Source organism: Pseudofrancisella aestuarii, assembly GCF_003574475.2.
GTDB classification, from domain to species: Bacteria; Pseudomonadota; Gammaproteobacteria; order Francisellales; family Francisellaceae; genus Francisella; species Francisella aestuarii.
The window spans coordinates 283,277-340,947 of the sequence record NZ_QLIS02000002.1; the positions used below are offsets into that span (position 1 = coordinate 283,277).

Here is a 57,671-nt window from a genome sequence, read left to right on the forward strand (position 1 = left end):
CTTAACATCATCAACATCAATTTCATTTTGAGTAGCAGAAGGGATAGCGATGTCAGCTTTTACGCCCCAAGGTTTTTCACCTGCATGCCAAGTAGCACCAAATTTATGAGCATAGTCTTCCATAGAAACTTCGCCATTACGGATTTTTAATAAGAAGTCGATCTTCTCATCAGTTGTAATACCTGTTGGATCATATACATAACCTTTAGAACCAGATATAGTAACGACTTTACCACCTAATTGAGCTATTTTCTTACATACTCCCCATGATACGTTTCCATATCCAGATACAACTACAGTTTTACCTTGGATAGAGTCACCAGCATGTCTTAACATTTCGTCTAAGAAGAATACAGCACCATAACCAGTAGCTTCAGGACGAATTAAGCTTCCGCCTGACTCTAAAGATTTACCAGTTAATACACCATTCTCAAAAGCGCCACGGATTCTTCTGTATTGACCATACATATAACCAATTTCTTTACCACCAACACCAATATCACCAGCAGGAACGTCAACGTCTGGTCCAATGTGTCTTTGTAACTCTGTCATGAAGCTTTGGCAGAAGTTCATGATTTCAGCATCAGTTTTACCTTTTGGATCAAAATCAGAACCACCTTTACCACCACCCATAGGAAGTGTTGTTAAACTATTTTTGAAGATTTGTTCAAAACCTAAGAATTTGATAATTCCAGAATATACGCTAGGGTGGAATCTTATACCACCTTTATAAGGACCAATAGCTCCGTTAAATTGATATCTATAACCTCTGTTTACTTGAACGTTTCCATCTTTATCAATCCATGGAACTCTAAAAGTAATTCCTCTTTCAGGTTCAACGATTCTTTCAAGGATATTCTCTTTAATATATTTAGGATTTTTTTCTAGAGCTGGCTTCAAAGTGTGAAGAACTTCTTTTACCGCTTGGATAAACTCTTTTTCATGAGAGTCTCTTTTTTCAACTTCAGCTATTACTTTATCAATATACTGTTGAGCATTCATATTTTAAGTCTCCTTTGTGAAATTACAACGTTTTTAAAATTATTTATTAACTTTAATATAAGCTTCTAGACCTTTTTTTAGTAGTTCCATAGCTCTTATAAGATCCTTCTCTTCTAAGATGTAAGCAATTCTTACCTCATCTTTACCTAAACCTTTTGTTGCATAAAAGTCAGCAACTGGAGAAAACATGACTGTATCACCATTGTCGTCGAACTCTTGAAGCATCCATAATGCAAATTTCTCAGCATCATCTATTGGTAGTTTAGCAATAATATAAAAAGCACCGGTAGGTTTTTTACACACAACACCATTAATTTTTGATAATACATCAAAAGTTATATCTCTTCTTTTCATGTATTCTTTATTCACATCATCAAGATATTTTTGCTCAACTTTATATAGAGCTGCAGCACCAAGTTGTTCTAAAGTAGGTACGCATAATCTAGATTGACATAATTTGATAACTTCTTTTATGAAGTCTTTATTTTTAGAGCATAAAGAACCTATTCTAGCACCACAAGCACTATATCTTTTTGATACTGAGTCAACAATAATTACTCTGTCTTCAACACCTTTTATGTTACCAAAAGATGTGCAAGTTAAACCATCATAAGTAAATTCACGATAAACTTCATCAGATATAATCCAAAGATTTTTTTCTTTAGCAACTTCTGCAAGTATTTCTAATTCCTCTTTAGAGTAAACAACACCCGTAGGGTTACCTGGGTTAGAAATCATAATAGCTCTTGTTTTAGGAGTTACTCTAGCTAAAATTTCTTCTTTTGAAGGTAGATGGAATCCATTTTCAGCAGTTGTTGTGATAGGGTTTATTGAAACGTTAACTCCAGTAGTGAAACCATTATAGTTTGTATAGAATGGTTCAGGAACTAGTATTTCTTCGCCAGCATCACATGTTGCAACAACTGCAAATATAAGAGCTTCAGATCCACCATTTGTAATTAAGATTTCATCTTCATTATAAGTAATACCAAATCTTTTGTAGTACTCAGAAATAGCTTTAATTAGACTAGGTTCACCATTTGAAAAAGAATATGCTATAACTTCGCTATCATAATTTCTAACAGCTTCCATAAACTCTTTTGGAGTTTTAATATCTGGCTGACCAATATTTAAATGATAGACTTTTTTCCCTTTCTTTTTTGCTTGTTCAGCGAATGGCACAAGTTTCCTCACAGGTGATTGTTGCATCGCCTGAACTCTTTTAGAAAGTTGCATATAGCTTCTCCTTTTTAGTTGTAAATTACTTTTATGTAACAATATATGTTGTGATTATAATATATTTTCAATAGTTAGAGAATTGTAAAGTTATAAATAAAGCTTAATAATTTAATATCTTTTTTAGATCAGTTAATTATTATCAAAGTTTAAGTTATTGTTGGTTGTGTTTCATACAATAAGGTTTATATGTAATTAATTTTTTATAAAAAAACTATATAATATTAGAGTTAAAATGTTTCTGGGTTATATTTCAATATGCTACAACATCTAGCGATTAAAAATTTTGCAATAATAAAATCTACAGAGATAGATTTTAAGGATGGAATGACAGTAGTTACTGGTGAAACAGGTGCTGGGAAGTCAATTCTTATTGATGCTCTTAGTTTTGTGCTTGGTACAAGATTAGAGAAAACATTTCTTAATGATGGTGAGATTACAGAAGTATTAGCTATCTTTGATATTAGAGATAATGAAAAAGTAAAAAGGATTTTAGAAGAGCTTTTTATAGAGGACTTAGGGGAGTGTACTATAAGAAGAGTAGTAAAAAATGAACAAAGTCGATTATTCATTAATGGAACTGTAGTTAAAGCCGCCGAAGTTAAGAGAGTCTCAGATAATTTGATAAATATATATAGCCAAAACTCGCATCAAGATTTACTAGATACCAAAGTACAACTTAGTTTACTTGATAGTTTTGCAAATAATTCTGATTTGCTAAAAAAGGTTGCTAAAGTTTTTTCTGAGCTGCAAAAAGTTGATGAAAAGATAGTTGAAGCTGAAATGGTTGTAGAAACAAAAAAGAATCATAAAGAGCTTTTAGAGTATAAATTAGATGAGCTTATTGCTTTAGACTTATTAGAAACTGAATTTGATGATTTAGTAGAAAAACAAAAAGATTTATCGAGTATAGATGATAAGGTTTATGCGTTAAGTTCAGTTTGTGAAGGGTTATATGATTCTGAGCAAAATGTCATATCAATAATTACTGAATTAGAAAGAAACTTATCAAAATTTAGTGAGAATAAAGATATTAAAAATTTATATGATCTAATTTCTCAAACTAAAGTTTATGCGCAGGAAGGGTATGATGATGCTAAATCTATTTTAGATAGTATAGAGCAGAATCCTGAAGAGTTAGTAAAGATAGAGCAAAGGATGTCGGCTATATATGAAGTAGCAAGAAAACATAAAGTTGAACCTAATTATCTCTATAGCTATATTAGAGAATTACAAGATGAGCTTGATAGTATTTCTCAAGAAAATGAGGGACTGAAAAAGCTTTTAGAAGAGAAAGATATATTAGAAAAACAGTATTTTAATTATGCTAATGAAATATCAATATCTAGACAAAAAGCTGCTAAGAATTTTTCCAAGCAAGTTGAGAATAATATAAGATCTTTAAATATGCCGAAAGCTAAATTTGATGTTGAAATCAAAGCTTTAGAAAATAAAACAGCTAAAGGTTTAGACTCTTGTGAATTTGTGGCAAATTTGAATCTAGGTGAAAGAATGGTGCCAGTTAAAAAAGTAGCATCAGGAGGAGAGCTTAGCAGGATAGGTTTGGCAATACAGGCTGTATCAGCAGAGAAGAAATCTTATCCAACTTTAGTATTCGATGAAGTTGATGTTGGTATTTCCGGAGCTACTGCAGAAATTGTGGGTAAACTCTTAAAAGAGTTATCTAAGAGGCTACAAATATTATGTATAACTCATCAAGCTCAGGTAGCTGCTCAAGGAGATATTCATTTGCATGTTATTAAAGAGTATTTAAGTGATTACACATTATCAAAAATAGTTGAATTATCTTTAGACGAAAGAGTAACTGAAATAGCTAAAATAGTAGGAGGGGTGGATATCTCAGAGAATACCCTAAAACATGCTAGAGAGCTTTTGAAAAATAGTTTAAGCAAATATTAAGTAGAACATTCAGAGGGAAGTTGATAGCTAGTTAAAGTCGATCCAGAAGAATTTATGCATTTCCAGTGAACAACATCAGAACCAAGTCCTATTGGATTAAAGGTTAGTGACCCTCCTGAAACTATATTGCTTAAATCTAGATTTATAGTGCCTATGTTATCTGTTAAAGCCACATTGCTTGGTTTAGGAAGGTTTGAGTAATCCCCTTCACCATTAGTAGCTTTAATTACCATTGCAGATCTTAGTTCTCCAAGATTATTTATTTCTACTCCTATTTTTGTACGAGTTGTATAGTTAGTGTATAAAGGAATAGCTATTACTGCCAATATCGCAATAACAGCCAGTACAAGCATTGTCTCAGTGATTGAAAATCCTTTATACTTTTTGATTTTATGAAGTTTTTCCATAATTAAAATAAATACTAAAAATAGTATTATTTCAGTATAAATTAGAAAGTTAATAATTTATATAGAGAAAAGAAAAGAAAAGAAAAGAAAAGAAAAGAAAAGAAAAGTAAGTTATATGATTTTTATTAAGTACCAGAGCAAGGACTAGGTAATTTAGAGCTTGGAATATTAGTACTTGCACAAGCCCAAGTCATAGAACTAGAACCCATAGTTGGAGTCATAGTTATATTACCAGTAACAGGAGCGGTTAAACTCAGATTTATTACTCCATCTGTCACCGTGGATGTATACTTTAATGAGCTACCTGACGCAGTAGGTAAAGCTACACCATTTAAGCTAGTAGATCCAGAACCTACGCCTGTTAAAGTTCCCTTAGTCATAGCTGTTTCAGCAATATCTGACTTTATTCCACCAATCGATGCTAAAGCTGTACCTATCTGTGCACGAGAAGTATAGTTAGAATACATAGGTATAGCTACTGCTGCTAGGATAGCAATAATAGCGATTACCACCATTAACTCAACAAGTGAGAAACCTTTTTGCATTTTTTTCATGATTTATTCCTTAATTTTATATATTAAACAATACCAAAAAGAATTAATCTATTTTTAATAAAACTCAATTTTGGTAATGTCTATTCTACTCTTATTTTATAAAAACTCAATACTCTTTTATTATATCCATAAAGGTTTCCATATTAGAGGAATTATAATTATTGAGAAAATAATAGTAATAATTATCATTCTTAATATAAGTATTTGAGATGATAGAGGTTTTTTAGAAAATTCTTTTATTTTATCGAATGACATACACAGTCCAAAAACAAATATAGAACCTAGAAGTCCTAAAGATGTTTTAAACATAGCATTTAACATTCCGTCTATCATTCCTGCAATTAACATTAAGAGGAAAATATTGTAAGGTTTATTAGCTAATATATTTTTTAAGTTGTTAAAAGTAAATTTAACAGAAGTAATAACGACTACCATAAAACATATAAAGGCTGGTATACCCCATTGAGACCATACTTCTAAAAAGAGATTATGAGGATATCCAGCAGTTGTTTTGGTGGCAGCTAAATAATTCCATTGACCAATACCTGTTATAGGATGTTCTAGCCCTATTATAAAAGCTTCTCTCCAGACTAAAAGCCTACCGCTATCACTATCTCTTAAAATTGTTACTACTGATTTATTTTCTTGTACTAATACAATATCATGTATTCCTAAATTTATTAAAGATCCAACTAATAATGATAGAATTATTAGAGTAAATATTTTTACTAATAATCTCCTATCAATGATAGCTAAGAATATAAATATGATTATATATTCTAAAAATATAGTTCTGAATGCGTGATTTATAACCACAAACCATATTATCGAAAGAGCTAAAAAGGCACCTATTTTTAGAACTGGTCTATAATTCATAAACCATGGCAAAAGTAAAAAAGGAACAAACCAAGAAAAATAGTTGTCTAGAAATCTTGGGTTTAAGGTGTTATAGGTAAATAGTAGTACTTCTTGTATATTGCCTGCTACAGTCGGGCCATAAATAGAGAAGTTTGATAAAGATAGCTGCAGGAATAGCATTCCCCCATAAAAGATTATAGATAAAAGAATTATAATAAAAAGATGTTTTATTTTTTCAGGCTTTTGTTGAATATAATTTGCTATAAAAATGCTTAATATTAGCATAGCAAGAGTGAAGCTAACCCCTTTAAAAGCTATTGATGGCGATATTGCAAATGCAGTTGAAATAAAGCCAAATATAAAGAATAAAATTATAGAAATTCTAATTATTTTTTTGAAATTAAGAATCCTTATAAGTATTTCTTGAAGAATTCTTTTATTAAAAAGAATCAATAGTAAGGCAAATGATGTTCCATAAAATAAGAGGGCATACCTTTCAAAGAAAAGGTTCTTGTTTGCTGAAATAATGTCATTTAAATATTTCGTGCCTCCTGAAATATTATTTATAACAATATTCATTGGGACATATTCTCTATAAGGTATTAAGAAAATCGTAAATAAAAGAATAGATAAAAAATAAAAAATTAAATCATCAAGTTGTATTTTTCTTATATATTGAAGCATTTTAAGACTGGAGAGTTTACTTTATAAGTTTAGTGTATAAAAAGTTTTATAATAATGATAGAAAAGATTATTCTGAAAGGATTTTTATCGTTGAGCTAGCTAAGACAGAGCCATCTGACTTATCTGTAACTATAGCTTTCCAAGTTCCAGCACATATTTGATCATTATATAGAACACTTTGGGAATCTGTTGAGTAGTCTTCTACTTCTCTAAATTTTGCTATTGGGAAGGCTGTGTTATAACAACTTGTATCCTCTGGGGTTTCCCAAGATAAGTAAACAGATCCTTGAGGAGCTCCGTTCCAGTTAGTAATTATTTTTGCATCTATAGAGTGCAGATTCTTATTATAAGCTAAAGTTATTGTAGCATTAGGGTCATCAGCAGTAGTATCCTCACCATCATTATCAGGATTTTCTACGGTATTTGTGTCGGAGTTTACTTGTACTCCATCACTGTCGTTATAAAAAGAATCTACAAAAGAATTATAGGTGCTACAGCCACCTAAACCTAGTGTTGATAAAAGAAAGACAAATATTACAAAACTATTTTTCATTTTTTACCTAAATTTAATTTTTTTTACTTAATTCAAGAGTTTTAATTTGGTCACCAACTTTTTGAGCTTCTTTAGTTTCTGTGTCAGCAGTTGCTTTTAAATCACTAGCTTCTTTATCAGCTTCATCAGCTTGATCTTTGTAACTGTTTACTTCTTTTTGAAGTTTGATAGCACTCTGAGCCTCATCAATTATTCTTTCTCTGAAATTGATTGCATCATCACTAGTTTGGTCTTCAAGTTCTCTATATGCTTTTAATAAATCTCTAACTCGAGCATCTATAGCATCAACTTGAGCTTGTTTTCTATCAGCGGTATTTCTAAGTTTAGAGGCTTTAGCTTCTAAATTTTTAGCATCATCTAGATCTTGAGATGCTTTATCGTTCATATTTTGCTGAGTTTGTTGCAGTTGAACTATTTTAGAATCAATGTCAGAAGCACAACTGGTAACAGTTAAAAATATAATTGCTACAAGTGAAATTGTAAAAAACCTTTTCATAAAGGTAACCTCTTATTCGGTTAACTATTAAATTCAAAGATAAGTATAAATTACATGTAGAGACAAGTAAAGAATGAAAGATATAAAGTTATATGATTTTATTTGATAGTTATTGAGTCTGTAGCGATTGCTTTACCATCAAACATTACGCTAGCTGTCCAAGTACCTGTGCAGTATTTATCTCCTTGCTTAAGTTCAACAGTTGCCCAAGTCATATCTTTTGATTCACCATATTTAGTGATAGGGAACTGAGTATCATAACAACCAGTACCAGTAGGTGCTTGCCAGTGTAGTTTAACACTACCTTCTGGATTTCCATTGTATGTTGTCCAAATTTTAGCAATTATTTCATCTTTATTATTTTTGTTTAATTTAACTTTTGCAGTAGGTTCACCAGTAGTTGAAGTAGTTGCAACAGCTTGAGAACCATCGTTATTTGTATCTTTAGCATTGTTATCTCCACCTACTGTAGAACATCCTGCTAAAGCTAATAATGAAGTTAATAAAAAACTTAATTTAATTGTTTTATTCATAGGATAACTCCTTTTAATTCCAGGTTTTATTAATTTAGAACCAATTTATCCCTAAAAGGTTCTACAATGATTATAACATTAAACTTAATTATAAAAAGAGAAAAAGTAAATAAATAATTCTTAGGTTAAATAATAATTATACAACCAATACTTCTATTCTCATTAGCTAAAAGATTATATGTTTTACAAGCAGTATTACTGTCCATAAAGTCTAAATTTTTACCATATTTAGCTAAATAATTCATTATCTCTATAGGAGGCAATGTTTGTTTTTGACCTGTTCCAATAAGAATTATTTCAGGATTTGTTTTAAGCAATAGATCTAAATGGTCTGTAACTATATCCTCTACAGTTTCTATTTTATTGTCAGAGCTCAATATTGACTCTCTTGATAAAATTAAAGTATTGGTAAAATTACCAATATTTAATTTAAATAATCCTTTCGTATATTCATTAAAGAAAATTGGCGTATCAAATTTTTCTTCTGTGAAACTCATCATAATAATAAATACCTTGATGTTTTTATGATGCAATCTTATATCTAAAGTATAGAATATATATAGTTTTTATTGCAAAAAAATATTTGGAGAATTTTATGAATTCCTTGTTAGTTGAGTCTAGCTTACCAAAGTTAGCGGATTTTAAAGATTCGGAAGTAAAGGGCGCTGTTGATTTTGTTCTAGGGAAAGCTCAAGAAGCCGTTGAGAATGTTCTTAAACATTCATCTAAGAAATGGAGTGAGTTACAGAAGTTAGAAGAGGTTGATGAAAAGATAACACAAGTATTTTCATCTATTGCGCACATGAATGCTGTTTGTAACTCAGAGCAATTACGGAAAGATTATGAATATGCTGTTGCCAAAGTTACAGAGTATTATACAAAGCTTGGACAAAATAAAGAGCTTTATAATTTTTATAAGCTGATAAATGAAATAGAGCTTAATTCTGAACAAAAACAGACTATAAAAAAAGCATTAATAGGTTTTGAAAAGTCTGGTGTGGATTTAGAGGAAAGTAAAAGACAGCGCTTGCAAGAAATAAGCCAAGAGCTAGCTCAGCTAAATAGTAAGTTCGAGAATAATGTTTTGGATGCAACTATGTCTTGGAGTTATAAAACTAATGATGTGAAAGAGCTAGATGGACTATCTAGTAATGTTATAAAGTCAGCCGAAAAGAAAGCTAAAGCAAGAGAAATCTCTGAAAAGTATATGCTGGGTTTAGATATTCCAACATATCTGGCAGTAATGCAACAAGCAAATAATAGAAACTTAAGAGAGACTTTCTATAAAGCATACTGTACTAAGGCATCTAAGTATTTTGATGATCCTAAGTTTAATAATGATGATAATATCGAGAGAATACTTTCATTAAGGTTAGAAAAATCTCAAATTTTGGGGTTTGATAATTATGCTGAGTATTCTTTATTTACAAAAATGGCTGAAACTCCAGAGCAAGTGCTAGAGCTGTTAGAGAACCTCTTAATAAAGTCAAAGAATCAGGCTAAAGAAGAGTTAAATGAGCTAAAAGAATATGCTAAGAAATGTGGCTTTAATGAAGAGATCAAACCATGGGATTTGGCATTTTTTTCTGAAAAACTAAAAAAAGATAAATTTGATTTTACAGAAGAGGAGCTTAGAAAGTATTTTCCTTTAGAAAAAGTTTTAAATGGCTTATTCATTATTTTAAATAATATATATGGTTTAGATATTAAAGAAGATTTAAAAGAACCTAAATATACTCCAGAAGAAAAAATATTTAATTTTAGTAAGAATGGTGAATTAATAGGGAGCATTATTTGTGATTTCTTTGCTAGAGATAGTAAGCGTGGTGGCGCATGGATGGATGGGTCTCGAACATCTTATATTAAAAGTTGTTCCTCAAGACAAAAACCTGTTGCATACGTGAATTGTAATTTTATGCCACCTTCAGATGATGGCTCTAATATAACTCATAGTGATGCAGTTACTTTGTTTCATGAATTTGGTCATGCATTACATCATATTTTATCTGTAGTCGGAGTACCTTCTATATCTGGTACTCATGGCGTGGAGTGGGATGCTGTTGAATTGCCAAGTCAGTTTATGGAGAATTTCTGCTGGTGTAAAGAGGGTATTGAATTAATATCTGGTGCTAGAGATGGGTCTAAATTAACAAAAGAACAATTAGACAAACTCGTTGGGGCTAGGCATTTTCATTCTGCATTAATGATGGTTCGTCAATTAGAGTTTGGTGTGTTCGATATGAATATCCATAGAAAAAAGATTACTTCTGTTGATGATGTTCAGAAAGAACTTGATACAGTAAGAGCCGAGATAGGCTTATTAAAACCTCCAGTTTATAATAAGTTTCAAAATGGATTTACACATGTTTTTGCAGGTGGATATGCGGCTGGTTATTATAGTTATAAATGGGCAGAGATTTTATCATCGGATGTTTTCTCAAGGTTTGAAGAAGAGGGAGTTTTTTCTCAGCAGGTTGGGCAAGAGCTTTTAGATAATATTATATCTAAAGGTTCATCACGTGATGCTATGGATAATTTTGTGGCTTTTATGGGTAGGAAACCTAGTGAAGAGGCTTTATTGAGACATAGTGGAATCAGATGCTGAAAACTGAAGTTGGAGCTAAGGCAGAAAATTTAGCCGTAAGTTTTTTGCAACATAAAGGCTTAAAAATTCTAATTCAAAATTATAAAGCTCTACCACATGGTGAGATAGATATCATTGCTTTAGATAAAGAAGCTTTAGTTTTTATTGAAGTAAAATATCGTAAGTCAAAAAGCTTTGGCAGTGCCGAAGAAATGGTTAATGCTACAAAGCAACAAAAAATCATAAATACTGCACAGATATTTTTTCAACAAAATGAGCAATATCTTAGTTATGATTGTCGTTTTGATGTTGTGGCTATTAATAATAAAGACCTAAACTGGATCAAGTCAGCTTTTCAAATTTAGGTGTTTTCATTACTTTCTCCATAAGCTTTAGCGACATACTTTTTGCATGGCAAAAAAAGTATAAAAAGTTGCTTATCAAATACAAATGTTAAATTAAATTTGTATAGGAAAGATGATTAGTTTAGCTGTAGTAGACGGGTGTCTCTTATATTTTTAGATTCATATATATAGTTTACGAAGGAACCTTTTCCTTGTTTTTCAGCTTTTTTGATGTTTGCTCTTACTGTTACATATTTATATAAATCTTCGATATTTTTTATAGAAGATGTTTTGAGGTTTTTAGTATTTATACTTATAACATAGTCACCAGGATTACTATCATTTGCAGCGTCAAGAATAAACTCACTACCAATTTCAATCCGTATATTTTCTATGTTATTTAATTTAGCATATGTAACTATTTTATATACAGTGTTTAGAAGGTCTCCTATTTCTTTTGGGGTTTTATTTTCAATTCTTACAGTATTTTTTATTTGATAATGATTATTTCCATCTATGGATGCAAATTTATTAGAATCTTTAAAATTATATTCAGTGCTAAAGTCAACTTTTATATATTTACCATTAAATTTCGGGTTGGATTTCGATATCTGATTTTGAAAGCTATTTTTAACAGTATTTGAATAGTATTTATACATATTTCTTCCATATGTATTATCATTGGAGGCACCACTTATTTGTAAATTATTATCAGCAATATATTCAAGATTATTTTCAGATATGATTTTGTATACATATTTTATAAAGTAATATTTCTTTTCATCATATTTATAAAAATTACTTTGATTAATACTATCACAATAGTTTGTGGCTTTTGTTATGTATTTGGGAATATCGCTAAAGTCTTTTTCAGAAATTCGATTTTCAAAAAAAAGAGCGACATTGTTGCAAAACATATATTCTGCAGCATCATTATCTAAAAATGATATAAAATCATTATGCCACTCCTTTTTTGTAGCACCTTGAACATCTATACTACAGCTATTGTCATTGAATGTTATATGCATAGGAGATTCAGGATGGTCAGAAAGGATTGCTGTTAGTGAATACTTACCATATATGTTATATCCACACATGGTCGCCCAACAATTACCCCAAAAATATGAATCATAATCATAAGATTTACGACTTATTTTTACTTTTTGATTATATTTGCTTTCAAGAGTTGTTTGTATGTCTTTAAAAAGAGCATTTACTTCATCATTAGTATTTTTATCTGCACATTTAAGAGTTTTAGCATTGCTATGTAGACATGACTGTAACATTAAAGTTATCAAAATGCTAAAAGATAGCTTTATAGATTTTTGCATATCTAAAAATCTTATGAAAGCTTAATAAGCTTTTTCGCTTGTAGAAGCTGATATTTGGCTGTCTCATCTGAAATATTTATATTTAAATGTCCAACCTTGCGACCCTTGCGTGAACTTTTATTATAGTTATGTATTTTGACCTTATCTAAAGAGGAGAGATCTTTATTAGTCGGCATTGCACCAATACAATTAAGCATTATAGTTTCTTTACTTTCTGTTGAACCAAGTATTAAACCAGCAATTGCTCTAACATGATTTTCAAATTGAGAGGTTATAGAGCCGTCTATAGTCCAGTGTCCGCTATTGTGGACACGAGGAGCAATTTCATTAACAATTAATTTTTCATTACAGACAAAGAACTCTATGGCAAGAGTACCTACATAATTAAGTTCTTTGACAATTTTCTTAGCTATGGTTTGTCCTTGTTCTGTTAATTTGTCATTAATATAAGGTGCATGAGACTCAATAAGTATACCTTTCTCATGAGTATTTTTTGTTAGAGGATAAAAAGCTATATTGCCTTTAATATCAGCTGTACATATTTGAGATACTTCAAACTGAAAATCAACAAACTTCTCATAAATAAGCCCATCTTGAGCATCTTTTAAAGCATCCCATGCTAAAGAAACATCAGATTGTTTTTTAATTATAAATTGACCTTTACCATCATAGCCAAATCTACGAGTTTTTATAATTGCTGGTAAGCCATGATTTTTTACAGAAAGTTCTAGATCTTCTAAGCTTCCAATATTTTCAAAGACAGCGGTTTGAATGTCATGATCTCTCATAAAAGATTTCTCTAATAATCTATCTTGAGATATGGCAATAGCCTTAGCAGAAGGGTGAACGCTTATATCATGATTTATAGCTTTAATTAATTCATGGCTAATATTTTCGTTTTCAAAAGTTATTACATCAAACTGCTTGGTCCATTCAACAACTTCATTTATATTCTCTAATGGAATATCTTTTACACTTTTTGAAACATCATTAGCACAGTCAGTCTCTTTTCCTAAACAATGAAATTCTATACCTAATGGAGTGCCTGCTATACTAAGCATTCTAGCAAGTTGTCCAGCACCAATAATTCCAACTTTCATAAATTATTCTTCTCTTGGGTTTGGATTGTCTAAAACAGTTTGGGTTTGATTATATCTAAATTTTTCCAAAGCTTTCCCAATCTCTTTATTTGTGTGTTGTAAAATACTAGCTGCGAAAAGGGCAGCATTTTTACTTCCTGCTATGCCAATAGCAAATGTCGCAACTGGTATGCCAGCAGGCATTTGAACTATAGATAGTAAACTATCTTGACCATTTAGAGTGCTTGATTTAACTGGTACACCTAATACAGGTAAGGAAGTTTTAGCGGCCACCATTCCTGGTAAGTGAGCTGCACCACCAGCTCCAGCAATAATCACTTTAATTCCTCTATCTTTTGCTGTTTCAGCATAAGAAAACATTTTGTCTGGAGTGCGATGTGCAGATACAACTTCACATTCGTATTTAATATTTAACTGATCAAGAACATCACAGCATTCTTTCATAGTACTCCAGTCAGATTTTGAGCCCATAATAACGCCAACATCTACACTCATTTTAATTTTCCTTTTTCCAGTTCTTTATAACTTGTATCCAAGCCTTTTTTTCTAGTTCTTGAACTTTTTCTTTTAGTTCTTCTGCACAGTCAGATTTATCAACTTTACATTTTAATTGTAGGATAATTTTACCACTATCCACTTCCTCTGTAACTTCGTGTATAGTGCATCCAGTTTCTTCATCTTTAGCATTAATAACAGCTTGATGTACAGCTAAATCCATTAATCCAGGATGTTTTGGAAGTAAAGAAGGGTGGATGTTTAGAATTTTGTTTTTAAAAGAGTTAACAAAATCTTTACTTAGAATTCTCATATATCCTATTAGAAGGATCAGATCAGGCTGATATTTATTTATTTCATTAGCTACTATTTTGTCATACTCTTCACGAGTTTTATCTTTAGCTGAAATAAAGATATTTTCTATGTTGTTAGATTTTGCTCTTTCTAAAATATAAGCATCTTTTTTGTTAGATATGACAAGAGATATATGGGCGTTAAGCTCTTGATTTTGGATAGCATCTATTATAGCTTGCATATTTGACCCTCTTGTAGAGCCTAATATTACAAGATTTAATTTGGCCATAACTATTTTATTTCCTTGTACTTATTGCCTCTAAGTAAATTCATATGCTTAATTCTTTTGTTTATAAGATCTTTTGTACCTATATCTGGTCTATGAAATAATTTCCCGTAAATATTTTTTATTCCATTTTCTGCTTTTTTCTCTGCTTCAGCAATTGTGTCTCCAAGTCCTAGAACTGCAATTGCTCTTGATCCTGTACCAATTAATTTACCATCTTTATAATCCACAGCTCCAAGGAAAAGCTCTACATCTTTAGGGCATTGTGAAATATCAATTTCAAAATTTTTAACAGATCTATTAGGATAGCCTAAAGGAACTAGATATTTACAAACTGTTGCTTGGTTTTTAAAACTTGCTTCTACTTTGTTTAGAGTTCCTTCAGTGATAGCTTGAGCGATTTCAACAAAGTCACTATCTAGCAGAGTAAGCAAATTCATTGCTTCTGGGTCACCAAAACGAGCATTATATTCGATAACTTTAGTATCATTGATAGTTGCCATAAAGCCTCCATATAGAATACCCTGATATGGAGTGCCAAACTTATCATGTAAAGCTTGAGCTACTTTTTCATTAATTTCTTTAGCTCTTTCTATATCACTGTCAGATAAGAAAGGTAATGAATGATTAGCATCTGAATATGTGCCCATACCTCCAGTATTTGGGCCAGTATCTCCCTCATGCGCGCGTTTATGATCTTGTACAGCGGGCATATGAATGAAATTTTTCCCATCAGTAAATGAGATTAGAGAAAATTCTTCGCCGACTAGTTTTTCTTCGATTACAAATTCAGCACCTTCTTTTACAAGTGACTCACAATGTTTGATAGCTTCATCCATTGATTTAATGTGGTCACCCCAAACAACAACACCTTTACCGCCACATAGACCATCAGCTTTAATTACAAACTGTTTTTCATATTGTTTTAGAGTTTCTTTGACTCCTTCCATAGAGTTAAATCTTTTAAAGAAAGGGTTTGCACCAATTTTATACTCTTCTATTAAACCTCTAGTAAAACCTTTTGATGTTTCTAGCTGTGCATGATCTTTAGTTGGACCAACAACTTTTATACCATTTGCTTTTAGTGCATCTGTTACACCAGCTTCTAAAGGAGCTTCTGGTCCAATAATTGCTAAATCAATTTCATGTTTATCAGCATATGAGCTAATAGTATCTATATCACATACATTAGCTACTTTATAGCCACTAGTAAGTTTCTCTATACCAGGATTAATAGCGCCACTTAGACAAAAAAGATTATTTTCAATTTTGCTGTTTTTTATCGCTTTTGCGATCGCATGTTCTCTACTTCCTGATCCAATTAAAAGAATATTTAACATTGATTTGTTGTTATTTCCTTTATTTAAATAATTCAGAACATTAGTAAATATTCTAGTATTAATGCTAATGTTAGAACGTGGTGGAATAAATGTTTTCCCTGTGATCATTTCATATAGCTTTATATATTTCTGTGATAGTTCGATAACTAATTTTTCAGGAGCTTGAGGGAGTTCTTTATCATTATATGGATCGCAGTGTTTAGCAAACCATAATCTAAAGAATTCTTTGTCTATATTTTCAGGTTCTAACCCTTGTCTTAAATGAGATTCATAACTATCTTTGAGCCAAAATCTTGAACTATCTGGAGTATGAATCTCATCTATTAATAATATTTGGCCAGTTTTCTCATCTATTCCAAATTCATATTTTGTGTCAGCTAAGATTAAACCATGTTCTTCGGCTTTTCTTTGTCCATACTCAAATAAAGCTAGTGCTTTTTTAGATGTAAAATCCCATTGTTCTTGAGTTAACCAACCCTCCTTGACTATATCAATCGCTGAAATAGGTCTATCATGATCAGCTTCTTTAGTTGTTGGAGTTAGAATATTTTCAGGAAGCTTTTGGTTTTTAACTAAGCCTTCTGGTAAAAGATTTCCACAATAATCTCTTTCACCTTTTTCATAATGTGTCCAAAGAGACGTTGAAGTAGAGCCAGTAATATATCCTCGTACAACAAACTCAATAGGAAGAACTTTGCATTTCTTTGCAATAATAACATTTGGATCTGGAGAGTCTATAAGGTGGTTTTTAACAATATGCCTTGTGCGCTTAAACCACCAAACAGATGTTTGGGCAAGTACTTGACCTTTAAATGGTATAAACCCTAAAGATCTATCGAAAGCGGATTGTCTATCTGTCGAAACCAATATACTTAAATCATCTGTAAAATACATATCTCGGACTTTTCCAGAATATTTATTTTTTATAGGTAAGCTCGTTTCTTTAAGACAGTTACTTATGTTTTGTTTAATAATGTTGCTATTGAACATTAGATAATTTCCACCTTAGCTTTGTTAGTTATAGTTCCTATTTTATGAAGTCTTGTATTAGTATACTTTTGAGCTATTTGTGCTAGTTTAGGATACTCATTTTCAGAAGCAATAATAGTTAATCCTATTCCCATATTAAATGAGCGGTACATCTCAAATTCTGAAATATTACCTATTTTTTGCATAACTTTGAAAACAGCAGGAGTTTCAAAACTATCTTTATATATTTTTGCGCCTAAGCTTTCAGGTAGTACTCTTGGTATGTTCTCTATAAATCCACCACCAGTAATATGAGCCATTCCCTTGATCTCTACGCCACTTTCTAAAAAGTCATGAACTATGTTTGTATAGTTTATATGCGGCTCAAGTAAAATATCTCCAATACTTGTGCCATTAAATTCAGGATATGTATCAGTATGTTTATTTTTAGCAACATCAAAAAATAGTTTACGAGCAAAAGAGTAACCATTTGTATGAAGACCAGAAGATGTTAGACCAAATACAGTATCACCTTCTTTAATGTTTTTGCCATCAATTATATGATCTTTCTCGACAACGCCAGTGATTACACCAACCATGTCGATTTCACCAGGCATATAAACACCTGGCATTTCTGCAGTTTCGCCGCCAACTAGAGATACTCCACATTCGCCACAAGCTTTTGACATGCCTTTTATGAGCTCTTCCATAACATTTGGATCTAGTTTGTCATGAGCCACATAGTCTAGGAAAGTTATTGGTTTTGCGCCCATTACGATAATATCGTTTGTAGCAGCAGAGAACAAATCATAACCTAAGTTTTCAAATTTATTACACATTACAGCAACTTTAGTTTTAGTGCCCACACCATCAATAGATTGAACTAAAACAGGATCTTTATAGTTGTTTAAAATATCTTTTAGAGAGTATAAAGAACCAAAACTTCCTAAACCTGTAAGAACATTTGGAGTGAAAGTTTTTTTTACATGCTCTTTCATTTTTGAAACAGCTTCATTACCTGCTTCTATATTTACCCCAGCATCTTCATATCTTAAGCTAGACATTTTAGTTTATTCCTTATTTTGGTTCTTGCAACACTCGAAAGTGTTATATAAAAGTTCTGTAATAGTCATTGGACCAACTCCACCTGGAACAGGAGTTATTGCAGCTGCTTTTGTTTTAACTTTTTCAAAATCAACATCACCACATATTTTACCATTTACACGATTTATCCCTACATCAATTATTACAGTACCCTCTTTTACCATATTCGCAGTTAAGAATTTATCCTTTCCAACTGCAACAACTATAATGTCAGCATTTTTTGTATGCTCAGTAAGGTTTTTGGTTTTACTATTACATGTGGTAACAGTAGCTTTAGCATTTAGAAGCATCTGTGATATAGGTTTTCCAACAATATTGCTAGCACCAATGACAACTGCATTAGCTCCTATAAGATTTATATCATATTCTCTTAGCATTGTCATAATGCCTTTAGGAGTGCAGGGTTCTATTCTTGTTGGGTCTCCAATTTGTAGTTTTCCTATATTGTTTGGATGAAACCCATCAACGTCCTTTTCAACAGCAATAGCATATATGATTTTTTGAGTATCTATATGTTTAGGTAAAGGAAGTTGCACAAGTATCCCATGAACATCTTTATTTTTGTTTAATTCTTCAATTTTTTTTAAAAGCTCTTTTTCTGTAGTCTCTTCCGGAAGCTTTATAACATCAGAGTCTATTTTTACTTGGGCGCAAGATTTTGCTTTTGATCCTACATAAACTTCACTAGCTGGATCATTGCCAACAATAATTGCTGTTAGCTTAGGAGTTATATTTGTATTTTTTATGTATTCTTGAACTTGTTGTGAAAGACTATCTTTCAACTTTTTTGAAAGACCTTTTCCATCTATTAATGTCGTAGCCACGTTAATTAGAGGTGTATGAAAATGTATTTCATTATGATATCAAATTTATCTTATTTTTGGAGAAATATTAGATAAGTTTTCTGTTTTTTAACCAATAATAGAGATAAATCGATGTATAAGAGCCTAAAGCTAAGCCAAAAATAACATCACTAGGATAGTGCGCCCTTACAAAAATCCTTGAGGCAGCAAAGAAAATTGCTAAAACTATCCAGAGATATTTAAATCTAGGGAATATAAAAAATAAACAAACAAATAGGCTTCCTATCGTAGTTGAGTGACCAGAAGGCATACTAGCAAAAGGAGCATCAAAAAAATTAAAATGATGAAAATATGCACTTCCATATTGCTCAAATAGAGAAGGGCGCGCTCGACCTATGATAGATTTTATAATTTGCCCTATAATACCACTAATACTTACGCTGACTAAAATAAAGCTAGCATATAAAGTTGAAGTATTCATTAGATTTGAAGTTCTCTCTTCTAATCTTTCAGTATCTGTAAATAGTCTACATATAATAATTATTACACAAGTTATTATTATCCAAGCAGCTTTTCCAAAATCTGTAATTTTTTTAAAGAAATATGTAAACTCGATAGGTAGGTTAATAACCATTTTTTCAACAGGAGTGTCAATATAAAAAAATGTAAGAATAATTACTATAGCTAAAGGAATAAAGGTGTATTTCAATTGTAAATATTTGGGTATAGAGAAATTATAAGCTTTCTCTGATTTGAGAAGATCTTTTGCTTCCAATAGGTTTTCTTTAAAATTATTTTTCATTTTTTTATCTATTTTGCTTATTAGTTAAAATCCTAGCATTTTTTTAAAAATTTTAGTATCAATTAAATTGTATAATCATAAAGAAACTGTGAAATCGCATTCCTCATTTGCACAAACTTTTTGCTCGCCATCCTTCTTAGTCGTTTTATGTAATAAGATTGGATAATTACATTTAGGGCATTTTTCATTTATAGGAGGATACCAGTAAGCATTTTTACATTTTGGAAAACCATCACATGCGTAGAATACCTTCCCTTTACGAGATTTTTTTTCTACGATGTGGTTTTTATTGCACTTTGGACAAACTATTCCAGTATCTTTAGGTTTTTCTAAAGGCTCCATATGTTTACATTTTGGATAATTAGAGCATCCTATGAATTTTCCATACCTGCCTTGTTTTATATGTAAGTCAGAGCCACATTCTGGGCACTTTCTATCTGCAACAACTGTTGGCTCAGGTTTTTCTTCTTTTTTCTCTGTTGAGCTATTTTCTAATGGACGAGTATATTTGCAAGTAGGGTAGTTGGTGCAACCAATGAAGCGACCATTTTTACCTAACCTTAGTGAAAGCTTACTTCCACATTCTGGACAATCTTCATCTAATTCCTCTTGAACTACATCTTTTCTTGAAACTTCTTCAGAGATTTTTCCAATTTTTTCTATAAATGGTTTCCAAAAAGCATTTAAAACATTTAAGTAATCATTCTTATTTTGAGCAATCTCATCAAGTTCTTTTTCAAGCCCCGCTGTATATGAATATTCAACATATTTTTTGAAATATTCTGTTAAAAATTTATTTACTACACGACCTTTGTCTGTTGGGATAAACCTTTTATTATCAGTATCAACATACTCTCTTTGCTGTAGTGTGGATATGATAACAGGATAAGTTGAAGGACGACCAATTCCATACTTTTCTAACGTTTTAATTAGAGATGCCTCTGTATATCTTGGAGGTGGTTCGGTTGAGTGAGCTTTTATAATGATATCATTTAAAGGAATTTTCTGTCCTTCTTCAACTTTAGGAAGTATCACCCCGTCATCTTCATCTTTTTCATCTTCATCTTTTTCTGCTTGATAAACGCTTAGGAAGCCGGCATCAACAATAACTGTACCAGTGGCTTTAAACTTATGTTTCTTGTTTTCTGTAGTAAGATCAATAGATGTACTATTTAATGTGGCATGTTTCATTTGGCATGCCATGGTTCTTTTCCATATTAAAGTATAAAGTTTATATTCATCAGCTGTTAGATACTGTTTTATCATCTCTGGTTCGCGAGCAGCTGCTGTTACTCGGATAGCCTCATGTGCTTCTTGAGCGTTTTCAGCTTTTTTAGTAAAAATACGAGGGCTAGATGGAAGCATGTCTGAATTATATTTTTGTTCAATAAATCCACGAATATCATTTAGAGCATCTTGAGATAAGTTTGTTGAGTCTGTTCTCATATATGTAATTAAACCTACAGATTCTCCATTACCTACATCTTTACCTTCATATAATTTTTGAGCTACTGAAGCTGTTCTTTTTGCATTAAAGCCAAGTTTTTTAGATGCTTCTTGCATTAAAGTAGATGTTGTGAATGGAGCATATGGATTCCTACGAATTTTTTTCTCGGCAATTCCATCAACTATAAGAAAACCATTAGCATCTTTAGCTATTTTTGTTTTTGCAGACTCTACAGTTTTTTCTGTAGTAAAAGTAAATTGTTCAACTTTATTATTATCAAATTCTGTAAGCCCAGCAGTAAAAAGTTTTATTTTTTGTAATTCTGCAGTAATGCTCCAGTAATCTTTTTTTACAAACTCTTCTCTCTCTATCTCTCTTTCAACAATCATTCGAAGAGCGGGGCTTTGTACTCGACCAGCTGATAAACCACTAGTAATTTTTCTCCAAAGTAAAGGAGATAAGTTAAATCCAACTAAAAAGTCTAAAGCTTGTCTAGCTTTTTGAGCATTTACCAATGACATTGATAATTCTTTAGGATTTGCTAGAGCATTTGTGACAGCCGATTTAGTTATTTCATTAAATGTAACTCTATAGACTTTTTTATCTTTAAGCAGTTTTGCATTCTTTAATATTTCTTGCACATGCCAAGATATGGCTTCTCCTTCTCTATCTGGATCGGTAGCAAGATAGATATTTTCAGAATTTTTTGCTGCTTTTTTTATAGCATCTATGTGTTTTTTACTTTTGTCATTTACAACATATTTAATTTTGAAATCATCTTCAACATCTATTGAAGTATCTTTAGAAGGTATTTCTCTAACATGGCCAAATGATGCCAGTATGTCAAAATCCTTTCCTAAATATTTCTGTATAGTTTTGATTTTCGCAGGGGACTCTACGATCACTAAGTTTTTTGCCATTATGTGTTTTTAAACCTTTAAGTTTGAAATTATCTTTTATGAAATCTATGTTCTATTAGCCACAATAAAATATAAGAAATAAACCAGCTTATCAATAGTTAATACATAAAAGTTGTAAAGTAAGTGGTTTTATAGCTATTAAATATAGATTATAATTTCAAAGTGTTTTTTATTCGTTTAAGTTATTTTAGGGTATTTTAAAATGTCAGAAAGGGCAAAAGTTATTTCACTTTTACAGCAAAAAGGTGGTTCAGGTAAAACTACTACTGCTGTTAATTTGGCATGTGGATTACAAGAACTTGGTTATAAAGTTGCGATTGTAGATATGGATAAAGATAAGCCGGATGCTTATATGTGGATGACAAAAAATGATTCAAATGTAAATTTTGTATATAGTCTTGATGAAAAAAATGTTCGTGAAAAAATTATAGAATTAAAACCTAATCTTGACTTTATAGTTATAGATACTCCGCCAAATTTTCAAACTGCCGCTTTAAAATCGGCACTATTATCAGATTTAATAGTTATCCCATGTTCTCCAAGTGGTATGGATTTATCTGGATTGATAGAAGCTAAGGATTTAGCATTAACAGCTGATAAGCCTTATAGATTTTTTGCAAATAGGGTTCAGATGGCATCAAACATGTCTAAGAGTTTAATGGAATTTTTTGAGAATGATGGCCACTATTTTGAAAGTTTTGTTTCACAAAGTGTTAAGTTTATCGAAGCTGAGGCTGAAGGAGCATATATTGGTGACTATGCGAAAAATAGCAAACCTCATTCTCAAGTAAGAAAGTTAGCAAAAGAGGTTGCTGAATTTTTTGGAGAAGTAAATGGCTAAAAAAGTTTCTCTACTTGATAGAAAAGTTGATAAAAGAGTTCATGATACTGTTGGACAAGAAAAAAAAGATATTTTGAGAGCTATGCAGCTTCAAGAATTGAACCAGCAAGCTAGTAAGGTTGGCTCATTATTAGAGTTACCGTTAAGTATAATTAAGCCAGATGCTAAACAGCCTAGGAAAATTTTCAAAAATATAGATTCTTTAGCTAAAAGTATTAAGGAAAATGGGGTTATACAACCAATTATTATTACAGCAAAAAAGTATGATGGCATACATCATATTATAGCTGGTGAGAGAAGATACTTAGCATCTAAAGAAGCAGGATTAGAAACTATTCCATGCATCCTTAGAGAAGAAGAATCTGATGTAAATATTTTATTGTTACAGCTCTTAGAGAATGATCAAAGAGAAAATGTGTCACCTTTTGAAGAGGCTGATGCACTAAAAGAATTGATAGAAAACAGAAAAGTTAAGAAGTCAGATATAGCAAAGGTTTTAGGTAGGGATTCTGGTTGGATATCTATGAGATTAAAAATCTCTGACGCTAAAGAAAACATTCGAGAACTCGTTGATAAAAATATAGTAGAAGATGTTAGAACTTTATATGAACTTAAAAAGTTTGCAGAGGAGATGCCTGAGGGAGCGGATGAGTTTGTTGAAAAAGCATTAAGTAATAAAATAAATGGATCCTTTCGCGCTGCAATATTAAGATATAGAGAGCATTGGAAAAAGAAAAGTCTAGTTTTTGATTCAACAAAATTAGATGTTATTAATATAAAAGAAATTGTAAAAGAAGATAATCTTTTGAAAATAAAAGGTTCAAAAGGAACATCGAAAGCACATACCTATACTTTTGAAATAACTGAGGATTTTAAAAAGATGTTATTTGAAGCATTAATAAAATAATATGAAAATAGCAATATTACAGACAGATCATATACCTGCTCATAGACAAGAATTTTCAGGAGGTAACTATCCTGAGATGTTTGCTAATCTTTTCTTTAAACTTTCTGTTGTTATTGATTTTGATATTTTTGATGTAACTGTTGGAGAGTATCCAGAGAACTGTTGCGAGTATGATGGCTTTATAATAACTGGAAGCAAAGCTACAGCTTTCGAGAGGCTTCCGTGGATTGAAGAGCTTAAAGCTAGAGTGAGAGAAATTCTAGATGAAGGTAAAAAGATAGTTGGAATATGTTTTGGACATCAAGTGTTAGTGGAAGCATTAGGTGGAAGGGTTGAGAGATCAAAAAATGGATTTGCTGTTGGTATTAGAACAGTTAAGATTCTTAACCATAAGGTTTGGATGTCTCCCTATTACAAATATTTGAACTTGCTATTTTATCATCAAGATATGGTAGTTGAGTTACCTAAAGATGCTGAGCTTATAGGTACTAGTGATTATTGTGAGGTTCAGATATTTAGTTACAAAGATCAGGTCTTAGGAATACAAGCTCATCCTGAAATGTTAAAAGTTCATAATCATGCTTTAATGAGAGAGTATGAGGAACAAATTAAAAGTGAATTCCAACATGCTTTAGACAGCTTAAGAATTCGAGATAATAGTTTAGTTATAGGCCAGTGGATGGCTAATTTTTTTGAATATTAATTATAGGTAAAAAGATGATGATAAATAGATTGGTTATTTTTGGAGATAGTTTATTAGATACTGGTAATCTTATAAAAACTTTAGATATACCTCAAGAGCCTTATCATGGAGGAAGATTCTCAAATGGACTTACTTCAACAGAGTATTTAGCTCAAATGATAGCTGAAGATAATAAAGTAGCAACTGTTGAGCATAAGAGTTATGCTATTGGCGGAGCATTAACTCATGGAGCAAATCCTAGTTCTCTTTTAAGATATCACTCATTCCCTGTTTCAAACCAATTAACTAGATTTGAAAATGAAGAGGGTAGGTTTAAAAAAGATGATTTAGTTGTTATAAATGGTGGAGCAAATAATTTCTTATTTACTGTATATAATGAGGTTCCTTACTTAAACCTATTGGCTAAGCTTAGGGTGGCAAGAGATCTAAGAATGATTGCTAGAAAAGTGATAAAAATGGGTGCAAGAAATATAATCGTTTGGAATGTTCCTGATGTAACGTTAGCTCCAGTATATAAGGATTATTTGGCTAATTGGGTTGGTAAGTTTTTTAAATCATATTTGCAAATGAATATAAAAATTCAAAATAATTTATTACAGAATAGAATTTCTGATTTACAAGTGATGTTCCCAGAAGTAAATATAAAGCTTTTTGATTTTTATAGTTTGCTTAATGACTGTATTCAAAATCCTGCTAAATATGGTTTTGAAAATGCTACAGATGTATGTGTTGATAGTTATGGTGGAGCAAATTCTTTAGGTAATATTCAATACGATATAAAAGTTATCAGAGATCCAGAGACTCATATTTGCTGGGATTATTGTCATCCAACAACAAAGGCTCACAAAGTTTTAGCTGAGAAAATTTTTAATTTATGGAGGCATAATTCTTAATCTGAATTTCTTATCATATTGTTATATGCTCCAGGCCAGGAGTCTTTAATCTCTATAGCACCTAAAGCTTTTTTATAGAACTCTGCTGGTCCAACTGCTCCTATAACAGCATAAGCATAGCCTTTAAGCTTCATATCTAGCATACAAGCAATAAGAAGGGCTTTCCCCGTTCCTAAGCCTCTACATTTGTCAGATACTCCAGTAGGACCAAAGAAATTTAAAACGGTTGCATCATAGCAAGCAAATCCTATAATGCTTTTGTCTTTGATGGCAATAAATATAGACCTTGGGTTATTGTTGAAAGCTATGTCAGCTTCATTTCTCCAAAATATACTAAATTGTTTTTCAATCCATTCAAGAACAAAAGATTTTTCTGGACCTATTGGTTTTCTTATCTCGATTCCTTTCTTTTTCTGCTCTTCAATAAAGCTAAAATCTAGATCCAAATCATAAAGTTTTACTAACATATCAAAATGAGACATAAATTTATCCCTTAAATAATCTCTCTGACATAAAACATTTTATTCTAGCTAGTAATAAAATGTAAATTAATAAGCATGGCAAAACGTTTTTAAGACATAAATTTTACAGTAAAGTTTTATGTTAATATATTTTTATGTCGGCAGTTTGTAAAAGCAAACTTTGTAGGATAAATGCTTTGAGAAAAATTATAAATTTCAATAATCCTTGGTTTTGGGTTCCATCTGTTTTCTTTATGGAGGGTTTTCCAGGAACAATAATAATGATTTCTTTAGGGATAATGTATAAAAACTTTGGTATATCAAATGCAGAGATAACTTTCTATACAGGGATACTTGTTTTGCCTTGGGTAGTGAAACCTCTCTGGGCGTCTTTGATAGATATTTTTTTCACAAAGAAACAATGGATATATATTACTGAAGTTTTGATTGGGTGCCTTCTTATAATAATGGCAATAGCAATAAAATCTCCAAATTTTTTTATATTTAGTTTGCTAGTTGCTAGTATGATAGCTTTTATTTCAGCTAGTCATGATATAGCGGTAGATGGGTTTTATATTATGGAGTTAAAGCCAGCAGAACAATCATTTTTTGTTGGGTTACAAAGTGCTTCATATAATGTAGGTAAAATCTTTGCAAGTGGCTTTCTAGTAATGCTATGTGGAGTTATTTATGGTTATGTAGGCAATTATTTTAGTGCATGGAGTTTTTGTTTAGCGGTATTTGGCGTTATATGTATATTTATAGGAGTCTATCATAAGAGTGCCTTACCTAAAGATGAGACTATAAAAGATAATTACGCTTTAAAAGATATCATTAAAGATTTTGTAAATATTTATGTTTCTTTTTTTAAAATTAAGGGATTGGTTTTAGGACTTCTTTTCATATTCTTTTTTAAATTATCAGAAAGTATGGTGTCAGCTATTCTTCCGCTATTTTTAATAGATTCAACAAGTAAGGGTGGGCTAGCTTTATCAAATACATTTGTTGGCTTTGCGTATGGGACAATATCTCCATTAGCTATAGTTATTGGAGGACTGTTAGGTGGATATATCATATATAAAAAAGGATTTTATGCTTGTATCTATTGGATGTTGGCTTTAGTAAATATCCCTAATATTTTATATGTTTTACTAGCTTATTTTCATATATCAGATCACTCTGTTGTTTTAAGTTGCATAGCTGTGGAGCAGTTTTGTTTTAGTGTGGGTTACACATCTTGCATTATGTTTAATTACTTTATGCTAAAGAATAGCGAGTATAAAACAGCACATTACTCATTTTTTGCCGGAGCAATGTTGTTTGCCACTATGTTTCCTAAGATATTGAGTGGGGTGTTACAAGAGTTTGTAGGTTATCAAGGCTTTTTTGTGATAGTTTTTTTTATGCTTTTTCCAGCTATTTTTATTACAAAATTAATAAGATCAAACGTCGGTGATTATGGAAAAGTAGGAAGAAAAGCAATTTAGCTAATTAGATTTTGTGCTATAAAATAAAACTCTCTTGATCTAGGACGAGATGATTTTGGTTTAAATATTGAAACTTTTTTAAAGTTTTCTTTAACTAATTTTATAAATTCATCGCTACCTGCTCCTTGAAAAACTTTGGCTACAAATGTTCCATTATCTTTTAAGTTGTTGATAGAGAAGTCTAGAGCCAATTCTAGAAGATAGATGGATTTAGCTTGATCAGAAGTTTTGTTACCACTCATATTGGGAGCTATGTCAGAAACAACACAATCTAGTTTTCTAGAGTTTACAAGTTCATTTAGTTTTTCAAAAGTATCATCTGACGAAAAATCACCTTGAATAAAGTCAACTCCAGGTAGTGGAGGCATATCTAGTAAATCTAAGGCAATAACTTTTCCTTTTTCACCGACATAATCAACAATGATTTGTGACCAACCACCAGGAGCAGACCCAAGGTCAACAACAAGCATATTATTTTTGAAAATATTATATTTTTCCTGAATTTCTTTGATTTTGAAGCTTGCCCTTGATCTATAGCCAAGTTTATTTGCTTGCATTACATAGTAATCAGAATTATGCTCTTCTACCCAGCGTTTACTACTAGCTGTTTTTACCATATTTATCTCATTGAAATAAAAATTATTAATATTTTATTTGTTATGACTTAATAAATAAAGGTGAAGATAATAAATATATCCTTTGAGTGAGACATTGAAAAGCTATATAATTTTTTATAGGTAATATTTTAAAGGGATGATTATGCGTAAAGTTGACCTTCAGTGGATATTTGTATTATTTGGAACAGCTGTTGGAGCAGGTATTTTATTTTTACCACTACAAGCATCAGCAAGCGGTTTTATTCCATTAATAATAGCAACGATATTGGTTTTGCCAATGATTTTCTTTGCAGAAAAGAATGTTGCATCTTTAGTAATGAGTCACCCAGATAAACAAGTTGGTCTAACAGAGGTTTTTAGCCAAGAATTAGGTTCTTTTGGAGCCTTTATTTCAACTATAATTTACCTTTTAAGTTGCTATACAGTAGTTTTGGCTTATGCTATTTCTTTGCCTATAGCATTTTCACATTTACTCTATGTTTTACACTTAGGTAGTGATCATCTTTATAGCTCAATTTGGTTTAGTTTTTTTATATTTTTAATTTTAATTATAGTTGTAGAGCTTGGTAAGAAAATGGTTTTAAGAGTAATGTCTTATGTTATTTACCCTTTAGTAATTGCTCTTTTATTGGTTTCTGTAGCTTTAATCCCAAGCTGGAATTTATCATTTATAACTTCATCATCTTTTAACTTTATGGCTATTATTAAGGGATTAATAATGGTTATACCAATTTTGGTATTTTCTATGAATTTCAGTCAATCTATTTCTGAAATGTGTTTATTTTATAAACAAGAATCTACTAGTGAGAGTGAAGCTAAAATTAAAGCCTATAAAAATATAAGAATAGGAACTGTTCTGATATTGTTTTTTACTATGTTTTTTACATTTTCTACAATAATGTCATTACATCCTGAAGAGATTAGTTCTGCTGTGGCAAGTAATCAAACAATATTAACTAAAGTGGCAAGTGTTTATAAAATGAGAGCTTTTGATTATGCAGCTCCTTTAATAGCGGTGGCTGGGATAGTAAGCTCATTTATAGGAGTTTATCTAGGAACAAGAGAAGCTTTAAGAGGTATAATTATTCAGATAGTGCATAAAGATACAGAAGTTATTAGAAAACAATCAGCAATAGCAACTGATATATTTGTTGTATTCTTTATATTTATAACTCTATGGTTAGCATCTATATTTAATCCATCAATAGTATCGATACTTGGTCAGTTAACTGCACCGTGTATTGCTTTGATGATTTTCTTCTTGCCGTTATTTATAATTTATAGATCAAAAGGAATGATTTCTTACAGGAAAAATGCTTTAAGTATATTTTTGGCGCTTTCAGGAATAGTCGTTGTAATTGGGTATTTTATAGGGTCAATTATTTAAACTGAGGAAAAGAAATGAATAAAATAAAGCTTTTCATTTTAATCATATTATCAGTTGCTTTGTTAAGCTCGTGTGATACTAAAGAAAGATTTGCTGATATGAAACAGCACTGGGATAGAATGGATATGGAGTCAGAGGTAGAGAGCCAAGAGGTAAAAAAGCATAGTAATATCGTGACTGACATAACTTTTAGTGCGGCTAATAATCCTGATCAAGATATAGCTTTACCTGGAGATGATTTTGAGAAAAGATATCAAGCTATGCTTAAGTTTCTAAAGGATAATGGATATCCATTAGTTCAAGAATATCAGCAAAAAGGTTCTGGGATGATAGTAGTTAAGCCTAAAGAGCAAATGCCTGATGTTTATTATATTGGTATAAATATGGAGCAGAATCCAAGACAAGGTGTTACTAAATATAGAATAGTTTATGGTGGTAATAAATATAAAGCGAGAGAGTTATATAATAACTATAAGAAAACATTATAGGCTTATTTTTTGCTAAAAAGAGAAGTTATTAAAAATAAAGTTACACCAATAGTAATTGCAGAATCGGCAATATTAAAAGCAGGCCAATGATAAGAACCAATATGAAAATCTAAGAAATCTACTACATATCCTTGAAATGCTCTAGCATAAAAATTTCCAAGTGCACCACCAAGAATTAATGAGAATGATAAAAGATTTATTTTTGATTTCTCAGGTTGCTTTAATATAAGAAAAATTAATACTGCAGATGCTATAAGGGAAATGGCAGAAAACATTATTAGTTGCCAAGATGTCTGATCACTACTTAAAAAACTAAATGCAGCACCATAATTGTAAAGTAGGGTGAAATTAAAGAAAGATGTTATTTCATGAGGTATGCCATATTCTAAATTTGTATTTGCTATATGTTTTGTAATTAAATCAAAGCAAATAATGAATATAGCAAAAATAAACCATTTAATTTTACCTTTAAGCAAATGCACGAGACTCTCCTTCTTCTGTTGTTATATTTTCAACACATCTATGGCAAATGTCTGGATATTCAGCAGATTGACCAATAGTGTTGCTACGATGCCAGCATCTTTCACATTTTTTTTCTTCTGATTTTTCAATACAAATATATAAGCCTGCTATACCTGTTTTTATAGCATTGGGAGGCAGGGCATTATGGTTTATGAACTTATTTAACTTAATTTCAGAGACCATAAACAAGAATTTAGCTTCATTTCCTAACGATTCTATGTCGCTATATATAGAATGATTTGCTCCTGCCGTAAAACTATTATTCGCAAAAATTGTTATTTCTGCTTCAAGAGATGCTCCTATTAGCGATTCATTTCTTTTTAGTTCTAAAACTTTGTTAATTTCTCCTCTGATTTTTTGGATATGCTCCCAGAAATCTAGACCCATCTCATCATTTTTATTGAAACTTTGTAAATCTGTATACCATTCGCATAGTTGGATAGGTAAGTCTGTAGTTTTTGGAATTGCTTCCCAAATTTCATCAGCAGTATATGAAAGTATAGGAGCTATCCATCTAACTAGAGCATGAGCTATATGGTAAATAGCTGTTTGAGCAGACTTTCTTGGGTGTCCTTCTGCTTTAGCTGTATACTGTCTATCTTTTATTACATCTAAGTAAAAACTACCCATTTCAATAGAGCAAAAATGGTGTATAAGTTGAGCTACAACATGTATTTGATAACTATCATATGCGTCTATTATTTTTTCCTGGAATTCTTTAGTTTTAGCTATAGCCCATTGATCTAATTTAACAAGTCTATCAAATTCAATAATATCCGTTTCAGGATCAAATCCATCTAGATTTGATAGTAAGAATCTAGAAGTATTTCTTAGTCTACGATATGTGTCAGCAATTCTTTTAAATATTTCGTCTGAAACTGTCATCTCACTTCTATAGTCGGTAGAAGCTACCCATAGTCTTAGAATGTCTGCTCCTAGAGTACTATAAACATCTTGAGGTGCTACAACGTTACCTAAAGATTTAGACATTTTACGACCATGTTCATCAACAACAAAGCCATGAGTTAAAACTTCATTAAAAGGTTTACTTCCTGAGCTTGCTAACCCTACAAGTAAAGATGTTTGGAACCAACCGCGATGCTGATCAGAACCTTCTAGATATAAATCGGCTGGATATTGTAATTCTTTATTTTGCTTGAGCACACAAGAGTTTGATGAGCCTGAATCAAACCAAACATCTAGAGTGTCTGTAACAGTTTTATAATCTTCAACTTCAGTAATAAAATCTTCAGCTGATGAGTTGAACCATGCCTCAATACCACCTTTTTCAATTTTTAGAGCTACTTTTTCTAATATTTCTATTGTATTTGGGTGTAGCTCTTCTGTTTCTTTGTGTATGAATAATGGTAAAGGAACTCCCCATGTTCTTTGGCGGGAAATGCACCAGTCAGGCCTGTCTTCCATCATTGCTTCAATACGGTTTTGTCCCCAAGAAGGAATCCAAGTTGTATTCTTAATAGCATCCATAGCATTATTTCGTAGATGCTGTTTCTCCATACTTATAAACCATTGAGGAGTGGCTCTGAAAATAAGAGGAGTTTTATGTCTCCAACAATGAGGATAGCTATGTTCTATTTTTGCAAAATTCATTAAGCGCTCATTTTCACCAAGAATTTCGATAACTCTATCATTTGCTTTGAATACAAACTCACCAGCTAGTAATGGAGTATTTTCTCCATAACAACCATTGCCTTTTACAAATATTTCCATAGATAAATTATGTTCTTTACCTATAACAAAGTCCTCTACACCATGAGTTGGTGCTGTGTGTACCATACCAGTACCTGAGTCATCTGTAACATGGTCACCATGTAGGATCGTGACTTCTCTATCATAAAAAGGATGATCAGCAACTATGTTTACTAAGTTGTCCCCAGTAGTTGTCGCTATGATTTTATAGTCTTCTATAGCATACCTTTTTAAAGTATTTTCTACTAAATTGCTTGCTAATATTATAAAAGAACAGTTTAGCTCGATAAGACTATATTCTAAGTCATTTCTAACTGCTATGGCTTGGTTTGCCGGTAGTGTCCAAGGAGTAGTAGTCCATATAATAGCAAAAGCATCTTTTGTAATTTTTGTGTTAAAGGCTTCAGAAAGTTTTTCTATACTTTTTATTTTGAACTTAACATCTATTGCGGGAGAAGTTTTATCTTTGTATTCTACTTCTGCTTCAGCAAGAGCAGATCCACAATCTGTACACCAATGAACAGGTTTGAAGCCTTTGCTTAGATGTCCGTTTTTGATTATTTGAGCTAAAGTTCTAATCATGTTTGCTTCATAATCAAAGTTCATAGTTAGATAAGGCTTTTCCCAGTCGCCTAAAACTCCAAGCCTTTTAAAATCTTTCTTTTGGATTTCAACTTGGTTTTTAGCATACTTGCGACATTCTTTTCTAAAAGAGTTGGCATCAATTTTTTGTCCAGCTTTACCATGTTTTTTCTCAACTTGGAGTTCAATAGGTAAACCATGGCAGTCCCAACCTGGAACATAAGGTGCATCAAAACCACTTAAAGTTTTAGATTTGACAATAATATCTTTTAGGACCTTATTTACGGCATGTCCAACATGAATGCTACCATTTGCATAGGGAGGACCATCATGAAGAATAAATTTATCTCTTCCAGCGAAATGCTCTCTAATTTTTTGATAAATTTTTTGTTTTTCCCATTTATTTAAAATCATAGGTTCTTTATTTGCCAAATTACCTTTCATTGAGAAAGACGTTTTTGGGAGATTTAAAGTGTCTTTATAATCACTCATAGAAAATCCTTTAAGGTATTATTACTTTTAGTTAAAAATGAAATTTCACAGCATAAAATTATAAAGTAGATATGCGCTTATGTTAATAGCTAAAAAATAAATAACTAATAACATAGTGTTTTAATGATGAAAATATTAAAGAAATAAGTTTTTTGCAGTAATGTAGCCTTGTTATCATTAAATATAATGTTAAGGTTTAGATGAAGATGAGATATTTTTAGATAATAGAGGATATGTATGAAGAAAGTAGTAATTGTAGGGGCTGGTTTTGCAGGTATTAATTGTGCATTAAAGCTATCTAAATTTAGCAAACATTTTGAAATCACATTATTAGATAAAAATAATCATCATGTTTTTCAACCGATGCTTTATCAAGCAGCGACAGCATTTATTCCATTGACCTCTGTTGCGGTGCCTATTAGGAAAATAATTGATAATTCTAAAATTGATTTTCATATGGATGAAGTTGTTAGTATAGATCCTGATAAGCAATTGGTTGTAACAAAAGATAAAAAGTATGAATATGATTTTTTAGTAGTAGCTACAGGTGTTGAGTATGATTATTTTAATAATAAGCACTGGAAAGATAATTCACTTTCTTTAAAAACAGCAGCAGATGCTCAAAAAATGAAATATCATATTTTAAGGCAGTTTGAGTTGGCAGAAAATGCTAGTTCTGATGAGGAAAGGAAAAAATATCTAACTTTTATAATTATAGGTGCTGGAGCTACAGGTGTTGAAATCACTGGTGCCTTGTTAGATATTTTATCAACTGATATTTTTGAATCTTATAAAACTTTTTCTAGAGATAATATTACAGTTAACTTGATCGATGCAGGGAAAACAATATTGTCTGCTTTTTCTGAAAAGTTATCTAATTATGCATATGATTCTTTAACTAAGAGAGGAGTTAAAGTTTATTTAAATGAATCTGTTAAAGATATTAATAATAATAAAGTTACAACTGATAAAAGTGTATATGAAGGTACGACTATAATTTGGAGCGCCTTATTGTCAGGATCGCCTTTAGGAGATTGGATGGCTAAAGAGATGGAGAAGGGCAAAATTAGTGTTGCTCCAGATTTGAGGCACTCTAAATATAAAAATATTTATTTTGCTGGAGATATTTCTAGATGTGAGAAAAAACCTTTACCGGGTCTAGCATCAGTAGCAAAGCAACAAGGAAAATATATTGCACAGCATATTATAAATACAAGTATTCATAAGCCGTGTAAAGATTTTAAATATAAAGATCTAGGAACTATGGCTATAATCCAAAAACATTCTGCAATAGCTGAAATATTTGGACTTAAACTAAAAGGTAGATTAGGTTGGTTTATTTGGGGTGGGGTTCATATAACATTTTTGATTAGTATGAAAAATAGGTTTGTAGTTAGTTTTAATTGGTTAAGTTATTACCTTTTCAAAAGGATTGGAGCTTCTGAAATCATTAATCCAGAAGAAAAAAAATAAAAAATCTAAGTAGTATATTTAAAGCTAAGTTTTTTTGCTGTTTGAATATCTTGATTGATTTGTTTTTTAAGCTCTTCAAATGAATTAAATTTTTTTTCAGCTCTTATAAAATCTAATATTTCAACAGTGATATGCTTTTTATAAATTTCTTTATTAAAATTAAAAATATGAGTTTCTAAGAGAAAGTTTTTTCCATCTAATGTTGGGCGTACTCCAGCATTTGTTACACCAAAATAAACCTCATTATCAATATAGATTTTAGTCAGGAAAACTCCTTTTAAGGCCGAATTTTTTGGAAGCTTTAGGTTGGCAGTATGAAAACCTAGTTTCCTACCATTTTTTTGTCCATGAATTACTCTACCATTTATTTTAAAGTTGTGACCTAGAAGTGTTTGAGCTTTATTTAGATCATGTTGTAATAAAGCATTTCTAATTAAGCTACTGCTAACTCGTTTATTTTCGATATTTAGCGTAGATAGTTTATCAACAGTAAAATTGAATTTTTTAGAATACTTTAAAAGCATATCGTAATCACCTTTACGATCTTTACCAAATTTAAAATCATCACCTATTATTATGTGATCTATTTTAAGCTTTTTAACTAGAAATTCTTTTATAAAATCTTCAGCTTCTATATTAATAATTTTTTTATCAAACTTTAGGCAAATTATGTTTTCTATACCTGTTTCTTTAATGTTTATGACTTTGTCTCTAAAGCTATATATTCTTGCTGGAGCAGTATTTTTTAGAAAAAATTCTTTTGGGAGAGGTTCAAAGAAAATAACAAAAGGAGTCAAGTTCTCTTTATTAGCAATATCTTTTAGTTTATTTATAATAGATTGGTGACCAAGATGCACACCATCAAATGAGCCAATAGTGACCACACTTTTTTTACTAGATGAAAAATTTTCTAAATGTCTTATTACTTTCATACTAAAGAAAAGCTTTAAAGCAAAATATTAACTAAGTATAATAGCCATATAGTATTCAGTTTTTGTTGAAAAAAAGCAACTGTTGTAAGATACTGGCTGCTTGCTTCAATGAATTTTTGTGTGTTTATATTAATAAGTGGTTCACAATTATGGAAAAGAAAAGAATAAGAAAGCTGAGAAATAAAACTGGTAGGGTTTTTGCTATTGAGACTAACCTTTCTGGTAGGCAATTGCTGAATAATAGAGTTTTAAACAAGGACGTTGCTTTTAGTCAAGAGGAAAGGATAGCCTTTGATTTGGTTGGGTTATTGCCAGAAAAGGTTGAAAGCCTAGAAGAGCAAGCAGCAAGAGTAAGAAAGCAATTAGACTTAAAACCATCAAATTTAGAAAAGTTTGTATTCTTAAACAGGCTTCATGATTTAAACACAACATTATTCTACCACTTCCTAAGAAATAACCTGGAAGAGGTGATGCCTATAATTTATACTCCAACAGTGGGAGAGGCAGTTCAAAAATACAGTAGTTCATTCAGAAAACAAAGTGGATTATTTTTATCTATAAACCATAAGAAAGATATTGGTAAGATCTTAGAAAGATATGATTATAATAGTATAGACCTTATATTGGTTACAGATGGAGAAGCTGTTTTAGGAATCGGTGACCAAGGTATTGGTGGTATGAACATCAGTATTGGTAAGCTTATGGTTTATGTTGCGGCCAGTGGAATTGATCCAGCTAGAGTTTTACCTGTACAGTTGGATATGGGGACAAATAATGATGAGCTTCTAAGTGCCCCAGGCTATTTGGGGATGAGACTTCCAAGAGTTTCTGGTGAAACATATGATGAGTTTATCGAAGAATTTGTTAAAGAATTAAAAACGAGGTTTCCAAATGTGTTCCTTCATTGGGAAGATATAGGAAGAGATAATGCTCAAAGAATTTTAGATAAATATAAAGAAAAGCTTTGTACTTTTAATGATGATATAGAAGGTACTGGTATTGTTGCAACAGCAAATGTTATTGCGGGTATTAAAACAGCAAACAGAATTAGAATTAATGCTGGAGAATTAACCACAGAAGAAGCGATTGCTGATGTAGAAAATACAAGAATAGTTATATATGGATCAGGTAGTGCTGGTTGCGGTATTGCAAATCAATTAGCAGATGTGATTTCTGATTTAACGGGGTTACCTTTTGAAAAAGCTGCTAACTGTATTTATTTAATAGACAGATATGGTTTAGTTACAGATAGAATTAAACCAAAAAGAATTACAGAGAGTCAAAGACCATTTGTTAAATCTAGTAAACTTTTAGAAAAATGGAAGGTTAAAGATCCAAATTATATAACTTTAGAAGAAACAGTTAGACATACTGAGGCAGATGTTCTTATTGGTACATCAGGAAGACCCGGTGCTTTTACAGAAGAAGTAATAAGAGATATGGCAAAATTTAATAATTACCCTATTATTATGCCTTTATCTAATCCAACTTCATTATGTGAAGCAATTCCAGAAGATATTATTAAGTGGACTGAAGGTAAGGCTTTGATTGCTGCAGGAAGTCCATTCCCAGACGTTGAATTTAATGGAAGAACCTATAGGATTTCACAAGGGAATAATGCTTTCATTTTTCCTGGATTAGGTTTGGGATCAGTTGCTGTACATGCCAAAAAGCTTACTAAAGGTATGATTAGGGCAGCATGTTATAGACTTAGTGAACTTTCACCAATGGTTATTAAAGAAGACATTACTGAACCATTGTTAGCAAAAATAACTGATTTAGTGGAAGTTTCTTTTGAAATTACTAAAGCAGTAGCAAAACAAGCTATAGAAGAAGGTGTTCATGGAGTTGATCTAGATTTAGAAGATATTACTCCGGAAGAGTTTGATGCAGAGGTAGAAAGATTGATAAATATGTCTTCTTGGACGCCTACATATGCTCCATATATGCCAATATAACTTTATTTTTCTTTGAAACATAAGTGGAAATTAAACAATATAAATTTTTAATTGTTTTTGGTGTTAACAGTTGTTAAACTTTAAATTCAGATTTTTAGGCTTTGGAAGTTATTTTACTCTAGCTGGGGGGCATAATGACTTGTAATTTTATTAGAAAAACTACGCTGTTTGTTAGCAGTATGCTTGTATTGGCTATCGGCTTTTCAAATGCTTATGCAGAGGATTCTAAGACTGAGGTTGTTTCTCAAGGAGGTCCTTTGGGCGCAACTAGTATTGGTCAGCAAAATATTCAAGTTAATAATTCCTCAACATCGCCTAGTGCTAGCTCATCAAATCAGTCAACTAGCTCAGATAATAATGCATCTGATGGTGCTGTTGATCAGCAGGCTTTACTTTTACAACTTCAAAAACAAGTAAAAGAGCTTAAAGGTCAACTTAGTGACTTAAAAAATCAACAATCTGTTGGTATTAATTACAATAAAGCCCAGCAAGGTAATCCTGTGGGAATGGTTACTGGTACTAGCACTAGTACAGGGAGCGCTTCTTCAGGAGGTGATTCAGCATTTTCAACTTATAGCTCTAAGGTTGAGCAAAATAATTCTCAAGGTGTAGGAATAGGAAATTCAGATATTGATATGGCTGATATCTTAGCTGGAGCTAATGAAGATAGTTCTATTGTAAGTTTAGGTGCTGCGCCATCTTTATTTAATGAAGGTGGTGGTATTGATGTATCTGGTGCTCCAGCAATTACAACAGGTGGTCAGATTACTTATTTGGGTTCATATTCTGGTAACAACAGTATTCCAATAGGGATGATTTCTTCAAACCTTTTTGCATCTACTCTTTTAGGGCAAAGGGCTAAGTTTGATGATTATTCAGTTTTCTTTGGTGGCTTTATTGAAGCGGATGCTCAAGTTTGGTCTGGGAGTCAAATTAGTAGATCTGGGGGCGCGCCACCATTCTCAGCAAATGGTCAAAATATATATTTAACAAACTCAACTTTATATTTCTTATCAAACTTGGGTCATTATGTTACTGCCCAGTTCGATTTTGATGCAGATGAGACGGGTAATTTCCATGTGGGAAATGCATTTGTTATATTCGGTAACTTAGATACTTCTAACTTCTTTGTAACAGCCGGTAAAAATAAGCTTTCTGTAGGAACCTACGGTGGTGGTGGACCGTTAACTGGTGGTATAACTAGTATATTCGCACCAGGCTATGTTACTAATGTGTCTGTGAATTATAAAAATAATGTATTGAACGCGAATGTAGCAGTATTTGGCGCTGATGATCGAACAGCCAATTTCTCTACAGGTGTGTTTTATGCTGATGCTTTCACAGAGAACTTATCTGGAGGTTTGAACGCTGGTTATATCTATAATCTTCCTGGTGCAGGAAATGGAAGTTTAAAAGAAGTTATGGGTAGTGCAGAGACAGGGGTGATTAATTTAGATGCTAACTTAACTTATGCTGTAGGTCCTGGATTTTTCTCAACAAACGTGGGATGGACAGGTACTACAAATCAATATGATTATATGCAGAATGGCACGCAGAGCTATGCTGGTGCATGGTATGTTGCTGGAGTTTATGCTTTAAATCTTGGTGGTAGGGATACTAACTTTAACTTATCATATGGACAAACATATAATGCAGCAGGCGTTCCAATGTCAATAGCAGCATCACCATTAAAGTTTGGCTCAACCTCATCAGGAATAGAATATCAATTTATTGCTTCTGCACAGAGAGCTTATTTTGATAATAATGTATTGTTTGGTCCTGAGTATGCTTATCAGAAGTTATATAATGGTCAGCATATGAACACTGTCACTCTAGATATGTCAGTTTATATCTAATACTTCTAAAAAATATATGTTTCAGAGAGGTAGGCTAATAAGAATATTTTTTTTAATATTCCTTCTGTTTAGTGTAAGTTTTACTTTTGCTGCTCCCTCCTCATCTGAACAAACAAATAATCAAGCCCAATTAGATGCTATCATAGCACTTCAGCAACAGATAAATGAGCTCTCATCAGAGATAGGTGATTATAATGTGAAAGAAACATATGGTGCGGAGAACGTTGGTATTACTTTAGGTAAGTCTAAACCTGTAGCATCTAAGTTTGAAACAGATGTCGATTTTGCTAGAAATGCAGGACTAGATGAAGCTTTAGCTGACACCCTTAATGCTGATGATACAGGTCCAGCTATACAGAGTGTTAATACGGTTGATGATGTGCCGATTACGACACAGGGACAGGTATCATATATAGGAAGCTATTCAAGTAATAACTCAATACCTATAGGACAGTTACCAAGTAACCTTTTTGCAGCAAGTATTTTAAATCAGAGAAATAATTTTGACGATGTAGCATTATTCTTTGGAGGATTTATAGAAGTTGATGCTCAAGCTTGGTCTGGTTCAGCTATTTCTAAGAGAGGTGGGGGGAATTATAATCAAAATGGACAAAATATTTATGTAACAGCAGCTACACTATATTTTGTATCTAATATAAGTCATTTTGTAACAGCAGAGTTTGATTTTACAACTACTGAGTCGGCAGACTTGGGTTTGCAGGATGCCTTAGTTATCTTTGGAAATTTAGATTCATCACCTTGGTTTGTGACAGTTGGTAAGTATAGGATATCGGTTGGTGCATTTGGTGGTGGTGGCCCTTGGACATCAGGTATTACAGCGAACTTATTTAGACCTGATAGGGTGGCAAATGCTGCTATAAACTATAAAGGTTCTACTTCTAACGCAAACGTTACTGTATATAACTCCGGAGATCATCCAAGTTTTTCTTTAGGTTATTTTGATGCAATATCTGTAATGGATTCTGTACAGGCCGGTTGGAACGTAGGTTATATGTATGATTTGCATGGGGCAAAGGGTGCTTTTAAAAATATACAAGGAAGAGTGGGATCCTTAAACGTAGATGGAACGTTAAATTTCTCAAATATACTTCCTGGAAGGCTTAGCTTTGGAGCTGGTTGGGCAAGTACTACAAATACAAGTACACAATTTAATGGATATAGTGATACTTATGCCGGTGCGTGGTATTTGAGTTCAGCTTATGGTTTTGATTTATTAGGTAGAGGCACTAACGTCAACTTCAGTTATGGGCAAACATATAATGCTAATAATTTACCAATGGGTCTATCAGCTGAGGCTGGAGGAATGGTTCCTGCTACAGGAATAAAAAATCAATATTTAGTTTCAGCACAGAGAGCATATTTTGATGATAATGTATTATTTGGTCCTGAGTATTCTTATCAGAGTTTGTATAATGGCCAACATATGAATACATTTACGCTAGATATATCTGTATATGTTTAATACTTAATGATTATTCGCTTTATAAAAAGCCTTAAATAGAGTAACATTTTGCTTATATGGAATTTAATTTTTTTGACAAATAAATGTCTTTCTTAGTAGCTATAGTTGGTAGAGCTAATGTTGGTAAATCTACTTTGTTTAATGTCCTAACTAATTCTAGAGATGCTCTTGTATTTGATTTTGAAGGTGTGACACGTGATAGGCAGTATGGCCAAGCTAAATATGATGATTTAGATTATTTAGTTGTGGATACTGGAGGTATTTCAGATTTAGATTCTGGATTTGATAAGTTTATGGCAGAACAGTCTGAAGTTGCTATAGATGAAGCTAATCTTATTTTCTTTGTTGTAGATGGTAGGGCGGGTGTTACAGCTGATGATGAATATGTTGCTCAACTTTTACGCCAGAAAGATAAAAAAGTTATAGTTGTGGTTAATAAAGCAGATGGTGCTGATGAAGAGTTAGTTACAGCTGATTTTTATAGTTTAGGATTTGAAAAAGTTTTTCCAATTTCGGCAGCGCATCGCAGGAATATTCAAAAACTATTAGATAAGTATTTAAAAAAACCATTAAATGATTTTCATAAAGACTATACGCAAATAGCAGAGCATAATGAAGAGCATAGGCATGGGATACACTATTCATTAATTGGCCGCCCTAATGTTGGTAAATCAACTCTAACAAATAGAATGCTTGGTGAAGAAAGAGTTGTTGTATATGATATGCCCGGCACAACTATAGATAGCGTGGCAATACCTTTTGAAAGGCATGGGAAAAAATACACAATTATAGATACTGCCGGTGTTAGAAAAAGAGGAAGGGTTAAAGAAACACTTGAAAAGTTCTCGGTAGTTAAGACTCTTCAATCAATTAAAAATTCTAATGTTGTAATTGCTGTGGTCGATGCTAGAGAAGGTATTTCAGATCAGGATCTAAGTTTGATTAACTTTGCTGTGAAAAATGGTAGAGCATTAGTAATTGCAGTTAATAAATGGGATGGGATGTCTTTAGAAGATAAAGAAGCTGTTAAGAAAGAGCTTAAAAGAAGACTATTTTTCTTAGAAGATTATATTGATATTCATTTTATCTCAGCATTGCATGGTACTAACGTTGGTCATGTGTTTGATTCTATAGGTACAGCATATGAATGTGCTAATAGGAAAATAACTACTGCAGATGCGACAAGGCTTTTACAAATGGCTGTTGATGCACATTCACCACCGATGGTTGGTAAATTTAGAATAAAGCTTAAGTATGCTCATGTAGGAGGGCATAATCCTCCTATAATAGTTATTCATGGAAATCAAGTAAGCAAGTTACCACATTCATATAAAAAATATTTAGAAAACTTTTTTAGAGAAGCTTTAGAATTTAGAGGGACTCCAATAGCATTTGAATTTAAACAATCGGATAATCCTTTCGCAAATATTAAAAATAAAGGGAAAAATAATGAAGACAGTAAGAGTAAAAAAGCTAGATAAGATAGCTGATGAAATAACTATAAATATTAGTGGAGCAAAGAATGCTTTATTACATCTTATTTTTGCTTCATTGATTCCCGAAACAGAAACTACTTTCTTAAATGTACCTACTACTTTATTAGATTATAAAGGTGCTAAGGAGATATTAGAAAGTATAGGAGCAAAAGTTAAAGAAAAAAGTAAGGATATTGTTTGTATAAATACAAAGGGTATTGATACAAATACTTTAGAGCTATCTGAAGAATTAACCTCTAAAACAAGATGTTCATTAATGCTTCTAGGATCAATGCTTAAAAAGAAAGGCAAAGTTAAAATAGGTTTTCCTGGAGGATGTAGCTTTAGTGATAAGAGACCTTTTGATATTCATTTGCAGGGCTTAGAAGAATTGGGTGCTGAAGTTAAGCTAGCAGATGATCATATGATCGTAGCATACAAGGAAGAGAAAGATGCTGTTTTTAAAATGGGCTTTCCTTCAGTTGGAGCTACTATGAACTTAGTAATGTATGCTGTAATTGGCAGTTCAAAAGTAGTATTAGAAAATGTAGCCTTAGAGCCAGAGGTGGTTACCCTTATTGATTATTTAAATAAATGTGGTGCAAAAGTTGATTTTGATAGTGATGCTCGTGTTATAACGATACATGGCGTTGCTAAGTTAAAAGGTTGTGAGTTTGAGATTATTTTTGACAGAATCCAAGCAATGACTTATGCAGCAATGGCTTATCTTTATAAGACTAATGTGACTATTACTAATATAAATGCAGAATTATATAATATTCAGAAGCCATTGGATAAGCTGATAGCAGCTAATGCAAAATGGGAACATAACCCAGAAACTAGAAGTATTAAATTCTTCGGAAAAGACAGTGAGTTAAATGGAGTAGATATAATAGCTGCGCCTTTTCCTCATTTTCCTACGGATTTACAGCCAATATATGCAATGATGTTATTGATGGCAAAAGATCCAAGCACTATACAAGATACAGTTTATCCGGAGAGAATAAATTATGTTTATCAAATTAGAAAAATGGGCTTTGATGTTTCTATAGATAATAATTTAATTAGAATAAACCCGATAAAAAATTTAGAAGAAGTCAGGTCTGCAATTATGAGTGTTAAAGATTTAAGAGCCGGTATGGCGTGTTTAATGGCAGGATCGTTATTAGAAGATTTCTCAACTATAAATAATGCTCATCAGATCTTCAGAGGGTATAATGATTTAGTAGAAAATATGTCTAATTTTATGCAAATAGAATTAGTAGCTGATCAGGAATCAGATTAAAATGCAAGGTTATAAATCATTAGAAAAGTATAATACTTATAGAATTAAATCTTTTGCTAAAAACGTTTTTTTTCCAAAAACAGAAGCGGAAGTTTTAGATATAGTTAACAAATACGAGAATATATTTTTCTTAGGAAATGGTAGTAATATTATATTTTCTAAAGAGTTTTACGATGATGAAATAACTTTTGTTGTTTTTAGTAATAATTTTTCTAGTTATTCAATCTCAAATAATATTGTTAAAGCTCAATCAGGGGCATTATTACAAGATTTGGCATTAGCGACATATAAAGCTGGACTTAGTGGTATAGAAACTTTTTATGATGTTCCTGCTAGTGTTGGTGGTGCTTTAATAATGAATGCTGGCGCATATGGCGATGAAATATACTCATGTGTGAAAAGTGTAAGAGTTTTGAATCTTAAATCTAAAGAAGTAATAGATTATCCAAGAGAAGAAATAGAGTATGGCTATAGATTTTCTATGTTTAAAGATAATAAAGATATTTGTATTTTATCTGCTGAATTTATTTTTGAAGAGAAGAGTAGAGAAGAAATAAAACATAAATTAGATGATATTTATTCTAGGCGCTTAGCAAATTTACCTCAAATTCCTAGTGGAGGTAGTGTATTTAAACGGCCACAAGCAAATGTGCCTGTGGGAGTGATGGTTGAAGAACTTGGCTTGAAAGGTAAGAAAATAGGTGGCGCGCAGATTTCACCTAAGCATGGTGGCATTATAGTAAATAATGGAAGTGCGACAGGGCAAGATATAATAGATTTAATAAACTTTATAAAAGAGCAAATTTCAAGCAATTATAATATTGCTCTTCATGAAGAACAGATAATTATTTAGTTATCCAATTTTCAGCATCATCATTATTTTCTGTGTAGAAGAATTTTACTTTTGCTTTTATAAAGAGACCAAAAGTTTTAATTATAAATTCCTCCCATTTTTTGTCTCCAATAATAGCAATTTTCTCAAAATCTTTACGATGTTTCATTCCTGTTTTAAAATCATCATAAGCTGCTCTTATTTCTGACCATCCTTGAAATTCTGTAATATCCATTATGAATTTATTTTCTGTTTGATCTGCTAAAGCAGCCTCTATTTTGGGTATTAAATCCTCAATATAGTCTTTATGACTTAATTTACCTGAGACTTTAGCAAAATAGTAACCATCTCTTTTTTCTAGGATAAACATTACACTCCTCCAAATAATCTTTCTTATGCTCTCATTATCAATTATACTTCAGACTATAACGTAATAATAATTTGTATGCAGTAATGTTTAAGAAATATTTTCTAATTACTTTCTTTATTTTCTCGTTTTTGTTTGAAAGCGCTATAGCTATCGGAGCAGAGAGTGCTTCTGTGAATTCAAATAGTATGGATTTAATGCAAGCTAATAGTGGTAGCTCAGCTATTATAGATGAGGATAGTATTGACGAGGAACAAGGCTCTCAAGTTGATGGATATAGTAATGATGATGCTTTTGTAGGTGATAAGCTAGATGAAGATGAGGCATTTAATAAAAGTATGGATGAACCTTATTTAAGTGATGATAAGTTTGCTAAAAATATTGATGAGAATTACATTGAAGGTCAATCTTCTGCAGATATGGCAGATGATGTACAGGAAAGTGATGTAGATATGCTTGATAACAATGAAGATTCAACAGTCGGTAGCAATGTGAATGATAGAAGTGCTTATGTTATAGGAGATGAAGAAAAGAAAGGATATAGTAATAAAAATACAAATATATTTTCACCTATAGCTAAAAGTGATGATGATTCCTATGATGACGATAATAACTTCCTAATTAAGGATGTTACTTTTGTTTCAGCAACTAAAGATGAGGAAGGGAGATCATTTAAGGATTGTCTTATATTGAAGAAATATAGTGATGGAACATGGGAAACATATTGTCAACCACCTAAAAAACCAGAGACTTGTTCTCAAAAAGATTGGGATGAGTTAGCAACTTTAGCTGTATTGACTTGTTAATTAGTCTTTTTTGAATTCAGTAATTTGTTTTTTAAGCTCTTCTAGACTAATTCGATTTGAATTTTTCCTTGGAGATAAATTTTTATCATCTTGTTTTTTTATAGCGTAGCCGTATAAAGCTTCTATTTCGAGCTGTAGGCTTTCATGTAGATTCTTTAAGAATTTATCCCATCTATTTTTCCCAGTTAGGTATATGTGCATTTTATTGTCTGCCAGGGGCTCATTAAGCGCTCTTAAGTCTTCAAATAAAGTGGAGTGATTTTCATAAGTAAGAGTGATTTTATCAGACTCTATGGCAGGGTTTTTATAGATGCTATTTTGTAATAAATTTCCCCAGGTTAATATGTCGATCATTTTATTTGTATGTGGTAGATCATCTATCTCTTTAAAAGCTTTGTTTATACTTAAAAAAGATTTGTCACCAAATGTTGAAAATAGAAGTATTCCATCATTATCTAACTTTTGATAATAGTTATTTAACTCTTCTGAAATATTATCTGTTAGGTGGATAGTAGAGTTAGAAATAATAATATTAAAGACTGATTCTTCATCATCTTCAAAAAGTATATCTGCATTAGGAAAGCGAGCTTTTAAATTTTTAATATAATCATTATCGGTATATCCAACTGCTAATATCTTTTCTGGAAAAAGTTTAATAAAATCTAACCTTTTTAGTAATCTTAAAGCTATCTCATTTTTTATAAATGAGTTTTTTCGAAGCTTTCTATTGGTAAGTATCTTTTTGAATAAGCTATAATTGAACATAAAAATAATTTACATAGTCTCTATTTGAAAAGTATAAAAGAATTACTTGTAAATATAAAACAATTATTACTTAAGCAGAGTTGTGCTTTATGTAAACAAAGTAGTAATTGTTTAGTTTGTGATTACTGTTTTAAAGATTTGGAAAAACAGCTTTCTTTTAATAAAGATCAAATAATTTTAGATGATGAGTATGATTATTATCATTTGTTTAATTATTCAAAAGAGATTCAACTTTTATTAAAAAAACTAAAGTTCAATAAAGATGTATTGGTAATCTCAATTTTTGAGACACTAATCTATAAGTGGTGGGAAGATTCCGCTAAAGAATATTTAAATGAAGTAGATGAAATAATTGTAGTTCCTATACATAGATTTAGGTATTTGTATCGTGGATTTAATCAGTCTGAGTTATTAGCAAATAAATTAGCAGATTGTATAAATATAGAACCTAATTTTAAAGCATGTAAGAGAAAGAAATATACAAAGGCACAAGCCAAATCATCAAAAAAAGATAGGGAAATGCAGATAAAAAATGTATTTGAACTAACTCAAAGTATTAAATCAAAACATTTAGTTGTGTTTGATGATGTTTTCACTACTGGCTCTACTTTAAAAGAGCTCATTAAGACAGTAAAATTGTCTGGAGATATAAAAAAAATCAGTATAGTAGCTTTAGTAAAGGCTGGGCTATAATTTTAAACAGGCATACTTTTTTTAATTGTCCCTCCAAGAATATGTGCGTGTATATGGAAAACCACTTGCCCACCTTCTTTACCTGTGTTTATTATAGTTTTAAATCCTTTTAAACCTAGCTGCTTAGCAACCTTAGGTATAGATATCATTAATTTCCCCATTATTTCTTCATGACTATCATTTAGATCATTGAGGCTTGAAATATGTTGTTTAGGGATAACAAGCACGTGTGTTTCTGCTGCTGGGTTTATATCATTAAAAGCTAAAATGTCTGTATCCTCATAGACTTTTTGACAAGGGATTTCCTCATTTATTATTTTACAAAAAATACAGTCTGACATTTTATTACCTCTCTTTTTTTAATATATAGTAAATAATAGAAATTATTCCGATACTTAAAATACTTGAATTATTATTTTTAATAAAAGTTTGTAAGTTTAATAATAGTTCTGAATCTGAATTGATGCTATAAAATGCACCAGCACCAGCAAGTATTGAGCCTAGAATTAAAAAGAATTTACTTTTTGAAGACTGAACAGTTTTGTTTAGCTCTATTTCATTAAAGTTTTTATTTGCTCTTAGACTATTCTGTGTATGTTGCAGAATTTCAAAAATAACATCAGGTATTTCTGGCAATTTTTCACTAACTTTAGGTAAATGTTCTTGTGTGCGGCGGATGAAACCTTTTACCCCAACATGTTCTCTCATCCATTTTTCTAGGATAGGGCGGGACGTCTCCCATAGATTTAATTCAGGATATAGTTGACGACCAAGTCCTTCTATATTTATTAAGGTTTTTTGTAGTAATATAAGCTGAGGCTGAACCTCCATATTAAATCTTCTAGCAACTTGGAATAGTCTCATTAATGTATAACCAAGAGATATTTCTTTGATTGGTTTCTCAAAAATGGGTTCGCAAACTGTCCGTATAGCAGACTCAAGCGCATCAACCCTAGTGTCTGCAGGAACCCAGCCGGATTCAATATGCAGTTCAGCTACTTTTTTATAATCTCTCTTAAAGAAAGCTAAGAAGTTTCCTGCTAAATATTGTTGATCATCTCTATTCAGAGTTCCCACTATCCCAAAATCTATAGAGATATATTTAGGATCATTAGGGTTAGTTGCATCAATAAATAAGTTTCCAGGGTGCATATCTGCATGGAAAAAGCAGTCTCTGAATACTTGCGTATAAAATATTTGCACGCCTCTTTCAGCAAGCAATTTTCTATCAATCCCTAAAGCATCTAGCTTACTTATATCTGAGATACTAAGACCATCAACCTCTTCCATAACCATTACTTTAGAAGACGTATAGTCCCAATAAATTTTAGGTATATATTGGATATCACTATTTTCGAAATTTCTTCTTAATTGAGAAGCATTGGCAGCCTCTCTTAATAGATCTATTTCATCCAAGAGACTTTGGTTTATTTCATTTACAACCTCGATGGGCTTAAATCTTTTTAAATTAGGGAATATAGCTGAAATAAGCTTGGCAACGGTTAGCATTAATGCTGTATCAAGTTTAAGAATTTTGTGAATATTTGGTCTTAAAACTTTAACCACAACTTTATTATTATTATGTAATATGGCTCTATGAACTTGAGCAATTGATGCAGAAGCTAATGGATTTTCATCAAAATATTTGAATGCTTCGCTAATTGGTTTTTTTATAGATTTTTCTATTTGTAAAATAGCTATTTTCCCAGAGAAAGGCGGGACATCATCTTGGAGTCGAGCAATTTCTTCTATAGCTTTTGGTGGTAAGATATCTTGCCTAGTGGATAAAGCTTGCCCGAACTTCACAAATATAGGACCTAGCCTTTCAAGAGCTATTCGAAGTCTAACTCCATGATCACTTTTCCTATTACTTCTAACATAATTAAAAGGGTTAAAATAAATGAAAAATCTTAAAGATCTAATTTGAGTAGCTCTTATAGGTTCATTTAATAAGCAGTATCTATTAACTATATAAAATATATAAACTAGTCTTAGCCATTTTTTAATCATTAGCAGAACCTTTTAGTAATTTTAGCTTAGCCTCTAGCCTATCAGTTGCTTGCTTTAATTTTTGTACTTCTCTATAAAAAATATTTATTTCATTTTTTGAAATTAAGTATTTTTTTTCTTCAGTTAGATATTCTTTTATATCTGTAATTGATTCATTTTTTGAAACTTTTATAAAATTTTTTGCTTTTTTAAACGGTATCTCTATGGCATTTGCAAAAATAGGATTAGTAACAGAAGATATACGATATATTACATCAATATCTATCGAACTAAAGAAACTATAAAATTGTTTTAATTCTGATAAACTCCCTTGATAATCAAGCTTTTTATCAATAAGTAGTTCTTGTAGATTTTTATTAAATAAAAGCTCGACAATATAGGCTAATTTTCCACTTATAACATTTGGTGATTTTAAATTTGAAGCTGTTACTTTTTTATTATTTATTGTAAAAGTAGTTATTATATCTAAATCGGTTATATATATACTCAATGATTTATTTTCTAGCTTTGATAATGCAAATGGGATCTGGGGGTCAAGATTTAATAAAAGATTAAGAGCATTATTTAAACTATCAGTCATAATTAGTATTTATATCCTGTATGTAATGCAACTATTCCACCAGTCATATTTTGATATTCAGCGTCATCAAAACCAGCTTGTAACATCATTTGCTTTAATGTTTCTTGATCAGGGTGTTTACGTATAGACTCTGCTAAGTATTTATAGCTTTCAGCATCTTGAGTGATTACTTTTCCCATGAAAGGAAGAGCTTTGAAAGAATATTCATCATATATTTTTGATAATAAAGGGACAATCGGTTTAGAGAACTCTAACACTAAAAGTTTTCCACCTGGTTTCAAAACTCTATACATTGATGTTAGAGCTTTTTCTTTATCTGTAACATTTCTTAATCCAAATGATATAGTTATGCAATCAAAATAATTATCTGGAAATGGCAGACTTTCAGCATTTGCTTGGATATATTCTATATTGCCAACACATCCTTTATTTGTAAGCTTTTCCTTTCCAACCTCTAACATGGATGAATTTATATCACTAAGAATGACTTTTCCATTATCTCCAACAAGTTGACAGAACTTATAAGCTAAATCACCGGTACCACCAGCTAGATCAAGAACTCTATCACCTTTGCGAATTCCAGCTTTTGCAACAGTAGTTTTTTTCCATAGTCTATGAATGCCAAAAGACATCATGTCATTCATTAAGTCATATTTGGCTGCAACTGAGTGAAAAACACCAGCCACTTTTTTTTGTTTATCTTCCCATGCTACTTCTGAGAATCCAAAGTCAGTAGTTTTTTTATTATCAGACATTCAAATAGTTATTAGATATTTATAGTATGCTATTATAACAAAATATAGGGGCTTTTCATTCTATATGAATAACAAAAAAGGAACTTAATATTATGTATATCTTATCTGGTGATATTGGTGGTACAAATACAAGATTGCAAGTATCAACGTTAGAGAATGGTAAAACAGAACATGTTACGATAAAAAAATATAAAGGCGCTGATTTTAAATGTCTTTCAGATGTTATAGATACATTTTTGGAAGAAATTGGACTAAAAGGGCAGATTGACTCTGTTTGTTTGGCGGTAGCTGGTTTTGTTGTTAATGGAGAGGTTGAGCTCACTAATCTGCCTTGGATGGTTTCTGAATTATATGTTGCAGAAGGTTTAGGAATTGATAGATCTAAAGTAAAAGTAATAAATGATTTTGAAGCTATTGGTTATGGAATAGAAAACTTAGATAAGGAAAAAGATTTATATACTTTGCAAGAAGGGAACTATGACGAAGAAAGTTTATGTGCTGTTATAGGTGCGGGAACGGGTCTTGGTATGTGTCTTGCAGCTTATCATAATGGTAAAACAAAAGTTTATAAAACTGAGGGTGGACATGTAGATTTTTCACCAGTAGATGATGAACAAATTGAGCTTTTTAGATTTATGAAAAAGACTCTACATAGAGTCTCGCCAGAAAGATTCTGTAGTGGTTATGGTATCTATAATATTTACAAATATGTGATTACACAGCCATTATATGGTCAGCCAGAATCATCTTCTTTAAGAAGAGAATTATTTAACGTATCCGACGTTGATAAAGCAGCATTAATAGTTAAATATGCTGTCGAGCATAAAGACCCATCAGCGCTTAGAGCAGTTGATATATTCTTAAGCATATATGGAGCAACAGCAGGTAATTTGGCGTTAACTAGCTTACCTTTTAGAGGTTTATATATTGCGGGAGGTATAGCGCCTAGATTAGTTAAACAAATAATAGAAGGGAAGTTTCTTCAAAAATTTAGAGATAAGGGAAGAATATCTAATATGATGAAAGATTTCCCTATCCATATTATTACAAATACAGATGTTGGACTAATTGGGGCGCGAACTTACGCTGCTAGTCTTGTGAAGTAGTTTTTTCCGTAATTTCTTCTATATTCTCATTATTTTTGTTCTGAGAAACTGATTTTTTTTCTTTATATTTTTTTATCCCCTTCATAATAAATATAGATAAAATTGTTATTGTTCCAGCTATTATAATAGCTATATAAAATGATAAAAATAAGAAAAATATTAGAGCTAGAATTATTATTTCAGCTATACAAAAAACAGAAAGGATCATCACTAAAAACAAATTGCCTAAAGATTTTTTACAAGAGTATAAACTTAATTTCTTTTTGGAAATTTCTTTATTATTTTGTTGTAATTGAGTTTCTTTGTTTTCTTCATTCATTATGATTTTCTTCATTAAATATAAAAATATAAATTGATTATATTATAGCTATTTTAAATTATAAATGGAGTTCTATTTTTTTATATGTTTTGAAAGATAAGCTACTTGTATAACCATAAATATTATTGTTAAGCCAATAATTCCAAATAATTTAAAATTCATCCAAGTATTAGTGGAGCAGAAGTAAGCAACAAACATATTTATCGTTCCTAGTACTAGAAAGTATATTCCCCACATGTTATTTAAGATCTTCCATTTTTTATGTTCTAAATCCATGGAACTACCTAATAATTTTTCTATTGGTGTTTGTTTCATAGTATAAGTAGTAATTATAAATCCTGATCCTAGTAACCAATTTATTATAGAGACTTTCCATTTTATAAATTCTTCATTATGAAAATATAGAGTTGCACCACCAAAAATCACAACCAATATGGCGATTACAACTTGAGTGTAAGGAATCTTTTTATGCATAATATATTCAAAAATTACTTGAGCAATAGTTATTATTATTAGTGCTGCAGTAGCATAGAAGATGTCATAAATTTTGTATACTGCAAAAAAAGCTATAGCAGGTAAAAAGTCATTAAGCATTTTATTCATTTTTAAGTAGTAAATGAAATTAATATGTATAATAGATTAGAAGTATAACTTATATGAATAATTTTATGAATAAGTTACTAGAAATAAATAGTTATGGTAACAATGATAATGCCTTTGAAGAAATTGTAAGTGTTCTTGATAATGATGGAGTAGTAGCTATACCAACAGATTCAGGATACTCTCTAGCATGTAAAATGAAATCTAAAAGAGCGATAGATAAGATAAGAAAAATTAGAGATTTAGACAGTGAACATAATTTTACTTTGGTCTGTAAGGATTTATCAGAAATATCAGAATATGCAAAGGTAGATAATAATGCTTATAGAATATTAAAAAGATGTACTCCTGGAGCATATACTTTTATATTACTAGCTACAAAGAAAGTTTCATCATTACTAGTCAAAAAAAATAAGAAAACAGTAGGGATTAGAGTTCCAACTCATTATATTCCATTAAATATTATTGCAAGAATAGGGGAGCCATTAGTTACTAGCTCTTTTATTTTACCAGGTGAACAAAATGTTGTTACAGATTGCTCAGAAGTTAGTAATACCATCATGAACAATATAGATTTAGTTGTTGAATCTGAGTATTGTGGCTTTGAATCAACAACTGTTGTTGATATGTTAGAAATGCCTTTTAGTATTCTTCGAGAAGGTGCTGGTGATATAGATAATATAGTTTAATACTAATTAATTTATATTTTTTAGACTATTTTCCTTTGTTATAAAAAAGTAAGAAGTTGTACCAACAAGACAAATTATAGCACTTATTACAAAAACTAAATTAAAATTATTGTTGGTATGTACTAAAATAACACCTGTAACTAAAGGGGCTAGTGCCCCCCCTGTAAAATTAGCAAAATTCTGAATTCCTCCAATTAGTCCTACAGAGTTCTTACAAGACATATCAGCAACTAAGGCCCACGTTGGAGATATTCTCAATCCTAATGCAAAAACACTAATACTAATTAATGTTATAATTAAATATATATTTTGTATAAATGGTATTAAAAGCATAGATAAACCGGCAATTATACATCCTAATATTATTGGAAAAAGTCGAGCCTTTATAGGACACATTTTTTTCTTTATAAGAAGATCTGATAAGATTCCGCCAAGCATTACAGATAATAAAGAGAGCATAAAGGATGCAGATGTAGCTATGCCCATCTCTGATAAATTGAGTTCTTTTGCAGTTATAAAGTAGTATGGTAGCCAAGTTAAAAATAGCCAATATGCATAAGATGAACTAAAGTTCCCTAAACATAATAATTTCACATTTTTATTAGAAAAAGCCTGTTTTAGCCTTATTGGGTTTGAGCTCTTTATTTGTTTTTTATGATTATTTATATTTGTAAATCTTTTATTTATCTTATACCAAATAAAAGCGATTAATATACCTAATGATCCTAATAATATAAACATGCCTCTCCAACCAGTAAAAAGTATAAGAGCGACTATTGAGACTGGCGCTATGACAGTTGCAACTCTGGGACCAAGATTTACGATTGATGACATTAATCCTCGTTTCTTAGTAGGAAAATGTTGTTGTATTATTTTTGTAGCTATAATAAAAAAAGGAGCTTCAGCTGCACCTAGTAGTAGCCGAGTAGCAAGTATAGAGTAAAATCCAATAGTTAATCCTCCAAGTATGCAAGCAAAAGACCATAAAATCATGCTTATAATCATTATTTTATGTACATTATATCTATCAACCAAATATCCAGCAGGAAGGCTTATTATGGCATAAGGCCACATAAAAGCAGATAGAAGAATACCCATCTCTGCAGGAGAGATATTAAAAGCTAGTGAAATTTCTGTGTTTGCTATACTAAGAGTTGAGCGGTCAAGATAGTTTAATAATGCTATTATAAAAAGTAGGCAAATTATTATTGAGTGGAAATATTTTCTTTTTATCATTAGTTTATTTGACCCTCATACCTGGTTGAGCTCCTTCATGTGGCTCTAGGATATAAATTCCTTTATTATCACTATCACTAGCTGCTAATACCATTCCTTCAGATAATCCAAACTTCATTTTTCTAGGAGCTAAGTTAGCTACCATAACAGTATGTTTACCAATAAGATCTTCTGGAGAATAAGCAGATTTTATGCCAGCAAAAACTTGTCTTTTGATGCCTCCGATATCCAGTAATAATCTAAGCAATTTATCAGCACCTTCAACATGATTTGCTTCTACTATTTTAGCCACTCTGAGATCAATCTTCATAAAATCATCAATATTACATTCAGGAACTAAATCCAGTTTAGATTCTTTTATTTCTGATTTTTGAGGTTGTTCTTCAGCTAACATTTGTTTTGTTTCCTCTATGATTTGATCAACTTTTTCTCTTTCAATACGATTTGCTAAAGGTTTGAATTTATTTATTTTATGATTTATTAAGAAATTTGGAGCTTGACTCCAGTCACTTATATTCAAATTTAGAAATTCTTCGGCATTAGAGGCTATGCTTGGGACTATAGGTTTTAAATATGCTATTAAGACTTTAAACATATTTATACCTTGTGAGCATACTTGATGAACTTTTTGTTCTTGTCCTTCCTCTTTAGCCAATTGCCATGGTTTATGGAAATCTATAAATTGATTAGCTTTATCTGCTAGAGCCATTATTAATCTTACAGCATTTGCAAATTCTCTTTTTTCAAATGCCTCAGTTATAGCTGAGTGAGAATTCTTAAATTCTTTTTCTAATTCTTTGTCAAAAATTTCACTTGATAATGTAGCATCAAATTTTTTACATATAAAACCAGCACAACGGCTAGCAATATTAACAACTTTTCCAACAATATCTGAATTGGATTTAGTTATAAACTCTTCAAGGTTTAAGTCGATATCATCAGTTCTAGCAGTTAGCCTAGAAGCAAAATAATACCTTAAGTAAACAGGATCTATATTATTTAAATAAGTTCTAGCTTGTATAAATGTACCTCTAGATTTAGACATTTTTTTACCATTAACAGTTAAAAACCCATTAGCAAAAATACTAGTAGGAGTTTTGTAACCAGAAGCTTCTAAGATTGCAGGCCAAAATAAAGCATGGAAATATATAATGTCTTTACCTATAAAATGATAAAGTTCAGTTAGTTCTTGAGAATCTGCTGACCAGTACTCTTTATAATCTTTTCCTACTTTATTGCAGTAGTTTTTATAACTAGCAATATAGCCCATAGGAGCATCTAACCATACGTAGAAAAACTTTTTGCCATCAGTGTTTGGTATTGCAAAACCGAAATATGGCTCATCACGAGAAATGTCCCAACTTTGTAAGCCTTGCTCAAACCATTCTTTAAGCTTGTTTGCAACTTCAGGTTGGAGATTTTTATTATTATCTATCCAGCTAGCTATTTCATTCTGTAAATCAGGTAACTTAAAGAAAAAGTGTTGAGAACTTTTTTGGATAGGAGTTTTACCTGAAACTACTGACTTAGGGTTTATAAGTTCTGTTGGATCATAAGTTGCTCCGCAAACTTCACAACTATCGCCATACTGATCTTCAGCTTTACATTTTGGACAAGTACCTTTTACAAACCTATCAGGTAGAAACATTTTAGCCTCTTCATCATAGGCTTGAGCTATATCTTTAGTTTCAATAAGACCTTTAGCAAAAAGTTTATTGTAGATGTCCTCTACAATCTCTCTATTTTCTTCGCTATGAGTTGAATGATAATTATCAAAGTTAATTCCAAAATCTTGAAAATCTTTCAAGTGACTAGCAGACATTTCTTCTACTAATTCCTCTGGAGATATGCCAAGATTTTTAGCTTTTAGCATGATAGGAGTGCCATGCGTATCGCTACCACAAACAAAAGTACATTCATTACCTCTTAATTTCTGGAATCTTACCCAGATATCTGACTGAATATAGCCAAGCATATGCCCTAAATGAAGATGGCCATTAGCATAAGGTAGAGCATTTGTAACTAATATTTTTCTCATAATTATATATTTTGTGAGTTTTAAGAAGTCTAATTAGTAAATAATTATAAAGACTTTTTAATTGGTTTTGTATTTTAAGTTTAAAAGAAGTAATAATTTAATTATTCTTACAGGATATATAAAAAGAAAAGAGAGTGATTTTATGATAATAGATTCACACTGCCACCTAAATTATTTGAAGCTAGAAGATACTAGTCTTGATAATGTAATTAGAAATGCTAAAAGTGTTGGCGTAGATAAGGTTGTATCAATTTCTTGTGCTTGGTATGAGATAGCAGATATCCAAGGTATTGCTGAAAAGTTTGAAGATGTGTTTTTCTCTGTTGGCGTACATCCTAGTGAATTGGATACATATCAGCCTAGTGTGGAAGACATTATTAGTATGTCTCAACATCATAAATGTGTAGCTATAGGAGAAACTGGCCTAGACTTTTACTATAACGATATGAGTACAAGAGATAAACAAATATTAAAATTTGTAAATCATATTCAAGCAGGTATAGAGACAAAGAAACCTGTGATAGTTCACACTAGAGCAGCAAAAGAAGACACGCTAAATATTTTAAAGTCTGAAAATATAGAAAAATGTGGTGGTATATTGCATTGTTTTACAGAGGATTATGATATGGCAAAACGAGCTGTTGATATGGGTATGTATATTTCTTTTTCAGGGATATTAACTTTTAAAAATGCAAAAGATATTCAAGAAGTGGCTAAAAAGTTACCATTAGATAGAATTTTAATAGAAACAGATGCACCATATTTAACACCTATGCCATTTCGAGGTAAACCTAACTATCCGGAATATGTAAGGTATGTGGCAGAATTTTTAGCTAACTTAAGAAATGAGTCTTTAGAAATGATTCATCAACAGACTTATAAAAATACATGTGATGTATTTAGAATATAATTTATGAGCTTTAGAAAACAATATCATTTTAGAAAATCAGAAAATGGCGATTTGTTAGTTTGGGATGTTTTACAATTAATTGAAAAAGCAAAAGGTCTGACTCCAAAATTAATATCTATATCCTTAATCAAAGAGATTGATGAAAATTATTGGTATGAAATTGGTGATAGTGAGCCCACTTGTGCTAGTTTAATTGAGCATATTAAATTAATTAATGATGCTAATTTAGACTACCCAATTATTCTAAGTAAAGATGGTAGAGTGATGGATGGAATGCATAGAGTTTGTAAAGCTATTATTTTAGGAGAAAAAGAGATAGAAGTTCTTCAGTTTGAAGAAGATATTCCACCA

Annotated in this window: 56 protein-coding genes (2 of these 56 running past the window's edge); 23 read left to right on the forward strand and 33 right to left on the reverse strand. The window is 31.3% G+C overall.

Going from position 1 to position 57,671, the window contains the following annotated elements; all coding sequences use genetic code 11:
- Positions 1-1,002: the 5' portion of an NADP-specific glutamate dehydrogenase gene (gene gdhA, locus DNK87_RS05505; protein WP_119329883.1), read on the reverse strand. The gene continues 348 nt to the left of window position 1, outside the view; 1,002 of the gene's 1,350 nt are visible here — the first part of the coding sequence; the start codon lies at positions 1,000-1,002; its stop codon lies off the left edge, out of view.
- Between the two features lie 39 nt (positions 1,003-1,041).
- Positions 1,042-2,238, reverse strand: a complete 1,197-nt coding sequence (locus DNK87_RS05510; RefSeq protein ID WP_119329884.1) for a pyridoxal phosphate-dependent aminotransferase — start codon at positions 2,236-2,238, stop codon at positions 1,042-1,044.
- 258 nt (positions 2,239-2,496) lie between these two features.
- Between DNK87_RS05510 and recN the strand changes: the two genes are divergently transcribed.
- Positions 2,497-4,158 carry a DNA repair protein RecN gene (recN, locus tag DNK87_RS05515; protein ID WP_119329885.1) on the forward strand — a complete coding sequence of 554 codons (1,662 nt, stop codon included), beginning with the start codon at positions 2,497-2,499 and terminating at the stop codon, positions 4,156-4,158.
- Here the strand turns inward: recN and DNK87_RS05520 are convergent.
- The 7 genes from DNK87_RS05520 to DNK87_RS05550 form a co-directional block, all read right to left on the reverse strand.
- Complete coding sequence (locus DNK87_RS05520; protein ID WP_119329886.1) at positions 4,155-4,565, reverse strand: pilin; 411 nt, start codon at positions 4,563-4,565, stop codon at positions 4,155-4,157. The genes recN and DNK87_RS05520 overlap by 4 nt on opposite strands.
- Positions 4,566-4,690: 125 nt before the next feature.
- Entirely contained in the window at positions 4,691-5,119 is a 429-nt protein-coding gene (locus DNK87_RS05525) for a pilin (protein WP_154401828.1), read from the reverse strand.
- 120 nt (positions 5,120-5,239) lie between these two features.
- Positions 5,240-6,661, reverse strand: a complete 1,422-nt coding sequence (locus tag DNK87_RS05530) for an O-antigen ligase family protein (RefSeq protein ID WP_119329888.1) — start codon at positions 6,659-6,661, stop codon at positions 5,240-5,242.
- Between the two features lie 67 nt (positions 6,662-6,728).
- On the reverse strand, positions 6,729-7,214 hold the full coding sequence (locus DNK87_RS05535; protein ID WP_119329889.1) for a TUL4 family lipoprotein: 486 nt from the start codon (positions 7,212-7,214) through the stop codon (positions 6,729-6,731).
- A gap of 13 nt (positions 7,215-7,227) precedes the next feature.
- Positions 7,228-7,710 (reverse strand): hypothetical protein, encoded by a 483-nt coding sequence (locus DNK87_RS05540; RefSeq protein ID WP_119329890.1) that lies wholly within the window; start codon positions 7,708-7,710, stop codon positions 7,228-7,230.
- A 98-nt stretch (positions 7,711-7,808) separates the two neighbouring features.
- Positions 7,809-8,243: a TUL4 family lipoprotein gene (locus DNK87_RS05545; protein ID WP_119329891.1), complete on the reverse strand. Its 435-nt coding sequence runs from the start codon at positions 8,241-8,243 to the stop codon at positions 7,809-7,811.
- A gap of 125 nt (positions 8,244-8,368) precedes the next feature.
- Positions 8,369-8,743 (reverse strand): Mth938-like domain-containing protein, encoded by a 375-nt coding sequence (locus tag DNK87_RS05550; RefSeq protein WP_119329892.1) that lies wholly within the window; start codon positions 8,741-8,743, stop codon positions 8,369-8,371.
- Positions 8,744-8,838: 95 nt separating this feature from the next.
- Between DNK87_RS05550 and DNK87_RS05555 the strand changes: the two genes are divergently transcribed.
- Together DNK87_RS05555 and DNK87_RS05560 are read left to right on the forward strand one after the other, a co-directional pair.
- Positions 8,839-10,848 (forward strand): M3 family metallopeptidase, encoded by a 2,010-nt coding sequence (locus DNK87_RS05555; RefSeq protein WP_119329893.1) that lies wholly within the window; start codon positions 8,839-8,841, stop codon positions 10,846-10,848.
- Positions 10,842-11,192 (forward strand): YraN family protein, encoded by a 351-nt coding sequence (locus DNK87_RS05560; RefSeq protein WP_119329894.1) that lies wholly within the window; start codon positions 10,842-10,844, stop codon positions 11,190-11,192. The genes DNK87_RS05555 and DNK87_RS05560 overlap by 7 nt, the downstream gene beginning before the upstream one ends.
- A 116-nt stretch (positions 11,193-11,308) precedes the next feature.
- Here the strand turns inward: DNK87_RS05560 and DNK87_RS05565 are convergent, their stop codons facing one another.
- From DNK87_RS05565 to topA, 9 genes are all read right to left on the reverse strand, one after another.
- A complete protein-coding gene (locus DNK87_RS05565) occupies positions 11,309-12,502 on the reverse strand; it encodes a hypothetical protein (protein WP_119329895.1) in 1,194 nt (397 codons plus the stop codon).
- A gap of 11 nt (positions 12,503-12,513) precedes the next feature.
- Positions 12,514-13,602, reverse strand: a complete 1,089-nt coding sequence (locus DNK87_RS05570) for a 5-(carboxyamino)imidazole ribonucleotide synthase (RefSeq protein ID WP_119329896.1) — start codon at positions 13,600-13,602, stop codon at positions 12,514-12,516.
- Positions 13,603-13,605: 3 nt separating this feature from the next.
- On the reverse strand, positions 13,606-14,097 hold the full coding sequence (gene purE, locus DNK87_RS05575) for a 5-(carboxyamino)imidazole ribonucleotide mutase (RefSeq protein WP_119329897.1): 492 nt from the start codon (positions 14,095-14,097) through the stop codon (positions 13,606-13,608).
- Between the two features lies 1 nt (position 14,098).
- Entirely contained in the window at positions 14,099-14,680 is a 582-nt protein-coding gene (gene purN / locus DNK87_RS05580; protein ID WP_119329898.1) for a phosphoribosylglycinamide formyltransferase, read from the reverse strand.
- A 2-nt stretch (positions 14,681-14,682) separates the two neighbouring features.
- Positions 14,683-17,007 (reverse strand): phosphoribosylamine--glycine ligase, encoded by a 2,325-nt coding sequence (purD, locus tag DNK87_RS05585; protein WP_119329899.1) that lies wholly within the window; start codon positions 17,005-17,007, stop codon positions 14,683-14,685.
- The gene (gene purM, locus DNK87_RS05590) at positions 17,007-18,050 is read right to left on the reverse strand and encodes a phosphoribosylformylglycinamidine cyclo-ligase (RefSeq protein ID WP_119329900.1); all 1,044 of its coding nucleotides are present in this window, start codon (positions 18,048-18,050) and stop codon (positions 17,007-17,009) included. Before purM ends, purD begins: the two co-directional genes overlap by 1 nt.
- A gap of 6 nt (positions 18,051-18,056) precedes the next feature.
- A complete protein-coding gene (gene folD / locus DNK87_RS05595; RefSeq protein WP_119329901.1) occupies positions 18,057-18,914 on the reverse strand; it encodes a bifunctional methylenetetrahydrofolate dehydrogenase/methenyltetrahydrofolate cyclohydrolase FolD in 858 nt (285 codons plus the stop codon).
- A gap of 67 nt (positions 18,915-18,981) precedes the next feature.
- Complete coding sequence (locus tag DNK87_RS05600; RefSeq protein ID WP_119329902.1) at positions 18,982-19,695, reverse strand: phosphatase PAP2 family protein; 714 nt, start codon at positions 19,693-19,695, stop codon at positions 18,982-18,984.
- Positions 19,696-19,770: 75 nt separating this feature from the next.
- The gene (gene topA / locus DNK87_RS05605; RefSeq protein WP_119329903.1) at positions 19,771-22,062 is read right to left on the reverse strand and encodes a type I DNA topoisomerase; all 2,292 of its coding nucleotides are present in this window, start codon (positions 22,060-22,062) and stop codon (positions 19,771-19,773) included.
- A 202-nt stretch (positions 22,063-22,264) separates the two neighbouring features.
- Here topA and DNK87_RS05610 point away from each other — a divergent pair, with 202 nt between their 5' ends.
- The 4 genes from DNK87_RS05610 to DNK87_RS05625 are packed head-to-tail and all read left to right on the forward strand — an operon-like array spanning position 22,265 to position 25,406.
- Complete coding sequence (locus tag DNK87_RS05610) at positions 22,265-22,903, forward strand: ParA family protein (RefSeq protein WP_119329904.1); 639 nt, start codon at positions 22,265-22,267, stop codon at positions 22,901-22,903.
- The gene (locus DNK87_RS05615) at positions 22,896-23,810 is read left to right on the forward strand and encodes a ParB/RepB/Spo0J family partition protein (protein WP_119329905.1); all 915 of its coding nucleotides are present in this window, start codon (positions 22,896-22,898) and stop codon (positions 23,808-23,810) included. Before DNK87_RS05610 ends, DNK87_RS05615 begins: the two co-directional genes overlap by 8 nt.
- Position 23,811: 1 nt before the next feature.
- Positions 23,812-24,513, forward strand: coding sequence for a glutamine amidotransferase-related protein (locus DNK87_RS05620; RefSeq protein WP_119329906.1), 702 nt, complete (start codon positions 23,812-23,814; stop codon positions 24,511-24,513).
- 17 nt (positions 24,514-24,530) lie between these two features.
- Positions 24,531-25,406, forward strand: a complete 876-nt coding sequence (locus DNK87_RS05625) for an SGNH/GDSL hydrolase family protein (RefSeq protein WP_244614621.1) — start codon at positions 24,531-24,533, stop codon at positions 25,404-25,406.
- Here the strand turns inward: DNK87_RS05625 and DNK87_RS05630 are convergent.
- Positions 25,403-25,888: a GNAT family N-acetyltransferase gene (locus DNK87_RS05630; protein ID WP_119329908.1), complete on the reverse strand. Its 486-nt coding sequence runs from the start codon at positions 25,886-25,888 to the stop codon at positions 25,403-25,405. The two genes, DNK87_RS05625 and DNK87_RS05630, sit on opposite strands and share 4 nt — an antisense overlap.
- A gap of 176 nt (positions 25,889-26,064) precedes the next feature.
- Between DNK87_RS05630 and DNK87_RS05635 the strand changes: the two genes are divergently transcribed.
- Positions 26,065-27,354 (forward strand): MFS transporter, encoded by a 1,290-nt coding sequence (locus DNK87_RS05635; RefSeq protein WP_159240233.1) that lies wholly within the window; start codon positions 26,065-26,067, stop codon positions 27,352-27,354.
- Here DNK87_RS05635 and DNK87_RS05640 read toward each other — a convergent pair.
- Complete coding sequence (locus DNK87_RS05640) at positions 27,351-27,971, reverse strand: RlmE family RNA methyltransferase (RefSeq protein WP_119329910.1); 621 nt, start codon at positions 27,969-27,971, stop codon at positions 27,351-27,353. The two genes, DNK87_RS05635 and DNK87_RS05640, sit on opposite strands and share 4 nt — an antisense overlap.
- 142 nt (positions 27,972-28,113) lie before the next feature.
- Between DNK87_RS05640 and DNK87_RS05645 the strand changes: the two genes are divergently transcribed.
- Both DNK87_RS05645 and DNK87_RS05650 read left to right on the forward strand, forming a co-directional pair.
- Entirely contained in the window at positions 28,114-29,358 is a 1,245-nt protein-coding gene (locus tag DNK87_RS05645; protein WP_159240235.1) for an amino acid permease, read from the forward strand.
- Between the two features lie 14 nt (positions 29,359-29,372).
- Entirely contained in the window at positions 29,373-29,846 is a 474-nt protein-coding gene (locus DNK87_RS05650) for a hypothetical protein (RefSeq protein WP_119329912.1), read from the forward strand.
- Positions 29,847-29,848: 2 nt separating this feature from the next.
- Here the strand turns inward: DNK87_RS05650 and lspA are convergent, their stop codons facing one another.
- Positions 29,849-30,328: a signal peptidase II gene (gene lspA / locus DNK87_RS05655; RefSeq protein ID WP_119329913.1), complete on the reverse strand. Its 480-nt coding sequence runs from the start codon at positions 30,326-30,328 to the stop codon at positions 29,849-29,851.
- Positions 30,315-33,152 (reverse strand): isoleucine--tRNA ligase, encoded by a 2,838-nt coding sequence (ileS, locus tag DNK87_RS05660; protein ID WP_119329914.1) that lies wholly within the window; start codon positions 33,150-33,152, stop codon positions 30,315-30,317. Before ileS ends, lspA begins: the two co-directional genes overlap by 14 nt.
- A 237-nt stretch (positions 33,153-33,389) precedes the next feature.
- Here ileS and DNK87_RS05665 point away from each other — a divergent pair, with 237 nt between their 5' ends.
- Complete coding sequence (locus DNK87_RS05665) at positions 33,390-34,625, forward strand: NAD(P)/FAD-dependent oxidoreductase (protein ID WP_119329915.1); 1,236 nt, start codon at positions 33,390-33,392, stop codon at positions 34,623-34,625.
- Positions 34,626-34,630: 5 nt separating this feature from the next.
- On the opposite strand, the gene ribF is transcribed toward DNK87_RS05665, so the two are convergent.
- Entirely contained in the window at positions 34,631-35,557 is a 927-nt protein-coding gene (ribF, locus tag DNK87_RS05670; RefSeq protein WP_119329916.1) for a bifunctional riboflavin kinase/FAD synthetase, read from the reverse strand.
- 149 nt (positions 35,558-35,706) lie between these two features.
- On the opposite strand from ribF, the gene DNK87_RS05675 reads away from it, so the two are divergent.
- The 6 genes from DNK87_RS05675 to murB all read left to right on the forward strand — a co-directional run bounded on the left by DNK87_RS05675 (position 35,707) and on the right by murB (position 44,467).
- A complete protein-coding gene (locus DNK87_RS05675; protein ID WP_119329917.1) occupies positions 35,707-37,515 on the forward strand; it encodes an NAD-dependent malic enzyme in 1,809 nt (602 codons plus the stop codon).
- A 134-nt stretch (positions 37,516-37,649) separates the two neighbouring features.
- Positions 37,650-39,371 (forward strand): DUF3573 domain-containing protein, encoded by a 1,722-nt coding sequence (locus tag DNK87_RS05680; protein ID WP_119329918.1) that lies wholly within the window; start codon positions 37,650-37,652, stop codon positions 39,369-39,371.
- Positions 39,372-39,387: 16 nt separating this feature from the next.
- Positions 39,388-40,854 carry a DUF3573 domain-containing protein gene (locus tag DNK87_RS05685; protein ID WP_119329919.1) on the forward strand — a complete coding sequence of 489 codons (1,467 nt, stop codon included), beginning with the start codon at positions 39,388-39,390 and terminating at the stop codon, positions 40,852-40,854.
- A gap of 83 nt (positions 40,855-40,937) precedes the next feature.
- Positions 40,938-42,335 carry a ribosome biogenesis GTPase Der gene (gene der, locus DNK87_RS05690; protein WP_119329920.1) on the forward strand — a complete coding sequence of 466 codons (1,398 nt, stop codon included), beginning with the start codon at positions 40,938-40,940 and terminating at the stop codon, positions 42,333-42,335.
- Positions 42,304-43,614 (forward strand): UDP-N-acetylglucosamine 1-carboxyvinyltransferase, encoded by a 1,311-nt coding sequence (locus tag DNK87_RS05695; protein WP_119329921.1) that lies wholly within the window; start codon positions 42,304-42,306, stop codon positions 43,612-43,614. Before der ends, DNK87_RS05695 begins: the two co-directional genes overlap by 32 nt.
- A gap of 1 nt (position 43,615) precedes the next feature.
- Entirely contained in the window at positions 43,616-44,467 is an 852-nt protein-coding gene (murB, locus tag DNK87_RS05700; protein ID WP_119329922.1) for a UDP-N-acetylmuramate dehydrogenase, read from the forward strand.
- On the opposite strand, the gene DNK87_RS05705 is transcribed toward murB, so the two are convergent.
- On the reverse strand, positions 44,460-44,816 hold the full coding sequence (locus DNK87_RS05705; protein ID WP_119329923.1) for a SpoIIAA family protein: 357 nt from the start codon (positions 44,814-44,816) through the stop codon (positions 44,460-44,462). The two genes, murB and DNK87_RS05705, sit on opposite strands and share 8 nt — an antisense overlap.
- An 83-nt stretch (positions 44,817-44,899) precedes the next feature.
- Between DNK87_RS05705 and DNK87_RS05710 the strand changes: the two genes are divergently transcribed.
- Positions 44,900-45,619: a hypothetical protein gene (locus DNK87_RS05710; protein ID WP_159240237.1), complete on the forward strand. Its 720-nt coding sequence runs from the start codon at positions 44,900-44,902 to the stop codon at positions 45,617-45,619.
- Here the strand turns inward: DNK87_RS05710 and DNK87_RS05715 are convergent, their stop codons facing one another.
- Positions 45,620-46,384, reverse strand: coding sequence for a methyltransferase domain-containing protein (locus DNK87_RS05715; RefSeq protein WP_119329925.1), 765 nt, complete (start codon positions 46,382-46,384; stop codon positions 45,620-45,622).
- A 24-nt stretch (positions 46,385-46,408) separates the two neighbouring features.
- On the opposite strand from DNK87_RS05715, the gene DNK87_RS08995 reads away from it, so the two are divergent.
- On the forward strand, positions 46,409-47,077 hold the full coding sequence (locus DNK87_RS08995; RefSeq protein ID WP_244614622.1) for a ComF family protein: 669 nt from the start codon (positions 46,409-46,411) through the stop codon (positions 47,075-47,077).
- A gap of 2 nt (positions 47,078-47,079) precedes the next feature.
- Here DNK87_RS08995 and DNK87_RS05725 read toward each other — a convergent pair whose 3' ends face one another.
- Genes DNK87_RS05725 through ubiE form a run of 4 tightly spaced genes read right to left on the reverse strand, consistent with a single transcriptional unit; the run spans position 47,080 to position 50,422 of the window.
- Positions 47,080-47,418 (reverse strand): histidine triad nucleotide-binding protein, encoded by a 339-nt coding sequence (locus tag DNK87_RS05725; RefSeq protein ID WP_119329926.1) that lies wholly within the window; start codon positions 47,416-47,418, stop codon positions 47,080-47,082.
- A 4-nt stretch (positions 47,419-47,422) separates the two neighbouring features.
- Complete coding sequence (gene ubiB, locus DNK87_RS05730) at positions 47,423-49,087, reverse strand: ubiquinone biosynthesis regulatory protein kinase UbiB (RefSeq protein ID WP_119329927.1); 1,665 nt, start codon at positions 49,085-49,087, stop codon at positions 47,423-47,425.
- Positions 49,080-49,667 carry a ubiquinone biosynthesis accessory factor UbiJ gene (locus DNK87_RS05735; protein WP_119329928.1) on the reverse strand — a complete coding sequence of 196 codons (588 nt, stop codon included), beginning with the start codon at positions 49,665-49,667 and terminating at the stop codon, positions 49,080-49,082. The genes ubiB and DNK87_RS05735 overlap by 8 nt, the downstream gene beginning before the upstream one ends.
- A gap of 2 nt (positions 49,668-49,669) precedes the next feature.
- Entirely contained in the window at positions 49,670-50,422 is a 753-nt protein-coding gene (gene ubiE / locus DNK87_RS05740) for a bifunctional demethylmenaquinone methyltransferase/2-methoxy-6-polyprenyl-1,4-benzoquinol methylase UbiE (protein ID WP_119329929.1), read from the reverse strand.
- A 92-nt stretch (positions 50,423-50,514) separates the two neighbouring features.
- Between ubiE and glk the strand changes: the two genes are divergently transcribed.
- On the forward strand, positions 50,515-51,528 hold the full coding sequence (gene glk, locus DNK87_RS05745) for a glucokinase (RefSeq protein WP_119329930.1): 1,014 nt from the start codon (positions 50,515-50,517) through the stop codon (positions 51,526-51,528).
- Here glk and DNK87_RS05750 read toward each other — a convergent pair.
- Positions 51,512-51,862: a hypothetical protein gene (locus DNK87_RS05750; protein ID WP_154401829.1), complete on the reverse strand. Its 351-nt coding sequence runs from the start codon at positions 51,860-51,862 to the stop codon at positions 51,512-51,514. The genes glk and DNK87_RS05750 overlap by 17 nt on opposite strands.
- Before the next feature lie 57 nt (positions 51,863-51,919).
- Complete coding sequence (locus DNK87_RS05755; protein ID WP_119329932.1) at positions 51,920-52,450, reverse strand: septation protein A; 531 nt, start codon at positions 52,448-52,450, stop codon at positions 51,920-51,922.
- A 65-nt stretch (positions 52,451-52,515) separates the two neighbouring features.
- On the opposite strand from DNK87_RS05755, the gene DNK87_RS05760 reads away from it, so the two are divergent.
- On the forward strand, positions 52,516-53,136 hold the full coding sequence (locus DNK87_RS05760; protein WP_119330148.1) for an L-threonylcarbamoyladenylate synthase: 621 nt from the start codon (positions 52,516-52,518) through the stop codon (positions 53,134-53,136).
- Positions 53,137-53,142: 6 nt separating this feature from the next.
- Here the strand turns inward: DNK87_RS05760 and DNK87_RS05765 are convergent, their stop codons facing one another.
- Complete coding sequence (locus DNK87_RS05765) at positions 53,143-54,369, reverse strand: MFS transporter (protein ID WP_119330149.1); 1,227 nt, start codon at positions 54,367-54,369, stop codon at positions 53,143-53,145.
- Between the two features lie 7 nt (positions 54,370-54,376).
- Positions 54,377-56,410: a methionine--tRNA ligase gene (gene metG / locus DNK87_RS05770; protein WP_119329933.1), complete on the reverse strand. Its 2,034-nt coding sequence runs from the start codon at positions 56,408-56,410 to the stop codon at positions 54,377-54,379.
- A gap of 142 nt (positions 56,411-56,552) precedes the next feature.
- On the opposite strand from metG, the gene DNK87_RS05775 reads away from it, so the two are divergent.
- Positions 56,553-57,320 (forward strand): TatD family hydrolase, encoded by a 768-nt coding sequence (locus DNK87_RS05775; RefSeq protein WP_119330150.1) that lies wholly within the window; start codon positions 56,553-56,555, stop codon positions 57,318-57,320.
- Positions 57,321-57,323: 3 nt separating this feature from the next.
- A protein-coding gene (locus DNK87_RS05780; protein WP_119329934.1) for a hypothetical protein crosses the window boundary here: on the forward strand, positions 57,324-57,671 show its 5' portion. It continues 42 nt past the right edge of the window; the window shows 348 of its 390 coding nt (coding positions 1-348); it begins with the start codon at positions 57,324-57,326; the stop codon falls past the right edge of the window.

Coding starts and splice junctions, on each gene's coding strand:
- DNK87_RS05510 (WP_119329884.1), bottom strand. CDS start 2,238: ATGCAACTTTCTAAAAGAGTTCAGGCGATGCAACAATCACCTGTGAGG.
- recN (WP_119329885.1), top strand. CDS start 2,497: ATGCTACAACATCTAGCGATTAAAAATTTTGCAATAATAAAATCTACA.
- DNK87_RS05520 (WP_119329886.1), bottom strand. CDS start 4,565: ATGGAAAAACTTCATAAAATCAAAAAGTATAAAGGATTTTCAATCACT.
- DNK87_RS05525 (WP_154401828.1), bottom strand. CDS start 5,119: ATGAAAAAAATGCAAAAAGGTTTCTCACTTGTTGAGTTAATGGTGGTA.
- DNK87_RS05530 (WP_119329888.1), bottom strand. CDS start 6,661: ATGCTTCAATATATAAGAAAAATACAACTTGATGATTTAATTTTTTAT.
- DNK87_RS05535 (WP_119329889.1), bottom strand. CDS start 7,214: ATGAAAAATAGTTTTGTAATATTTGTCTTTCTTTTATCAACACTAGGT.
- DNK87_RS05540 (WP_119329890.1), bottom strand. CDS start 7,710: ATGAAAAGGTTTTTTACAATTTCACTTGTAGCAATTATATTTTTAACT.
- DNK87_RS05545 (WP_119329891.1), bottom strand. CDS start 8,243: ATGAATAAAACAATTAAATTAAGTTTTTTATTAACTTCATTATTAGCT.
- DNK87_RS05550 (WP_119329892.1), bottom strand. CDS start 8,743: ATGATGAGTTTCACAGAAGAAAAATTTGATACGCCAATTTTCTTTAAT.
- DNK87_RS05555 (WP_119329893.1), top strand. CDS start 8,839: ATGAATTCCTTGTTAGTTGAGTCTAGCTTACCAAAGTTAGCGGATTTT.
- DNK87_RS05560 (WP_119329894.1), top strand. CDS start 10,842: ATGCTGAAAACTGAAGTTGGAGCTAAGGCAGAAAATTTAGCCGTAAGT.
- DNK87_RS05565 (WP_119329895.1), bottom strand. CDS start 12,502: ATGCAAAAATCTATAAAGCTATCTTTTAGCATTTTGATAACTTTAATG.
- DNK87_RS05570 (WP_119329896.1), bottom strand. CDS start 13,602: ATGAAAGTTGGAATTATTGGTGCTGGACAACTTGCTAGAATGCTTAGT.
- purE (WP_119329897.1), bottom strand. CDS start 14,097: ATGAGTGTAGATGTTGGCGTTATTATGGGCTCAAAATCTGACTGGAGT.
- purN (WP_119329898.1), bottom strand. CDS start 14,680: ATGGCCAAATTAAATCTTGTAATATTAGGCTCTACAAGAGGGTCAAAT.
- purD (WP_119329899.1), bottom strand. CDS start 17,007: ATGTTCAATAGCAACATTATTAAACAAAACATAAGTAACTGTCTTAAA.
- purM (WP_119329900.1), bottom strand. CDS start 18,050: ATGTCTAGCTTAAGATATGAAGATGCTGGGGTAAATATAGAAGCAGGT.
- DNK87_RS05600 (WP_119329902.1), bottom strand. CDS start 19,695: ATGAAAAATAATTTTAAAGAAAACCTATTGGAAGCAAAAGATCTTCTC.
- topA (WP_119329903.1), bottom strand. CDS start 22,062: ATGGCAAAAAACTTAGTGATCGTAGAGTCCCCTGCGAAAATCAAAACT.
- DNK87_RS05610 (WP_119329904.1), top strand. CDS start 22,265: ATGTCAGAAAGGGCAAAAGTTATTTCACTTTTACAGCAAAAAGGTGGT.
- DNK87_RS05615 (WP_119329905.1), top strand. CDS start 22,896: ATGGCTAAAAAAGTTTCTCTACTTGATAGAAAAGTTGATAAAAGAGTT.
- DNK87_RS05620 (WP_119329906.1), top strand. CDS start 23,812: ATGAAAATAGCAATATTACAGACAGATCATATACCTGCTCATAGACAA.
- DNK87_RS05625 (WP_244614621.1), top strand. CDS start 24,531: ATGATAAATAGATTGGTTATTTTTGGAGATAGTTTATTAGATACTGGT.
- DNK87_RS05630 (WP_119329908.1), bottom strand. CDS start 25,888: ATGTCTCATTTTGATATGTTAGTAAAACTTTATGATTTGGATCTAGAT.
- DNK87_RS05640 (WP_119329910.1), bottom strand. CDS start 27,971: ATGGTAAAAACAGCTAGTAGTAAACGCTGGGTAGAAGAGCATAATTCT.
- DNK87_RS05645 (WP_159240235.1), top strand. CDS start 28,114: ATGCGTAAAGTTGACCTTCAGTGGATATTTGTATTATTTGGAACAGCT.
- DNK87_RS05650 (WP_119329912.1), top strand. CDS start 29,373: ATGAATAAAATAAAGCTTTTCATTTTAATCATATTATCAGTTGCTTTG.
- ileS (WP_119329914.1), bottom strand. CDS start 33,152: ATGAGTGATTATAAAGACACTTTAAATCTCCCAAAAACGTCTTTCTCA.
- DNK87_RS05665 (WP_119329915.1), top strand. CDS start 33,390: ATGAAGAAAGTAGTAATTGTAGGGGCTGGTTTTGCAGGTATTAATTGT.
- ribF (WP_119329916.1), bottom strand. CDS start 35,557: ATGAAAGTAATAAGACATTTAGAAAATTTTTCATCTAGTAAAAAAAGT.
- DNK87_RS05675 (WP_119329917.1), top strand. CDS start 35,707: ATGGAAAAGAAAAGAATAAGAAAGCTGAGAAATAAAACTGGTAGGGTT.
- DNK87_RS05680 (WP_119329918.1), top strand. CDS start 37,650: ATGACTTGTAATTTTATTAGAAAAACTACGCTGTTTGTTAGCAGTATG.
- DNK87_RS05685 (WP_119329919.1), top strand. CDS start 39,388: ATGTTTCAGAGAGGTAGGCTAATAAGAATATTTTTTTTAATATTCCTT.
- der (WP_119329920.1), top strand. CDS start 40,938: ATGTCTTTCTTAGTAGCTATAGTTGGTAGAGCTAATGTTGGTAAATCT.
- DNK87_RS05695 (WP_119329921.1), top strand. CDS start 42,304: ATGAAGACAGTAAGAGTAAAAAAGCTAGATAAGATAGCTGATGAAATA.
- murB (WP_119329922.1), top strand. CDS start 43,616: ATGCAAGGTTATAAATCATTAGAAAAGTATAATACTTATAGAATTAAA.
- DNK87_RS05705 (WP_119329923.1), bottom strand. CDS start 44,816: ATGTTTATCCTAGAAAAAAGAGATGGTTACTATTTTGCTAAAGTCTCA.
- DNK87_RS05710 (WP_159240237.1), top strand. CDS start 44,900: ATGTTTAAGAAATATTTTCTAATTACTTTCTTTATTTTCTCGTTTTTG.
- DNK87_RS05715 (WP_119329925.1), bottom strand. CDS start 46,384: ATGTTCAATTATAGCTTATTCAAAAAGATACTTACCAATAGAAAGCTT.
- DNK87_RS05725 (WP_119329926.1), bottom strand. CDS start 47,418: ATGTCAGACTGTATTTTTTGTAAAATAATAAATGAGGAAATCCCTTGT.
- ubiB (WP_119329927.1), bottom strand. CDS start 49,087: ATGATTAAAAAATGGCTAAGACTAGTTTATATATTTTATATAGTTAAT.
- DNK87_RS05735 (WP_119329928.1), bottom strand. CDS start 49,667: ATGACTGATAGTTTAAATAATGCTCTTAATCTTTTATTAAATCTTGAC.
- ubiE (WP_119329929.1), bottom strand. CDS start 50,422: ATGTCTGATAATAAAAAAACTACTGACTTTGGATTCTCAGAAGTAGCA.
- glk (WP_119329930.1), top strand. CDS start 50,515: ATGTATATCTTATCTGGTGATATTGGTGGTACAAATACAAGATTGCAA.
- DNK87_RS05750 (WP_154401829.1), bottom strand. CDS start 51,862: ATGAAGAAAATCATAATGAATGAAGAAAACAAAGAAACTCAATTACAA.
- DNK87_RS05755 (WP_119329932.1), bottom strand. CDS start 52,450: ATGAATAAAATGCTTAATGACTTTTTACCTGCTATAGCTTTTTTTGCA.
- DNK87_RS05760 (WP_119330148.1), top strand. CDS start 52,516: ATGAATAAGTTACTAGAAATAAATAGTTATGGTAACAATGATAATGCC.
- metG (WP_119329933.1), bottom strand. CDS start 56,410: ATGAGAAAAATATTAGTTACAAATGCTCTACCTTATGCTAATGGCCAT.
- DNK87_RS05775 (WP_119330150.1), top strand. CDS start 56,553: ATGATAATAGATTCACACTGCCACCTAAATTATTTGAAGCTAGAAGAT.